This window comes from Mucilaginibacter pedocola (assembly GCF_002013915.1).
Lineage (GTDB): Bacteria > Bacteroidota > Bacteroidia > Sphingobacteriales > Sphingobacteriaceae > Mucilaginibacter > Mucilaginibacter pedocola.
The window spans coordinates 57672-113652 of the sequence record NZ_MBTF01000008.1; the positions used below are offsets into that span (position 1 = coordinate 57672).

General features: G+C 45.7%; 67 protein-coding genes and 1 tRNA gene (2 of these 68 only partly in view). 53 read left to right on the plus strand and 15 right to left on the minus strand.

The genetic code is table 11. From position 1 onward, the window contains the following. The 19 genes from rplN to rplQ all read left to right on the plus strand — a co-directional run. A protein-coding gene (gene rplN, locus BC343_RS10720; RefSeq protein ID WP_078347781.1) for a 50S ribosomal protein L14 crosses the window boundary here: on the plus strand, positions 1 to 315 show its 3' portion. The gene continues 54 nt to the left of window position 1, outside the view; the window shows 315 of its 369 coding nt (coding positions 55-369); its start codon lies beyond the left edge, outside the window; it ends in the stop codon at positions 313 to 315. A gap of 1 nt (position 316) precedes the next feature. Continuing rightward, positions 317 to 658, plus strand: a complete 342-nt coding sequence (gene rplX, locus BC343_RS10725) for a 50S ribosomal protein L24 (protein WP_078347782.1) — start codon at positions 317 to 319, stop codon at positions 656 to 658. Beyond that, complete coding sequence (gene rplE / locus BC343_RS10730; protein ID WP_078347783.1) at positions 658 to 1227, plus strand: 50S ribosomal protein L5; 570 nt, start codon at positions 658 to 660, stop codon at positions 1225 to 1227. Before rplX ends, rplE begins: the two co-directional genes overlap by 1 nt. After that, complete coding sequence (gene rpsN, locus BC343_RS10735) at positions 1220 to 1489, plus strand: 30S ribosomal protein S14 (RefSeq protein ID WP_078347784.1); 270 nt, start codon at positions 1220 to 1222, stop codon at positions 1487 to 1489. The genes rplE and rpsN overlap by 8 nt, the downstream gene beginning before the upstream one ends. Positions 1490 to 1641: 152 nt before the next feature. Next, positions 1642 to 2040, plus strand: coding sequence for a 30S ribosomal protein S8 (gene rpsH, locus BC343_RS10740; protein WP_078347785.1), 399 nt, complete (start codon positions 1642 to 1644; stop codon positions 2038 to 2040). A 17-nt stretch (positions 2041 to 2057) separates the two neighbouring features. Further along, on the plus strand, positions 2058 to 2615 hold the full coding sequence (rplF, locus tag BC343_RS10745; protein WP_078347786.1) for a 50S ribosomal protein L6: 558 nt from the start codon (positions 2058 to 2060) through the stop codon (positions 2613 to 2615). Positions 2616 to 2620: 5 nt separating this feature from the next. Beyond that, complete coding sequence (gene rplR / locus BC343_RS10750) at positions 2621 to 2965, plus strand: 50S ribosomal protein L18 (RefSeq protein ID WP_202909772.1); 345 nt, start codon at positions 2621 to 2623, stop codon at positions 2963 to 2965. 12 nt (positions 2966 to 2977) lie between these two features. Beyond that, complete coding sequence (rpsE, locus tag BC343_RS10755; protein WP_078347788.1) at positions 2978 to 3496, plus strand: 30S ribosomal protein S5; 519 nt, start codon at positions 2978 to 2980, stop codon at positions 3494 to 3496. A gap of 5 nt (positions 3497 to 3501) precedes the next feature. After that, positions 3502 to 3681 carry a 50S ribosomal protein L30 gene (gene rpmD, locus BC343_RS10760; protein WP_078347789.1) on the plus strand — a complete coding sequence of 60 codons (180 nt, stop codon included), beginning with the start codon at positions 3502 to 3504 and terminating at the stop codon, positions 3679 to 3681. Positions 3682 to 3685: 4 nt separating this feature from the next. Then, positions 3686 to 4132: a 50S ribosomal protein L15 gene (gene rplO / locus BC343_RS10765; RefSeq protein WP_078347790.1), complete on the plus strand. Its 447-nt coding sequence runs from the start codon at positions 3686 to 3688 to the stop codon at positions 4130 to 4132. Positions 4133 to 4138: 6 nt separating this feature from the next. Next, a complete protein-coding gene (secY, locus tag BC343_RS10770) occupies positions 4139 to 5482 on the plus strand; it encodes a preprotein translocase subunit SecY (RefSeq protein ID WP_078347791.1) in 1344 nt (447 codons plus the stop codon). 8 nt (positions 5483 to 5490) lie between these two features. Beyond that, on the plus strand, positions 5491 to 6282 hold the full coding sequence (gene map, locus BC343_RS10775; protein ID WP_078347792.1) for a type I methionyl aminopeptidase: 792 nt from the start codon (positions 5491 to 5493) through the stop codon (positions 6280 to 6282). Positions 6283 to 6345: 63 nt separating this feature from the next. Continuing rightward, a complete protein-coding gene (gene infA, locus BC343_RS10780; protein ID WP_022833270.1) occupies positions 6346 to 6564 on the plus strand; it encodes a translation initiation factor IF-1 in 219 nt (72 codons plus the stop codon). 8 nt (positions 6565 to 6572) lie between these two features. Next, positions 6573 to 6689, plus strand: coding sequence for a type B 50S ribosomal protein L36 (ykgO, locus tag BC343_RS10785; protein ID WP_022833269.1), 117 nt, complete (start codon positions 6573 to 6575; stop codon positions 6687 to 6689). A 72-nt stretch (positions 6690 to 6761) separates the two neighbouring features. Continuing rightward, positions 6762 to 7139 carry a 30S ribosomal protein S13 gene (gene rpsM / locus BC343_RS10790; RefSeq protein ID WP_078347793.1) on the plus strand — a complete coding sequence of 126 codons (378 nt, stop codon included), beginning with the start codon at positions 6762 to 6764 and terminating at the stop codon, positions 7137 to 7139. 129 nt (positions 7140 to 7268) lie between these two features. Then, positions 7269 to 7658, plus strand: a complete 390-nt coding sequence (rpsK, locus tag BC343_RS10795; RefSeq protein WP_078347794.1) for a 30S ribosomal protein S11 — start codon at positions 7269 to 7271, stop codon at positions 7656 to 7658. A 66-nt stretch (positions 7659 to 7724) separates the two neighbouring features. Continuing rightward, positions 7725 to 8333: a 30S ribosomal protein S4 gene (gene rpsD / locus BC343_RS10800; protein ID WP_078347795.1), complete on the plus strand. Its 609-nt coding sequence runs from the start codon at positions 7725 to 7727 to the stop codon at positions 8331 to 8333. 95 nt (positions 8334 to 8428) lie between these two features. Further along, the gene (locus BC343_RS10805; RefSeq protein WP_078347796.1) at positions 8429 to 9421 is read left to right on the plus strand and encodes a DNA-directed RNA polymerase subunit alpha; all 993 of its coding nucleotides are present in this window, start codon (positions 8429 to 8431) and stop codon (positions 9419 to 9421) included. A gap of 186 nt (positions 9422 to 9607) precedes the next feature. Then, on the plus strand, positions 9608 to 10159 hold the full coding sequence (rplQ, locus tag BC343_RS10810; protein WP_078347797.1) for a 50S ribosomal protein L17: 552 nt from the start codon (positions 9608 to 9610) through the stop codon (positions 10157 to 10159). Between the two features lie 315 nt (positions 10160 to 10474). Here the strand turns inward: rplQ and BC343_RS10815 are convergent, their stop codons facing one another. Further along, entirely contained in the window at positions 10475 to 10789 is a 315-nt protein-coding gene (locus BC343_RS10815; RefSeq protein WP_078347798.1) for a hypothetical protein, read from the minus strand. Positions 10790 to 10802: 13 nt separating this feature from the next. Then, positions 10803 to 11339, minus strand: a complete 537-nt coding sequence (locus tag BC343_RS10820) for a DUF6886 family protein (protein ID WP_078347799.1) — start codon at positions 11337 to 11339, stop codon at positions 10803 to 10805. A 108-nt stretch (positions 11340 to 11447) separates the two neighbouring features. On the opposite strand from BC343_RS10820, the gene BC343_RS10825 reads away from it, so the two are divergent. Together BC343_RS10825 and BC343_RS10830 are read left to right on the plus strand one after the other, a co-directional pair. Beyond that, a complete protein-coding gene (locus tag BC343_RS10825; protein WP_078347850.1) occupies positions 11448 to 13184 on the plus strand; it encodes a thiamine pyrophosphate-dependent enzyme in 1737 nt (578 codons plus the stop codon). Between the two features lie 4 nt (positions 13185 to 13188). Beyond that, on the plus strand, positions 13189 to 13854 hold the full coding sequence (locus tag BC343_RS10830; RefSeq protein ID WP_078347800.1) for a phosphatase PAP2 family protein: 666 nt from the start codon (positions 13189 to 13191) through the stop codon (positions 13852 to 13854). A gap of 270 nt (positions 13855 to 14124) precedes the next feature. Here the strand turns inward: BC343_RS10830 and trxA are convergent, their stop codons facing one another. Next, complete coding sequence (gene trxA, locus BC343_RS10835) at positions 14125 to 14424, minus strand: thioredoxin (RefSeq protein ID WP_078347801.1); 300 nt, start codon at positions 14422 to 14424, stop codon at positions 14125 to 14127. A gap of 89 nt (positions 14425 to 14513) precedes the next feature. Beyond that, positions 14514 to 15029 carry a hypothetical protein gene (locus BC343_RS10840; protein ID WP_078347802.1) on the minus strand — a complete coding sequence of 172 codons (516 nt, stop codon included), beginning with the start codon at positions 15027 to 15029 and terminating at the stop codon, positions 14514 to 14516. 331 nt (positions 15030 to 15360) lie between these two features. On the opposite strand from BC343_RS10840, the gene BC343_RS10845 reads away from it, so the two are divergent. After that, positions 15361 to 16995 carry an alpha-L-rhamnosidase-related protein gene (locus BC343_RS10845; RefSeq protein WP_078347803.1) on the plus strand — a complete coding sequence of 545 codons (1635 nt, stop codon included), beginning with the start codon at positions 15361 to 15363 and terminating at the stop codon, positions 16993 to 16995. 112 nt (positions 16996 to 17107) lie between these two features. Here the strand turns inward: BC343_RS10845 and BC343_RS10850 are convergent, their stop codons facing one another. Continuing rightward, positions 17108 to 17887, minus strand: a complete 780-nt coding sequence (locus tag BC343_RS10850) for an NUDIX hydrolase (protein WP_078347804.1) — start codon at positions 17885 to 17887, stop codon at positions 17108 to 17110. Positions 17888 to 18006: 119 nt separating this feature from the next. On the opposite strand from BC343_RS10850, the gene BC343_RS10855 reads away from it, so the two are divergent. The 3 genes from BC343_RS10855 (at position 18007) to efp (ending at position 19993) form a co-directional block, all read left to right on the plus strand. Further along, positions 18007 to 18867 carry a ThuA domain-containing protein gene (locus BC343_RS10855; RefSeq protein ID WP_078347805.1) on the plus strand — a complete coding sequence of 287 codons (861 nt, stop codon included), beginning with the start codon at positions 18007 to 18009 and terminating at the stop codon, positions 18865 to 18867. Positions 18868 to 18916: 49 nt separating this feature from the next. Next, positions 18917 to 19291 carry a hypothetical protein gene (locus BC343_RS10860; protein ID WP_078347806.1) on the plus strand — a complete coding sequence of 125 codons (375 nt, stop codon included), beginning with the start codon at positions 18917 to 18919 and terminating at the stop codon, positions 19289 to 19291. Between the two features lie 141 nt (positions 19292 to 19432). Then, entirely contained in the window at positions 19433 to 19993 is a 561-nt protein-coding gene (efp, locus tag BC343_RS10865) for an elongation factor P (protein ID WP_078347807.1), read from the plus strand. 101 nt (positions 19994 to 20094) lie between these two features. Here efp and BC343_RS10870 read toward each other — a convergent pair whose 3' ends face one another. Further along, the gene (locus BC343_RS10870; protein ID WP_143822144.1) at positions 20095 to 20520 is read right to left on the minus strand and encodes a putative quinol monooxygenase; all 426 of its coding nucleotides are present in this window, start codon (positions 20518 to 20520) and stop codon (positions 20095 to 20097) included. Positions 20521 to 20618: 98 nt separating this feature from the next. Further along, positions 20619 to 21014 carry a winged helix-turn-helix transcriptional regulator gene (locus tag BC343_RS10875; protein ID WP_078347808.1) on the minus strand — a complete coding sequence of 132 codons (396 nt, stop codon included), beginning with the start codon at positions 21012 to 21014 and terminating at the stop codon, positions 20619 to 20621. 119 nt (positions 21015 to 21133) lie between these two features. Here BC343_RS10875 and BC343_RS10880 point away from each other — a divergent pair, with 119 nt between their 5' ends. Beyond that, positions 21134 to 21733 carry an FMN-dependent NADH-azoreductase gene (locus BC343_RS10880; RefSeq protein ID WP_078347852.1) on the plus strand — a complete coding sequence of 200 codons (600 nt, stop codon included), beginning with the start codon at positions 21134 to 21136 and terminating at the stop codon, positions 21731 to 21733. Positions 21734 to 21821: 88 nt separating this feature from the next. On the opposite strand, the gene BC343_RS10885 is transcribed toward BC343_RS10880, so the two are convergent. From BC343_RS10885 to BC343_RS10895, 3 genes are all read right to left on the minus strand, one after another. Beyond that, positions 21822 to 22700: an alpha/beta hydrolase gene (locus BC343_RS10885; protein WP_078347809.1), complete on the minus strand. Its 879-nt coding sequence runs from the start codon at positions 22698 to 22700 to the stop codon at positions 21822 to 21824. 311 nt (positions 22701 to 23011) lie between these two features. Further along, entirely contained in the window at positions 23012 to 24004 is a 993-nt protein-coding gene (locus BC343_RS10890) for an MBL fold metallo-hydrolase (protein WP_078347810.1), read from the minus strand. Positions 24005 to 24063: 59 nt separating this feature from the next. Next, entirely contained in the window at positions 24064 to 24894 is an 831-nt protein-coding gene (locus BC343_RS10895; protein WP_078347811.1) for an alpha/beta hydrolase, read from the minus strand. A 69-nt stretch (positions 24895 to 24963) separates the two neighbouring features. On the opposite strand from BC343_RS10895, the gene BC343_RS10900 reads away from it, so the two are divergent. Then, a complete protein-coding gene (locus BC343_RS10900) occupies positions 24964 to 25416 on the plus strand; it encodes a hypothetical protein (RefSeq protein ID WP_078347812.1) in 453 nt (150 codons plus the stop codon). A 244-nt stretch (positions 25417 to 25660) separates the two neighbouring features. On the opposite strand, the gene BC343_RS10905 is transcribed toward BC343_RS10900, so the two are convergent. Together BC343_RS10905 and BC343_RS10910 are read right to left on the minus strand one after the other, a co-directional pair. After that, positions 25661 to 27187, minus strand: coding sequence for a bifunctional GNAT family N-acetyltransferase/carbon-nitrogen hydrolase family protein (locus BC343_RS10905; protein ID WP_078347813.1), 1527 nt, complete (start codon positions 27185 to 27187; stop codon positions 25661 to 25663). Between the two features lie 88 nt (positions 27188 to 27275). After that, positions 27276 to 27689 (minus strand): DoxX family protein, encoded by a 414-nt coding sequence (locus tag BC343_RS10910; RefSeq protein WP_078347814.1) that lies wholly within the window; start codon positions 27687 to 27689, stop codon positions 27276 to 27278. 167 nt (positions 27690 to 27856) lie between these two features. Between BC343_RS10910 and hemA the strand changes: the two genes are divergently transcribed. The 13 genes from hemA (at position 27857) to hemJ (ending at position 39653) form a co-directional block, all read left to right on the plus strand. After that, a complete protein-coding gene (hemA, locus tag BC343_RS10915) occupies positions 27857 to 29083 on the plus strand; it encodes a glutamyl-tRNA reductase (RefSeq protein ID WP_078347815.1) in 1227 nt (408 codons plus the stop codon). Positions 29084 to 29162: 79 nt separating this feature from the next. Beyond that, on the plus strand, positions 29163 to 30014 hold the full coding sequence (locus BC343_RS10920; RefSeq protein ID WP_078347816.1) for a hypothetical protein: 852 nt from the start codon (positions 29163 to 29165) through the stop codon (positions 30012 to 30014). Continuing rightward, positions 29983 to 30387, plus strand: a complete 405-nt coding sequence (locus BC343_RS10925; RefSeq protein WP_143822145.1) for a hypothetical protein — start codon at positions 29983 to 29985, stop codon at positions 30385 to 30387. The genes BC343_RS10920 and BC343_RS10925 overlap by 32 nt, the downstream gene beginning before the upstream one ends. Before the next feature lie 12 nt (positions 30388 to 30399). Then, positions 30400 to 30870, plus strand: coding sequence for a hypothetical protein (locus BC343_RS10930; protein ID WP_078347818.1), 471 nt, complete (start codon positions 30400 to 30402; stop codon positions 30868 to 30870). Positions 30871 to 30941: 71 nt separating this feature from the next. Continuing rightward, positions 30942 to 31397, plus strand: coding sequence for a hypothetical protein (locus BC343_RS10935; protein WP_078347819.1), 456 nt, complete (start codon positions 30942 to 30944; stop codon positions 31395 to 31397). A gap of 198 nt (positions 31398 to 31595) precedes the next feature. Further along, positions 31596 to 33170, plus strand: a complete 1575-nt coding sequence (hemC, locus tag BC343_RS10940; protein WP_078347820.1) for a hydroxymethylbilane synthase — start codon at positions 31596 to 31598, stop codon at positions 33168 to 33170. Positions 33171 to 33262: 92 nt separating this feature from the next. Next, positions 33263 to 34231, plus strand: a complete 969-nt coding sequence (gene hemB, locus BC343_RS10945) for a porphobilinogen synthase (protein WP_078347821.1) — start codon at positions 33263 to 33265, stop codon at positions 34229 to 34231. Between the two features lie 99 nt (positions 34232 to 34330). Next, the gene (gene hemL, locus BC343_RS10950; protein WP_078347822.1) at positions 34331 to 35641 is read left to right on the plus strand and encodes a glutamate-1-semialdehyde 2,1-aminomutase; all 1311 of its coding nucleotides are present in this window, start codon (positions 34331 to 34333) and stop codon (positions 35639 to 35641) included. Between the two features lie 115 nt (positions 35642 to 35756). Further along, a complete protein-coding gene (locus tag BC343_RS10955; RefSeq protein WP_078347823.1) occupies positions 35757 to 36626 on the plus strand; it encodes a sensor histidine kinase in 870 nt (289 codons plus the stop codon). Between the two features lie 19 nt (positions 36627 to 36645). Beyond that, complete coding sequence (locus BC343_RS10960) at positions 36646 to 37350, plus strand: response regulator transcription factor (RefSeq protein WP_143822148.1); 705 nt, start codon at positions 36646 to 36648, stop codon at positions 37348 to 37350. Between the two features lie 3 nt (positions 37351 to 37353). Next, positions 37354 to 37875 (plus strand): tetratricopeptide repeat protein, encoded by a 522-nt coding sequence (locus BC343_RS10965; RefSeq protein WP_078347825.1) that lies wholly within the window; start codon positions 37354 to 37356, stop codon positions 37873 to 37875. A 90-nt stretch (positions 37876 to 37965) separates the two neighbouring features. Next, the gene (gene hemE / locus BC343_RS10970; protein ID WP_078347826.1) at positions 37966 to 38991 is read left to right on the plus strand and encodes a uroporphyrinogen decarboxylase; all 1026 of its coding nucleotides are present in this window, start codon (positions 37966 to 37968) and stop codon (positions 38989 to 38991) included. A gap of 128 nt (positions 38992 to 39119) precedes the next feature. Then, positions 39120 to 39653, plus strand: a complete 534-nt coding sequence (gene hemJ / locus BC343_RS10975; protein WP_202909773.1) for a protoporphyrinogen oxidase HemJ — start codon at positions 39120 to 39122, stop codon at positions 39651 to 39653. 227 nt (positions 39654 to 39880) lie between these two features. Here hemJ and BC343_RS10980 read toward each other — a convergent pair whose 3' ends face one another. Beyond that, positions 39881 to 42073, minus strand: coding sequence for an alpha-galactosidase (locus BC343_RS10980; RefSeq protein ID WP_078347827.1), 2193 nt, complete (start codon positions 42071 to 42073; stop codon positions 39881 to 39883). Between the two features lie 21 nt (positions 42074 to 42094). Then, on the minus strand, positions 42095 to 43366 hold the full coding sequence (locus tag BC343_RS10985; protein ID WP_078347828.1) for a metal-dependent hydrolase family protein: 1272 nt from the start codon (positions 43364 to 43366) through the stop codon (positions 42095 to 42097). Between the two features lie 318 nt (positions 43367 to 43684). Between BC343_RS10985 and BC343_RS10990 the strand changes: the two genes are divergently transcribed. The 5 genes from BC343_RS10990 (at position 43685) to BC343_RS11010 (ending at position 47669) form a co-directional block, all read left to right on the plus strand. Next, positions 43685 to 44254 (plus strand): RNA polymerase sigma factor, encoded by a 570-nt coding sequence (locus BC343_RS10990; protein WP_078347854.1) that lies wholly within the window; start codon positions 43685 to 43687, stop codon positions 44252 to 44254. Then, positions 44238 to 45047, plus strand: a complete 810-nt coding sequence (locus BC343_RS10995) for a hypothetical protein (RefSeq protein WP_078347829.1) — start codon at positions 44238 to 44240, stop codon at positions 45045 to 45047. The genes BC343_RS10990 and BC343_RS10995 overlap by 17 nt, the downstream gene beginning before the upstream one ends. A gap of 5 nt (positions 45048 to 45052) precedes the next feature. Then, positions 45053 to 45901: an outer membrane beta-barrel protein gene (locus BC343_RS11000; RefSeq protein WP_078347830.1), complete on the plus strand. Its 849-nt coding sequence runs from the start codon at positions 45053 to 45055 to the stop codon at positions 45899 to 45901. Between the two features lie 157 nt (positions 45902 to 46058). Beyond that, positions 46059 to 46469, plus strand: coding sequence for a GxxExxY protein (locus BC343_RS11005; RefSeq protein ID WP_078347831.1), 411 nt, complete (start codon positions 46059 to 46061; stop codon positions 46467 to 46469). A 201-nt stretch (positions 46470 to 46670) separates the two neighbouring features. Next, complete coding sequence (locus tag BC343_RS11010; RefSeq protein WP_078347832.1) at positions 46671 to 47669, plus strand: ABC transporter ATP-binding protein; 999 nt, start codon at positions 46671 to 46673, stop codon at positions 47667 to 47669. 218 nt (positions 47670 to 47887) lie between these two features. Here the strand turns inward: BC343_RS11010 and BC343_RS11015 are convergent, their stop codons facing one another. Continuing rightward, a complete protein-coding gene (locus tag BC343_RS11015; RefSeq protein WP_078347833.1) occupies positions 47888 to 48805 on the minus strand; it encodes a PfkB family carbohydrate kinase in 918 nt (305 codons plus the stop codon). Between the two features lie 323 nt (positions 48806 to 49128). Between BC343_RS11015 and BC343_RS11020 the strand changes: the two genes are divergently transcribed. The 8 genes from BC343_RS11020 to BC343_RS11055 all read left to right on the plus strand — a co-directional run. Next, positions 49129 to 49202: transfer RNA gene (locus tag BC343_RS11020), tRNA-Asn, on the plus strand. A 311-nt stretch (positions 49203 to 49513) separates the two neighbouring features. Then, positions 49514 to 49852 (plus strand): helix-turn-helix domain-containing protein, encoded by a 339-nt coding sequence (locus BC343_RS11025; protein WP_078347834.1) that lies wholly within the window; start codon positions 49514 to 49516, stop codon positions 49850 to 49852. Between the two features lie 41 nt (positions 49853 to 49893). Further along, positions 49894 to 50499 (plus strand): ParA family protein, encoded by a 606-nt coding sequence (locus BC343_RS11030; protein ID WP_078347835.1) that lies wholly within the window; start codon positions 49894 to 49896, stop codon positions 50497 to 50499. 237 nt (positions 50500 to 50736) lie between these two features. Continuing rightward, the gene (locus BC343_RS11035; RefSeq protein WP_078347836.1) at positions 50737 to 51000 is read left to right on the plus strand and encodes a hypothetical protein; all 264 of its coding nucleotides are present in this window, start codon (positions 50737 to 50739) and stop codon (positions 50998 to 51000) included. A gap of 163 nt (positions 51001 to 51163) precedes the next feature. Beyond that, complete coding sequence (locus BC343_RS11040; RefSeq protein ID WP_078347837.1) at positions 51164 to 51574, plus strand: plasmid mobilization protein; 411 nt, start codon at positions 51164 to 51166, stop codon at positions 51572 to 51574. Continuing rightward, the gene (locus BC343_RS11045; protein ID WP_078347838.1) at positions 51541 to 52788 is read left to right on the plus strand and encodes a relaxase/mobilization nuclease domain-containing protein; all 1248 of its coding nucleotides are present in this window, start codon (positions 51541 to 51543) and stop codon (positions 52786 to 52788) included. Before BC343_RS11040 ends, BC343_RS11045 begins: the two co-directional genes overlap by 34 nt. Before the next feature lie 10 nt (positions 52789 to 52798). After that, positions 52799 to 54748, plus strand: coding sequence for a conjugal transfer protein MobC (mobC, locus tag BC343_RS11050; RefSeq protein WP_078347839.1), 1950 nt, complete (start codon positions 52799 to 52801; stop codon positions 54746 to 54748). Positions 54749 to 54976: 228 nt separating this feature from the next. After that, positions 54977 to 55981 carry the beginning of a protein kinase domain-containing protein gene (locus tag BC343_RS11055; RefSeq protein WP_078347840.1) on the plus strand. The gene runs 1614 nt beyond the window's last position, so 1005 of the gene's 2619 nt are visible here — the first part of the coding sequence; it begins with the start codon at positions 54977 to 54979; its stop codon lies beyond the right edge, outside the window.

Below are 55981 nucleotides of genomic sequence, written 5' to 3' on the forward strand. Positions count from 1 at the left end.
GTTTTAGTGATACGCGTATTGGGCGGTACCGGTAAAAGATATGCTTCTATCGGTGATAAGATTGTAGTAACCGTAAAAAGCGCTATCCCATCGGGTAACGTTAAAAAAGGTTCTGTATCTAAAGCCGTAGTGGTAAGAACCAAGAAAGAGATCCGCAGGAGAGATGGTTCATACATCCGCTTTGATGATAACGCTGCCGTGTTATTGAACAACCAGGATGAGCCAAGGGGCACACGTATTTTTGGCCCTGTTGCCAGAGAACTGCGTGAAAAACAATTTATGAAAATTGTATCATTAGCACCGGAGGTATTATAATATGGAAAAGAAAGTAACAAAACCAGCTAAGTTGAAGATCCGCAAGGGCGACTTAGTGAAAGTTATAGCCGGCGACTCTAAAGGCACTCAAGGCAAAGTTGTTGAAGTTATAATTGAAAAGAACAGGGCGGTTGTTGAAGGTGCCAACATGGTATCTAAACACACTAAGCCTAACGCAGCCAACCCTAATGGCGGGATTGTAAAGCAGGAAGCTGCTATACACATCTCGAACCTGGCGCTGGTTGAACCAAAAACAGGGAAAACTACCCGTGTTGGCCGTAAATTAAACGATGCCGGCAAACTGGTTAGGGTTTCAAAAAAATCAGGGGAGGAAATTAAGTAATGACTTACATACCAAGGTTAAAAACCAAGTATAAAGACGATGTGCGCACTGCACTGAAAGATAAGTTTCAGTACAAAAGCGTAATGCAGGTGCCTAAATTGCTTAAAATAGCAATTAACCAGGGCGTAGGCGGTGCTACTACCGACAAGAAATTGATCGAGAACACCATCACCGAGCTTACCACCATTACCGGCCAGCAAGCAGTAGCTTCACGCTCTAAAAAAGATATCTCGAACTTCAAATTGCGTAAAAACATGCCGGTAGGCGTACGTGTAACTTTGCGCGATAACACAATGTACGAGTTTTTAGACCGTTTAATATCTGTAGCATTGCCACGTATCCGCGATTTTAAAGGTATTAACGATAAAGGTTTTGATGGCCGTGGTAACTACACTTTGGGTATTACCGAGCAGATCATCTTCCCTGAGATCAACATCGATAAAATCAACAAGATACAAGGTATGGATATTACCTTCGTAACTTCTGCTACCAATGATGTGGAAGCATTAGAGTTACTTAAGCAATTTGGTTTACCATTTAAAAATCAAACTCCAGTTAACAATGGCTAAAGAAGGCGTAAAAGCACGCGAAGTAAAACGTGCTAAATTAGTAGCAAAATATGCTGAGAAAAGGGCAGCTTTAAAAGCAGCCGGCGATTACGTTGCGTTAGACGCATTGCCAAAAGCTTCATCTCCGGTAAAACTGCACAACCGTTGCAAACTAACCGGCCGCCCACGTGGTTACATGCGCCAGTTTGGTATTTCGCGTGTTACATTCCGCGAAATGGCATTGGCCGGTAAGATCCCGGGAGTGAAAAAAGCAAGCTGGTAAGCATAAAATACTGAGAGCTACGGAAATTCAAAACATATTAGCATATGTTTTGAATTTTTTTGTAATTTCGCGGCTCTAAATTTTTAAGAATTCACCGATAGAAGGTCGCCCGGGATGTTACCGGGAGGAAACCACTATCATAATCAATAATAATGAATACAGATCCAATCGCAGATTATCTTACACGAGTAAGGAATGCTATTAAAGCCAACCATAGGGTTGTTGAAATTCCTGCATCAAATCTGAAGAAGGAAATCACAAAAGTGCTTTTCGACAAAGGTTACATTGCTAATTTCAAGTTCGAGGAAAATGGCCCTCAGGGCAGCATCAAAGTTGCTTTGAAGTACCACCCGGTAACTAAAGTTTCTGCTATACGCAGCCTTTCACGTATCAGCAAACCAGGTTTGAGGAAATACGCCGGTATGGACACCATGCCACGTGTATTAAATGGTTTAGGTATCGCCATCTTGTCAACATCTAAAGGTGTTATGACAGATAAAGAAGCTCGCGCGTTAAACGTGGGTGGCGAAGTTTTATGCTACGTATATTAATAGGAGGAAATTAAGCAATGTCAAGAATAGGAAAAGCACCTATAGCAATTGCAAGCGGCGTAACTATTACCGTATCTGCAGATAATGTAGTTACTGTAAAAGGCCCAAAAGGCGAGTTGCAGCAAGCAGTTGATAAGGATATCATCATTGAGCAGGCCGATGGCCAATTATTGGTAAAACGCCCTACAGACCAAAAACGCCACAAGGCATTACACGGTTTGTACCGCTCGTTATTAAACAACATGGTTGTTGGTGTAACCGAAGGCTACAAAGTTCAGCAAGAGCTTGTAGGTGTGGGTTACCGTGCAACTAACAACGGTAACACTTTGGACCTGGTGTTGGGTTACTCTCACCACTATGTGTTCGAATTGCCAAAAGAAATTAAAGTTACAACCACTGCTGATAAAGGTAAAAACCCAACTATCATCCTGGAGTCTAACGATAAACAATTGATTGGCCAGGTAGCAGCGAAGATCCGCTCGTTACGTACGCCAGAGCCTTACAAAGGTAAAGGTATCAAGTTTGTTGGCGAAGTATTGAGAAGAAAAGCAGGTAAATCAGCATCTAAAAAATAAGCGCCATGAAATTATCAAGAAGAGACAGGATTAAAAAAGGTATCCGCAAACGCATTTCGGGTTCTAACGAGCGCCCACGCTTATCTGTTTTCAGAAGCAACAAGGGTATTTATGCGCAGATCATTGACGATGTAACCGGCAAAACTTTGGTATCAGCTTCATCGCTGAGCAAAGAGTTCAATGCTGACGGTTCTAAATCTGATCAATCAGTAGCTGTAGGTAAACTGGTAGCTGAAAAAGCTATCGCTGCAGGTATTAAAGATGTAGTGTTTGACAGGAATGGTTACTTGTACCACGGCCGTGTTAAATCACTGGCAGAAGGTGCACGCGAAGGTGGTTTAAACTTTTAATCGAAACAGGAAATGTCAACAATCAACATAAAAAGAGTAAAAACCAGCGAGATCGAATTAAAAGACCGCCTGGTAAGTATACAACGCGTTGCCAAAGTAACCAAAGGTGGCCGTACTTTCAGCTTCTCTGCCATTGTGGTAGTAGGTGATGAGCACGGTGTAGTAGGTTACGGCCTTGGTAAAGCAAAAGAGGTTACTGAAGCTATTGCTAAAGGTATAGATGATGCTAAAAAGAACCTGGTAAAAGTTCCTATCATCAACAACACTATCCCTCACGATCAGATCGGTAAATTCAGCGGTGGCTTTGTTTATATCAAACCAGCTGCTAACGGTACCGGTGTAATTGCTGGTGGTGCAATGCGCGCAGTATTAGAAAGCGCCGGCGTACACAACGTATTGGCAAAATCAAAAGGTTCATCAAACCCGCACAACGTGGTTAAAGCAACTGTATCTGCCCTGGCGCAACTGCGCGATGCTCATACTGTAGCTCAACAGCGTGGCGTTAGTTTAAGTAAAGTATTTAACGGATAATCATCATGTCGAAAATCAAAATAACTCAAATCAAGAGCGTTATCGACAGAACCGAGCGCCAGAAAAAAACTGTTGCGGCCCTGGGCCTCAAAAAAATTAACCACAGTGTGGAAGTTGAAGCAACTGCAGCTATTATAGGTATGGTACGTAAAGTAAACCACCTGGTAGCGGTAGAAAACATTTAATATCATGAACTTAAGTAATCTTAAACCTGCAGAAGGTTCAACCAAAAATAGGAAAAGAATTGGCCGTGGTACAGGTAGTGGCCGTGGCGGTACATCAACCCGTGGCCATAAAGGTGCCGGTTCACGTTCGGGTACATCTACTAAGGTAGGTTTCGAAGGTGGCCAGATGCCTTTGCAGCGCCGTGTGCCTAAGGTAGGTTTTAAAAACCCTAACCGTGTAGAGTACGTTGGTGTAAACCTTGATGTATTACAGGCATTAACTGAAAAATTCTCGTTATCAACTGTTAACTTTGATACCTTGAAAGAGCATGGTTTAGCTTCGCGTAACGACCTGGTGAAAATCCTGGGCCGTGGCGAACTGAAAGCCAAGTTAGAAGTTACAGCACATGCATTTACTGCTACTGCACAAAAAGCTATTGAAGCAGCCGGCGGAACTATTGTAAAGTTATAATTCTCGATGAAGAAATTTTTCACCACATTATCCAATATCTGGAAAATTGAGGACTTAAGAGTGCGTATCACAAACACACTCTTATTTCTTTTGATTTACCGTGTTGGTTCGTTTATCGTGTTACCGGGTGTAAACGCGGATACATTAAACAACTCAAAAGCTAAAGAAGGCCTTGTTGGTTTGCTGAATATGTTTGCAGGAGGTTCGTTCTCACGTTCGTCCATCTTTGCATTGGGTGTAATGCCTTATATTTCGGCATCTATCGTGGTGCAGCTTTTAGGTATAGCAGTGCCTTATTTCACCAAATTGCAAAAAGAAGGTGAGAGCGGCCGTAACAAGCTAAACCAATGGACCCGTTACCTAACTATAGGTATTACTGCTTTGCAGGCCATTGGCTACTTAAAATCGCAGATCCCTGCTGATGCTATGCTGATAGGCAACCCATTGTTCCTGGTGCTGAATACATTTGTGCTTACCGCAGGTACTTTATTTGTAATGTGGTTGGGCGAGAAAATCACCGATAAAGGTATTGGTAACGGTATATCACTCATCATTATGGTGGGTATTATTGCCCAGTTGCCAGCTGCGTTTGCTACCGAGTTTCAATCTCGTACAAACGGTGCCGGTGGTTTAATTACCTTCATTGTAGAAATTGTAGCCTTGCTGGGTGTGGTTATGTTCACCATCCTTATTGTACAGGGTACCCGTAAAATTGCTGTTCAATACGCAAAACGTATAGTTGGTAACAAACAATACGGTGGCGTTCGCCAGTACATTCCTTTAAAAGTGAATGCTGCGGGTGTCATGCCTATCATCTTCGCACAGGCGTTGATGTTTATTCCTGCTACTGTTGCTCAGTTTTTCCCTAATGCAGCGTCTAACAGTATACTGATAGCTTTATCGAACTACAACTCATGGCAACATAACGTTGTATTCGCTATCCTTATCATCCTGTTTACCTACTTCTACACTGCTATTACGGTTAATCCTAAGCAAATGAGCGACGATATGAAGAAGAATGGCGGCTTTATACCGGGTGTTGCACCAGGTAATGCTACCACTACTTACATCGACGAGGTAATATCAAAAATTACTTTACCGGGTTCTATATTCCTGGCTATCGTAGCTATCATTCCGGCTTTGGCCAGCATGGTAGGTGTTAGCAGCTTGTTCGCAAGGTTCTTTGGTGGTACTTCACTTATCATCCTTGTGGGTGTTGTGTTAGATACCTTACAACAGATAGAAAGCCACTTGCTGATGCGCCACTACGATGGTTTAATGAAAACCGGTAGGATCAAAGGGCGTTCGGGAGTGCCGGCAGCAGCAGGTACCACGCCTACGGCCATCTAATATTAAGCATGTCGAAGATAGTTTATAAGTCTATTGAACAAATAGAACTGATAAGACAAAGTTCGTTACTTGTTTCTAAAACACACGGGGAAATAGCTAAGGTTATAGGCCCCGGTGTTACAACCCTCGAATTAAATAAACTTGCCGAAACCTTTATCCGTGATAATGGAGGGGTTCCGGCATTTTTAAATTATGGGGGCTTCCCATACTCTTTGTGTATATCCCTTAACGACCAGGTGGTGCATGGTTTCCCAAGCAACAAACCCTTGGTTGAGGGCGACCTTGTATCGGTAGATTGCGGGGTTATCCTGAATAAGTACTATGGCGACTCTGCCTTCACCTTTGCTATTGGCGAGGTTGATGAGCAAACCAAAAAGCTGATGCGCGTAACCCGCGAGTGTTTAGACCTTGGTATTGAGAAAGCCGTTGTAGGTATGCGCATAGGCGATATAGGTTATGCGGTACAGGAGCACGCCGAGAAGAACGGATTTGGCGTAGTGAAAGAACTGGTAGGGCACGGGGTAGGCACACGCCTGCACGAAAAGCCCGAGGTACCTAACTACGGCAAACGCGGATCGGGCATAAAGCTGGAGGAAGGAATGGTAATTGCCATTGAACCCATGATTAATGCAGGCCGTGCGGGTGTGAAGTTTTGGGACGATGGATGGACGGTTTCTACCGTTGATAAGAAGCCATCGGCACATTATGAGCATACGGTAGCTGTAAAAAAGGGGAAAGCGGATGTTTTATCAACCTTTTCTTACATAGACGAAGTTTTAAAAGAAAAAATTAATAATTAAAATATTTTTATTAATTTTGCATCCCGTTTTAGGGGCAGATAATTAAGTAATAATCAGTAAAATATGGCAAAACAATCCTCGATCGAGCAAGATGGTACAATTCGCGAAGCGTTATCTAACGCTATGTTTAGAGTTGAACTGGAGAACGGTCACGAGATTATTGCACACATATCGGGTAAAATGCGTATGCACTACATCAAAATTCTTCCTGGCGACAGGGTGAAATTAGAGATGAGCCCGTATGACCTTACAAAAGGAAGAATAACCTACAGATATAAATAACAAACGAGATGAAAGTTAGAGCATCCATTAAAAAACGCAGCGCTGATTGCAAAATCATCCGCCGCAACGGGAAACTTTACGTGATAAACAAAAAGAACCCGAAATTCAAACAACGTCAGGGATAATTAAAAGACAATTTGTAATAGTCCGTACAACGGTGGCCCGCCGTTCGGTATTACGTTAAAAAAACAACAAATATGGCAAGGATCTCAGGTATTGATTTACCAAAGAACAAAAGAGGTGTAATTGGTTTAACTTACATCTACGGTATTGGCCGCTCTACTTCAGAGCAAATATTGGCTCAGGCTGGTATCGATGAAAGCGTTAAAGTACAGGATTGGTCGGATGATCAGTTAACTGCTATACGTACTATCATCAACGAGCAAATTAAAGTTGAAGGTGCATTACGCTCAGAAGTTCAACTGAACATCAAACGTTTAATGGATATTGGTTGCTACCGTGGTACCCGTCACCGTAAAGGTTTGCCTTTGCGTGGCCAGCGTACTAAAAACAACTCTCGTACCCGTAAAGGTAAACGTAAGACAGTTGCTAACAAGAAAAAAGCTACTAAATAATAATTGATTAGTGAGTAATGAGCAGAGAATAATTTCTATGCTCGTTACTTATTAGGAATACATTAAAAAACAATTACGGGTCCGGGGTTATGTATTAGCCCGAGTAATTCGTAAACAATAAAAAAGAAAATGGCTAAAGCTAAAAAAGTTACCAAAAAACGCATTGTGATTGTTGAGCCGGTTGGCGAAGCACACATCAATGCAACTTTTAACAACATCATCATCACCCTTACCAACAAAACAGGCCAGGCTATTTCTTGGTCGTCTGCAGGTAAAATGGGTTTCAAAGGTTCTAAAAAGAACACTCCGTACGCTGCCGGCCAGGCTGCTGCTGATTGCGGTAAAACTGCCTACGATTTAGGCTTGCGTAAAGTAGAGGTGTTTGTTAAAGGCCCGGGTTCTGGCCGCGAGAGTGCTATCCGTACCTTGCAGACTACCGGTATCGAGGTAACTACTATTAAGGACATCACCCCGCTTCCGCACAACGGTTGCCGTCCATCAAAACGCAGAAGAGTTTAATTCACTAATTTTTAAAGCTAAGATTCGGCAGCTACAGGCTGTTTGATACTTTAAAACACACATACAATGGCAAGATATACAGGCCCAAAATCAAAAATTGCACGTAGGTTCCGCGAGCCAATCTTCGGTCCGGATAAAGCATTAGAAAGAAAAAACTACGGCCCTGGTATGCACGGCGCTTCTAAAAGAAGAGGCAAGCAATCAGAGTACGCTGTACAGTTGATGGAAAAACAAAAAGTTAAATACACTTACGGTGTATTAGAGCGCCAGTTCGAAAACTTGTTCCACACTGCATTGGCTAAAGAAGGTATCACCGGTGAAAACCTGTTGAAATTCTTAGAAGCTCGTTTAGATAACGCTGTTTACCGTTTAGGTATAGCTCCTACACGTTCGGGCGCACGCCAGTTGGTAGGCCACAAACACATTACTGTAAACGGTGAAGTGGTTAACATTGCTTCTTACCAATTAAAAGCAGGTGACGTTGTTGCCGTACGCGAAAAATCAAAATCTCTTGAAGCTATTACCAACTCGGTAGCTGGCCGCAAGATCAATAAATATAGCTGGTTAGAGTGGGATGCTGCTGAATTGACAGGCAAATTCCTGAACTACCCTAACCGCGATGAGATCCCTGAGAACATCAAAGAGAACCTCATTGTCGAGTTGTACTCGAAATAATAAAGAAAACTTTCTGCGGGATGGTTGGCATGTTATGCCAGCCATTTTCGTGGTTAAGATAAAATCAATTATCAAACAATAAACAAAAGATATAAATGGCAATTTTAGCATTTCAAAAACCAGACAAGGTTATCATGCAGAAATCGAATGATTTTGATGGCACGTTCGAGTTTCGTCCGTTAGAACCAGGCTTCGGTGTAACCATTGGTAATGCTCTGCGTCGTATCTTACTATCTTCATTAGAAGGTTATGCTATTACCTCGGTACGTATATCGGGTGTAACGCATGAGTTTTCTACCATCAAAGGCGTAGTTGAAGACGTTACCGAGATCATCCTGAACCTGAAACAAGTGCGTTTCAAAAAAACAGGTGAATCGGGCGATAACGAGAAAATATTTGTGATCGTTAGCGGCCAGGATGCGTTCAAAGCCGGCGATATCACCAAGTTCTCAAACAACTTTACTGTATTGAACCCTGAGCTGGTTATCTGCAACATGGATTCGTCGGTAACTTTGGAAGTTGAACTTACCGTTGCTAAAGGCCGTGGCTACATCAGCAACGAAGAGAACAAAAATCCTGATGCTAACGTAGGTGTGATTGCTATCGATTCGATCTTCACCCCGATCAAAAACGTTAAGTATACTCTGGAAAACTACCGTGTAGAACAAAAAACGGATTACGAAAAACTGATCCTTGATATTTCTACAGATGGTTCTATCCACCCTGAGGATGCGCTGAAACAAGCTGCAAAGATCCTTATCCAGCACTTCATGCTGTTCTCTGACGAGAACATGATGCTTGAAGCACAAGCTAAAGAAGAAACTAAAGAAGTTGACGAAGAAATTCTTCACATGCGCAAGATCCTGAAAACCGAACTGGTTGATCTTGACCTGAGCGTACGTGCCCTGAATTGCTTGAAAGCTGCTGATATCCGTAGCCTGGCTGACCTGGTTTCTTACGATGTTGCTGATATGCTTAAATTCAGGAACTTTGGTAAAAAATCATTAACTGAAATTCAGGACCTGGTTAAATCAAAAGGCTTATCTTTTGGTATGAACCTGGCTAAATTTAAGTTAGACGAAGAATAATAATGACTGGAGGTTAGAGACTTGAGAATAGTCTTTAACCTCTTTTTATTTTATAACCGATAGGAGACGAAAAAGCGACTAATCTCCTGTCATTAATTAACCAGTCGCTTGTACACCGGCATAATTCCGAGGGCTTGACGTTAACCCGCCGCCCAACGGTATGCACGTGCCACAATAAAAAAACAAATGAGACACGGAAAAAAAGTAAACCACTTAGGCCGCACCAACAGCCACCGCAAAGCAATGATGGCTAACATGGCCTCTTCGCTAATCACTCACAAACGTATTACTACAACTTTAGCAAAAGCAAAAGCTTTGCGCGTTTATGTAGAGCCACTTTTGACTAAATCGAAAGAAGATACTACTCACTCTCGCCGTACAGTATTTAGCTACCTGCAAGATAAAGAAGTAGTAAGCGAACTGTTCCGCGATGTAGCTGCTAAAATCGCTAACCGTCCGGGTGGTTACACTCGTATTGTTAAGTTAGAAAACCGTTTAGGTGACAACGCTGAAATGGCGATCATCGAATTGGTTGACTACAACACTGTTTACGGTAAAGACGTTGCCGCTAAAACTGAGAAAAAATCAACTCGCCGTCGTGGTGGTGCTAAAGCAAAAACTGCTGCTCCTATCGAAGTTGCTCCGGTTGCTGAAGCTCCTGTAGTTGAAGAAACTGCTGCTCCTGCTGTAGAAGAAGCTCCTGCTAAAAACGAAGAGAACGCAGAAAAAGGCGAATAATTAGGCTTTTTTATTGATATTGAGAACGGCTTCCAGCAATGGAGGCCGTTTTTTGTTTGTGGTAATTTTACCGCAAAGGCCACAAAGGATTAGCGCGATGGTGAGCGCAAAGAACACAGAGCTTTGCCACTTCATTAATAAGTTTAATGTCGGCGGTGGCGGCGGATTTTTACCACTAAGTTCAAAGTGAAATCCAAAGAAGCGCAGAATTTGTATTAACCTAGAAGTTTAACCATTTGCAAAGCCTTTGAGTTCTTTGCGCATTACCACAATGCAAATCCTCTGCGCCCTTTGCGGTTAAATTAAACTATACTATTATAAACCAAAAAACTCCGCAAACATATTAGCCGCCTCGGGTAGGGTATTCAAAGGTACATACTCGCATACCTCTGCAAATTCGCCCCACATTTGGTGCACTACCGGGTTGCTGTGTGCTTGTTGTATAGCCTCGGCAGATAGCCATTCAAATACCTCGATGATGGTGCCGTCCGCAGCTTCCATAATGATGGGCTGCCTGTCGGTTACCAAATTTTCTGCTTTGAGCCTTGGTACGTGTGTTTGTACCAGTAAATGCAAGGCATCGGCTTGCCCTTCTTTTGGTTTATAGGCCACTATTACAATTCGTCCCATGGTGATGTTTTATTTACAAGATAGCATTCCGCATGCGTATCAGCGAAAAATTCAGGCTGGAGTTTTTCACTTCTTCAGCTATGCCGACGAGCGATGGCATAAACCGTAGTTCGACATCCCGGCTTTGCAATGCGCTCAATACATTATCAATGCAGTACTCGGCTATAGGTGTTACTTGTTGGTATGATATGTGATAGCCGGCGCATTCATCAAGCAAGGTGAAATCCTCTGGAGGGAATTCATAGCAATACAAAACCGATTCGCGGATGCGTTGCTCCCAGCCATCCTCTACAATTACAATGTGCGATGCTTTAGCACCGCCCATGAATTTGTCCTTATCAGCATCAGTAGTTTGCTCGCCCGCATAGTATGTCACCCTCGGGCAATCGCGCGGTAGTAAGTAATTGTGAAGCAATTTATCGGCGATGGCAAACACAACATCGCCCGTAATTGCTGCAAAATAGGAGGGAGAGGGGCGGGGTTGAAATAGTTTTATGCCGCCGGTTTCGCTAACATGAAATAGTCTGCCGGTGTTTTTTGTGTTGGGCATTGCTTAGGCTAAGATACAAGCAATGACTTTATGATGACGGCTTTATTGCCGAAAATTAAAACCCCTGCGCGCTTATCAGGTTTAGCTATTATAAAAACCCGAAATTGTATGGCAAACGTGGCAGACCAACTGGTAGCAATGCTGGTGAACGCAGGTATTAAAAGAATATACGCTGTAACCGGCGACAGTTTGAACGAGGTGAACGATGCCGTGCGGCGCGAAGGCAGCATACAGTGGGTGCACGTAAGGCACGAGGAGGCGGGTGCCTATGCCGCAGGTGCCGAAGCCGAGCTTACCGGTAATATTGCCTGTTGCGCAGGCAGCAGCGGCCCCGGGCACGTGCATTTGATAAACGGTTTGTACGATGCCCACCGTTCGGGAGCACCGGTGCTGGCCATAGCATCAACCATGGCTACGTTTGAGTTTGGCACCGATTATTTCCAGGAAACTAACACCATAAAACTGTTCGACGATTGCAGCCACTATAACCAGGTAGCCACCACGCCCAAACAATTGCCGCGCATGGTTCAGTCGGCTATACAGGCAGCGATCCATCGTAAAGGCGTATCGGTTATTGGCCTGCCCGGCGATGTTACCGCCATGGATGCCGAGGAGATTACGACTGCTACCGATAATTTTAAACCGCAGCCTGTTGTCCGCCCCTCAGATGAGGATTTAGCTAAGCTAGCTGAGTTGGTTAACCATCATAAAAAAATAACCATATTTTGCGGCATTGGCGCTGCAGAAGCGCACGATGAGGTAGTGCATCTATCGCAATTGCTGCACGCGCCCGTTGCTTATTCGTTCAGGGCCAAGATGGGTATACAATATGATAACCCGAACGAAGTAGGCATGACGGGGCTGCTGGGCCTGCCATCGGCGTACCATAGCATGCACGACAGCGATCTGTTGATATTGCTTGGTACCGATTTCCCTTATACGCCATTTATGCCTACCGATTGTAAGATCGTTCAGGTAGATATAAAACCCGAGCGCATTGGCCGTCGCGCTAAGGTGGATGTCGGGCTTTGCGGCGATGTAAAAGATACTTTGAAAGCTTTGCTGCCATTAGTTAGACAGAATGAGGAAGATAGCTTCCTAAAGGCACAATTAAAATTTTACGAGGGAGTAAAAGAGAACATGCATACCTATGTGGAGGATAAGGGCGATACCGAAAAGATACATCCCGAGTTCATCAGTAGTTTAATTGATAAAATGGCGGCAGATGATGCTATATTTACGGTAGATACCGGCATGTGCTGTGTATGGGGAGCGCGTTATATCAACGCTACTGGCAAACGCCGGATGATTGGCTCGTTCAACCATGGCTCAATGGCCAACGCCATGCCGCAGGCAATTGGCGCGGCGCTGGCTTACCCTAATAGACAGGTAATTGCCTTTTGCGGAGACGGCGGCCTATCAATGTTAATGGGCGATTTGGCAACTATTGCGCAGTATAAACTGCCCGTAAAAATAGTGGTGTTCAACAACCGCTCGTTAGGTATGGTGAAACTGGAGATGGAGGTAGCGGGCCTGCCCGATTGGCAAACCGAAATGCACAACCCCGATTTTGCCATGGTAGCGCAGGCAATGGGCATAAAAGGCGTAACCGTAAAAGAGCCCGCCGAGGCGGAACAAGCCCTGCGCGACGCGTTGGCCTACAATGGCCCTGTGCTACTGAATGTATTTACCGACCCCAACGCGCTGGCCATGCCACCAAAAGTGGAATTGAAACAGGTGAAAGGCATGGCGGTATCCATGACCAAAATGATGCTGAACGGCCGCATGGACGAGGTATTAGATACTGTAAAAGCCAATTATAAACATTTAAAAGACTTAATATAAAAACATGAACCAACGGAGGCAACGCATACTAAAGTTAGTGCTCATCATTATCAGCATTGGTTTTGCTGCGCTTACCGTTTTGGTGATATTGTACCCCAATTCTTTTATCGATATCAAGTTCTCTAAAGAGATACAAGAGCACCAGAATAAGTTTTTAGATACGGCGATGTACGTAGTCAGCGTACCCGGTTATATGCCCGAGGCGCCCATCATGATAGCCTTCACCAGCTTAGTGCTGCTGCTGTTCAAATACAAAAAGGCTGCGCTGTATGTGCTCTTTACAACCTTGGTAGGTTTGATAAGTACCATTGTGAAAGCTTTGGTGAACCGCCCCCGCCCCAGCGACGATGTGGTGCGCATTGTATTAAAAACCACCCAGCAAAGTTTCCCCAGTGGGCACGTAATGTTCTATACGGTTTTCTTCGGCTTTTTGGTAGTGCTGATGTATCAACTGGAAGATGTGCCAAAAATTGTGAGCCGCTTTTTGATCGCGCTAAGCCTGCTCATGATATTCCTGATACCCATATCGCGTATATACCTGGGCGCGCATTGGTTTACCGATGTTACAGGAGGATTTTTGCTGGGGCTGTTATGCTTGTATTTGCTATCGTGGTTATACCTACGTAAGCCTGCTCAGAAGAACGAGGCACCGGTAGCAGAGAAAAGGTAACACGACCGAGCAGGATTTGCGAAATCGTTTGACAGGATTTAGGGATTGAAAGATTGTTCAGGATTTATTTTTCTGGGATTTCACCGATTGAGGAATGATTCCACCGATTTGATTTTCTGGGATTTCACTGATGAAGCATGATTTCACCGATTTGTTTTTTGGGATTCCACAGATAAAAAATGATTTCACCGATTTGGTTTCAACGAGTCTCAATTCATTGATAAGTAATTCGGCTATGAACCATGAACTATCATCTATGAACCAGAGCAACTACTTAATGTACTGTTGAATTACCTGTTGTAGTTGCGCTGCCTGCATTACGCCGCTTTGGCGCCATTTGCTTTGTCCGTTTTGGAAAACGATTAAGGTGGGCACGCTTTGCACGCGGTAGGCGTTGGCGGCTGCGGGGTTTTTGTCGATGTCGATCTTAATGATAGTCACCTTATCACCAAGGGCATCTTTTACCTGTTTCAGTATCGGAGGCATCATTTTACACGGACCGCACCATTCGGCGCTGAAATCAACTAAAACGGGTTTCTCTGATGCGATGATATCCTGGAAATTTGCCATGGCCTGTTCTATTTTATTTCTACAAATAACGGATGAATTATTAAAACGTTTTGGAGTAGCCTGCTATTTTACTAAGGGATGGCAGTTAGTCATTCAGGCATCACGATAGCTCTTATACTAAAAGGCTTGTGCCCTCTTTCTAAAAGTTTATCTAAACCATTCCCTGCAAAAAAATCACTAAAAAAATCCCAACTGCTTGCGTTTACCGAACCGTTGCCGTTCATGAGAAGATCGCTCACTATATTTAGGTTGCCGATCAATTCAAAATTGCCTTCGAAAGGTTTAAGATCTACATTCCAAATTGTGAGGCCATAGGAGCCAAGTATGTAAGGCTTTATTTCCGGGTGCACTTCCCACATTACATTTATAGCTGTTTGCGGGTACGGAAAAGAGCTGCTTTGGGCATTTGGCCTGCCGTAAAAATCGCATTGGAGAATGTTATCTAAAGTGGGTAAGTTTTCGCTGCTGTATGTTGTTGCCGCAAAATCGCAGCTATGAGGGCTGCGGTCTTTTTTTACAGCGGTACATAATATCGCTTTGTATTTGTTATCAGCCGCTACAAAACTCAGGATATCGCCCTGTACTAAATTTTTGAATTTAACCATATATGATGATGCTTGGCAATATCAAAGGTATAAAAGCCAAGGGCATTTAAGCTACTATATGTTTGTATTGAATTACCTGTAAATGGCTTCTTTTTACCAGGGAGATTAACAGTAACCAAAATTGCTATGTGCCGATACGCACTACCTGTTTGTAGAAGCATATCAAAAAAAATAGTTGTGCCCCATCGGGGCTACCCAATTGCGAATCGACGGCGACAATGTAACCGCAGGATCTCCTGAAAGGAACCCTGCGAGACGAATGCCTTACAGGATACCGCAGGATGCCATACCGAATTAATGTAGTTATATTGCTTCCTCTTATCTCCAACCAATGGCCAGGCATTTTATCATCTTCGTATTAATAATTTTCAGCATAAACGGTTACGCGCAGGACCCATACCGGGCTAACCGTGCGCAATGGCTGGCCCAAGCGCAGCAACTTACGCCTAAATTTAACGAAACCTTGAAGCGCCCGGTTAATACCGTTGTTTTAGTGAAGGATGCCGGCGCTTTCCAGGGTTGGAAGGCACAGCCTACCGACTCGCTTACTGCCTTCTACTCCGGCTCTTTTCAAAAGAAAAAGCAGGTAGTACTCGATTTTGGTGAGCACATTACTGGCTACGTTAGCTTCAGCCTGAAATTACTGCGAGGTTCATCAGATGCGCCAACGCGGTTTAAACTTACTTTCGGCGAAGTGCCCGCTGAACTTGCTACGCCATTCGACCCATACAAAGGTGGCCTAAGCCGTGCCTGGCTGCAGGACGAGGTAGTAACCGTTATGGATATCCCCGAAACGGTAAGCATTGCCCGACGCTTATCTTTCCGATACGTGAAGATAGAGCTGATGGGGAGCTCGCAATATTTTGATTTCGCGGTATCGGATATACAATGCAAGGCGGTGAGTTCGGTAAGTACAAAGCCTGCTCCCTTGCAGGCATCTGCAGCTTCTGATATCCGTGCCATCGATTCGGTAGGCTTGACCACCCTGAAAGAATGTATGCAAACCGTTTACGAAGACGGCCCCAAGCGCGACCGCAGGCTGTGGATAGGCGACCTCTACCTCGAATCGCTCGCCAATAGCTATTCCTTCAAAAACTTCGACTTAACTAAACGCTGCCTCTACCTGCTCGCCGGCCTAAGCGGAGAGAAAGGCTTTTTAATTGGTACGGTATTCGAAAAACCCGAACCCCATCCGCAGGAGAACCAGTACCTGATGGATTATGCCTTCCTGTATAACGCCGCCTTAAAAGAATACTTAGCCGCCACTAATGATACCGAAACGGCTAACGACCTGTGGCCCGTAGCCAAACGCCAATTGGATATCATCCGCAATTATTTATTGCCAACTGGTATGATGGATTACCCTCGCGCCAATAAAGAGTGGTGGCTGTTCTTCGACTGGAAGGACGGGCTCGACAGGGAGGCCGCTTTACAAGGCATTGCTATTTACACCTTAAAACAAACTTACGATCTGGCCAAAGCCTTGCATAAAGAAGGCGAGCTGAATGACGTGCCCGCCTTAATAAAAAAGATGAGCACTGCCGCGCGCAAAAATTTATATGATGCCAAAACTGGCCTGGTTTACAGCGGTAGCAGTAAGCAGGTATCTTACGCTTCGCAGATATGGCTAACGCTATCGGGTGCCTTGAGTAAAAAGGAAAGCCAGCAAGCCCTGCTGAATGTAGCCAAACAAAAAGATGCCCTTTACCCGGGTGGGCCATACCTGTACCACTACTATGTGCAGGCATTGATAAGCGCCGGGCTAAATGCCGAGGCAAAAGCTACGGTTACAAATTATTGGGGAGGCATGGTAAAAAAAGGTGCCGATACCTTTTGGGAAGTGTACGACCCGAAGAACGAATACCTATCGCCCTATGGCTTTTTCCCGGTGAACAGCTACTGCCATGCCTGGAGCTGCACCCCGGTTTATTTCATCAGGAAGTACCCGGAGGTGTTTCAGGAGTGAAATAGTCGGAAGTCCGCAGTCCGAAAGTCCGTAAGAAGAAGTATTAGATAAAACGTTAAAGGTTTTTTCCATCTTCGGACTTTCCGACTTACCGGACTTTCGGACTCAAAAATTAAACAAGCACCAACCCCTCTTCCAGCGCTTTTTCGTACGCCTCCTCGTTAAACTTATAAAAAGTGGGGGAGCGGTGCCCGCCTATGGCTTTCTTTTCATCTAGTTTCTCCAATAACCCCAGTGCCATTAGCTTATTAGGGAAGTTAGTTGGGTTTAGCGTTTTGCCCGATAGTACTTCGTAAAGCCGTTTGATCTCTTTAAGCGTGAATTTAGGTTGCAGTAGGTTTTTGCCTATGGGGAAGTGGTAAAGGTCTATTCGCATACGGTCGAGCGCTTCTTTGGCTACTTCGTTATGATCGAAGGCCAGATCGGGTATTTCATTTATCGGGAACCAGCGGCAATCTTCGGATATAAAATCTAAAATGGGGCTGGCGTTCACAATATCGGTGATCGAGTAAAAGCCAATGGTAACGGTTTCGCCCAGCAGCCAGCTGTCGGGTTCTATTTTAAAACCCATTAACTGGATAAAGGCTATCTCGTCGAACATTTCGGTGGTGGTATTGCGGCCCACATCGCCAAAAGCTTTGGCCTGGCGAAGGAAAAGGCGCTCCAATCCCGTACGTTCCATGGTTATCCGCGCTGCGGCATCATCAAGGCTTTCGGTTTTTTTAACAAAGCCGCCCGGCAAATGCCATTTACGCATCAGCTTGTTCTTCATCAGCAAAAGCTTCAGTTCCTCATCATGATAGCCAAAAATGGCACAATCAATACTGAGGTTAGGGCGGTACTCGAGGTGCCCTCGTTCAAAAAAATCGCGTGCTTGCTGTAAACTATCCATAACGCTAACTCTTCAAAAAATTTATTTCTTAAAATTTAATAAATGTATGGAATTAATTTATACCTTCATTTATTATTTTCTAATAAAAGCTGCGGGCTAACCAATTATAAACCAAACGCATGAAAAAAGCTTTAAAAATTATCCTGTGGTCGGTACTGGCCATTGCAGTTTTGCTGGTGGGGGCGGCTATGCTGTTCTCGTATAAAGTAACTCATGGCTTCCCGGTATCGTACGAAACCGATGTGCCGGCCATCAGCTTTCCCGAGGGGAAAACTAAGGTGCTGTTGTTCTCTAAATCCACAGGTTTCCGCCATGGCGAATCTATCGAAGCAGGTAAAAAAGCCTTTGCGGATATGGCGGCCAAAAACAACTGGTTTTTATATGATACCGAGGATGGCGGTGTGTTCAATGCAGAGCAACTTGCCAAATTCGACGTGGTAGTATTTAACAACTGCACCGGCCGACTATTGAACGATGAACAGCAGAATGCATTAGCAGCTTATGTAAAAAATGGCGGCAACTGGATAGGCATCCACGGCGCTGGCGATAACTCGCACCAATGGCCATGGTACGAGCAGAATTTGATTGGCGCTAATTTCTCGCATCATCCTATCGAGGCTCATTTGCAGGAAGCTACCGTAACCCTAAATGATGCGCCCGATACCCTGGTAGAAAATGCCCTGCCGCAAACCTGGCAGCATACCGACGAATGGTACGTGTTTTTTGATAACCCGCGCAAAAGCGGTTCCCACGTAATCTACAATATCGATGGCACTAAAATAAACCCGAACGGCAACATCATGTTTGTGAAAGATAAGAACTTCGGTATGGGGAAAGACCATCCCGTGGCCTGGTACCGTAATGTAGAGAAAGGGCATGCCTATTACACTTCTATAGGGCACGATGCTACCGCATGGGCACAGGCACCATTCCTGAACCTGCTGCAAAACGAGGTGGAATGCTCCGCCAAAAAGAACTGACCCAGTAAATAATTAAACCAACTATATAACCCCAACAAACAACCAAAACATGAGAAAAATTACTTTAGCAATTGCCGGCATTTTTGCCTTTATGCTATTCACTGCCAAAGCGCAGGCACAAACCGCACCATCGTTCTATGCAGGGAAATGGGATATCCTGATAAAAGGCACCCCTAACGGCGATGTACACCTGATGTTCACGCTTACCGAAAAGGACGGCAAACTGGATGGTACTTTTACTGATCCTGAAAGCAAAAAAGAGGTACCCGTAACCAAAATCGAAACTGCTGATGGTAAAGTGACCCTATACTTCACCATATCTAACTACGATGTTAACCTGGCGATGGAGAAAGTTGACGATACGCACATCAAAGGTAGCCTGATGGGTATGTTCGAATCTACAGGCGAACGCGTGAAGCAATAAGGAAATTCGCTTTTTACACACTGATCTACCGTGGCAGGCTTTGCTTGCTGCGGTTTTTTATTTAACGCCCTTTAAAGCTTTTATCATGGTGTTTTACAGAACTTAGCCTATCTTCGCAGACATTTTTTAGAAACACATTACATGGCAAAGGCATCTGAAATTAAAGTAGGAAATATATTACGCTATAATGGCGAACTGGTAATTACTACCGAAGTATTACACCGCACCCCGGGCAAAGGCGGCGCGTTTTATTTGGATAAATTCCGCAATATTAAAACCGGTCGTATTGTTGAGGCCCGCCTGGGTACCGATGAGCAGGTGGAAATTTGCCGCGTAGAAACCAACGATTACCAATACCTGTACGAAGAAGGCGACTACCTGGTGATCATGGATAACACCACTTACGATCAGCACAGCATCCCTAAAACATTGTTTGGACCGCAGGTTAAGTTTTTGAAAGAAGGCATGAACGTGATCGTATCTTTCGAGAGCGAAGAGCCTATAATGGGGCAAATGCCGAACAGCGTAGAACTGGAAATTACCTACACCGAGCCTGCCGTAAAAGGCGATACCTCATCGGGCGCCATGAAGAACGCTACTGCCGATAACGGTGTGGAGATAAAGGTACCCCTGTTCATTAACCAAGGCGACAAGATAAAAGTAGATACCCGCACCGGCGAGTACATCGAGCGCGCAAAGTAATAACCCGAGCCTCCGCCTCCGCTGGATAGCGGAGGAACTTTTGATTTGCATAAGGCATAAAGGCGATGAACCTCAAATTCATCGCCTTTTGCTTTGCAGGCTTATTTCCGCTTACTCTCCAGCGCTATGGGCGTAACCTCCACCAACTCCAGCGACTTCACCATATCCTTGGTGCCGGTTTTGTATTTCTTAAAATGCGGAGTTTGCAAATGGCTGAGGTAAGCCGCTTGGTTAGCGTATATTTCAAATACCGTTACATTGGTTGGTTTCGCCTTATCATATACTGCATATAGCGTAATAACGCCCGGCTCTACCCGCACCGCAACTTCGGCGTGCTCTTTCAGCATAGCTTTGTAGTTATCCAACTGTGCGGAATCTATTGTTAGTTTAGCTATCCGCACCACCTGCCCGGCATCCTGCGCAAACGCTTTTTGAAAGGGTATAAGCGATAGGGCGAACAAGGCGGCAATAGTAAATAAAGCACGCCCGGCGCCGATGTTGTTAGCGAATAGTTGGATAATTTTCATGATGATATTGATATGTCCTTAGCCAAATATACGATTGGAATATGTTCATTCGCTTATATCAATTCCTGTTTTGCTTACCAATATTACAGGGGGGGATTTTAGGTGATATCCGCTTTCCTGCTGGCCACAATGCGCTTGCGGTGGCTTATGCCCCAATCTTTAAGGGCGAACAACACGGCATCTAACGATTCGCTGTAAGGCGTTAGTCCGTAAGTTACCGTTACCGGCGTGGTGGAATACACATTACGCACAACAAACTCGTTCAGTTCAAGCTCCTTCAATTCTTTCGAGAGTATTTTAGGCGTTATATCGCCGAGCGCACGCTGAATATCTTTAAAACGCATAGGCCCATCAGTAAGTGCGAACAGGAGCGGCAATTTCCATTTCCCGTTTAAAACATACAAAGCATCCCTGATGCCTGCCATACCCGTGGGGCAGGTGCGTTTGCTGCAACTTTTTGCGGTTATTGTTTCCGGTTCGGCAAGTGTTTCCATCGTATACAAAGGTAAACAGTATCCTAAACCATACCGGTATCCTTTGGGATAGTAGTATCTTTTTGAAAGGCAGGGTAATTACGTTTGCTGCAGATATAAAACAAAAACAAATTACCCTGATGAAAAAGATATTGCATATCATCTCGAGCCCTAAAGGCGAACAGTCATTCAGTATAAGACTTGGAAACGCTATCATCGAAAAAGTAAAGGAAGCCAACCCGGGGAGCACGGTGCGCACCCGCAATTTAGCGCAACAACCGTTTCCTCATTTAGAGGAAGCCACACTTGCCGCATTTTACACCCCCGCCGATAGCCATACCGAAGAGAATAAAGAAGCGCTTAAAAATTCCAACGAAGCTATTGCCGAAATTTGGGACGCCGACATTATTGTAATAGGAGCCCCGCTTTGGAATTTTGGCATTCCCTCGGTACTGAAGGCCTGGATAGACCACATAGCTCGTGCCGGCGTTACCTTCAAATTCAGCGCAGCGGGTGCAGAAGGACTGATAAAAGGCAAAACGGTTTATGTGGCTATGGCATCGGGCGCTATTTATTCCGCCGGGGCTTACCAGGCTTTCGATTTCGTATCTACTTACCTTAAAGGCTTTTTAGGTTTCCTTGGGATGACAGACCTGAAGGTTTTCCGTGTGGAGGGTTCGGCATTTCCTGGCCAGGCCGAGTTGGCTTTGCAAAGGGGAATTGATAGTATTGTGTTATAAAGAAAAAGTCCTTTTCGTTCAGGTGGGGACACCTGAACGGGAGGGGCTTTAAGCAAGCCTGGTACGAAACCCAACTTTTAAACTTTTCTCAATGCAGCACCTTCTTCAAATCCTTTTCCGGCTTCAAAATGTGGCTGTCTTCCAGCCAGTCGGCGAGGCGGTCGGGCCAGTGGTTTATGGATTTGAGGTTGCGGTTGGTACCCATATTGAAAGCGTGGTCGCCCTGAGCGTACATGTGCAGTTCTACAGGTACTTTGGCTTCGCGATAGCGTTGCAATAGCTGGATGAGCGGGAGCGAGCAGCAGGCATCATCATTGGCAGCTACCAAAAATGCAGGCGGTGCATCAGTATTGATGTGCTCGGGGACGAACAGAGGGCCGGGATAAACCTGTACAATGTAATTGGGTTTGGCGCTGGCTCGGTCGATAGGATCAGTGGCTTTTGCATCACCGTCGTAACCGCCAAAGGCTACCATATCTACCACTTCGCCACCTGCCGAGAAACCCATAATGCCAATGCGGTTGGGGTCGATACCGAACTCAGCTGCACGGCTGCGTACCAGGCGGATGGCGCGCTGCCCGTCTTGCTTGGCATGAACATCAATTTTGTAAGGGGACAAGGTATCGCGGCCGAGGCGGTACTTCAGTATAAAAACGGTAATGCCAAGGCTGTTGTAGAATTTAGCGGGTGCCACACCTTCCGAGTTGTAAACCAGCAAACGGTGCCCGCCGCCGGGGCAAACAATAATGGCTGCACCGGTAGCTTTATCGGCAGGCGGGGCATATACGGTAAGCGAAGGGTTGTGGATATTCTTCACCCAATAATCTTTGGCTTGCTCGGGCTCGTTGCGGCGGTTTTCGAAACCCGGTGCACCTTTTTCCCAAAGGGGGATAACGGTTTGGGCGGAAGTACTTAATGCGCAAAACAATAAGAATACAAAAGCAGAACAGCGAATAATAACTTTCATAAATAAAATAAGGGCTGAATAACAACGGTTAAAACGTCATGTTGAACTTGTTTCAACACCCCATCATGTAAACCTCCATGCATGTCCGCTATGCGCAAACACTACCTGCCGTGTGAGGTGCCGAAATAAATTCGGCATGACGTTTTGGGTAGCTAAATATCTGTTTTATAAATTGATAAAGCAAAATTAAGATAGGGCTATCTGTGGCAATAAGCAAACTGATAACCTGTATAGCTGTCGGCATAATGGCTAACCCCTCCCCGCATTTGCGCACTTTCCCAGCACACCCCTCCCCGAGGAGGGAATTTTATTTAACTCATAAACGCCTTCCACCAATTGCTTACTAATGGTGCAACCTCGGTGGGTTTGCCGGGTTCGGGTAATAACAGTTGGATGTTTTTTTCCTCGGCATATTTTACCAGGCGCTCGGCAGGTTCGTACCAGGCATGGGGTGCGAGGTTAAAGGTACCCCAATGGATGCCCATCATAATATTGCCTTTCAGGTCGAGGTGGGCGTTAGAGGCATTATCGGGGCCCATATGTATATCGGGCCAGTATTTACCGTAGGCACCTATCTCCAGCATCGTTAGATCGAACGGGCCGAAAGCTTCACCAATTGCAGCAAAATCGGGCGAGTAACCCGAATCGGCACCAAAGTAAATATTATGTTCGGGCCCTTTTATCACAAACGACGACCACAGGGTTTCATCGCGATGGGTAAGCCCCCTGCCCGAGAAATGCCTTGCCGGCGCAGCGGTAATATTGCAATTGCCTATCATTACGCTATCGCCCCAATCCACCTCGTGGATGATGCCTTTATCAACGCCCCATTCCTCCAGGTAATCGCAAACGCCTAGTGAGCAAATGAACGGTATATTTTTGCCCGCAAAGTATTTAATGGTGGCTTTATCAAGGTGATCATAATGGTCGTGCGAAGAAATGATCACATCTATCTTAGGTAATTCGGAAAGTGCAATAGGCGGCTGAAAAAAGCGCTTTGGTCCGAACGATTGTGAAAATGAAACACGCTGGCTCCAAACCGGGTCGGTAAGGATGCAGATGCCGTCTATCTCTATTAACAAACTCGAGTGCCCTACCCAGGTAACACGCAACCCGCTTTTGGGGGGCGTATCAAAAATGCTTATATCCGTTTTAAAAGGGCCAAGCGGTATTTTGGGTGTATTCTCTTCTTTGTTGTTGCTGTATTCTTTCAGGATGGGGAGCATTGCGCCAAACCCGGCAGAATCGGTAGGGATGGTATTGATAAATTTTCTTCCCTTTTTGCGGGAACCGGACAAACTCATGGGCAGTGTTATTTAGTGCAATAACGCAAAAAATACCCTGAATGATTGCAATAGCTGACTTATTCTTTCAAAAATTCAATAGAATCGTTACAAAATTGCAAAAGTGTGGCAGGCAGCGTATCGGGCAGGTAGGGGTGCGAGGCATTGAATACATGGTCGGCACCCGGTATCACCACCAATTGCGCGTTGGGCTGAGCCGCATGCAAATCTTCTGCCTGTGTTAAGGGCACGCTGGTATCGGCATCGCCGTGTACTATTAGCCAGGGTTGTTTTATTTGCGATGCCTTTGCCCGGATGTTCAGCCGCTCGGGATTCTTCTCTACATCCTGCAGCATGCTCACCTTATAAGGCATGTTTTGCCCGGTGCGCGAGTTGCGCATATACATTACGCCCTGTAGTTTCCATTGTTCTTCCGAGCCTTTTGGCCAAAGCGTGTCAAAATGCGATATAGCCGCCATGCTAACCAGTTTGGCAATGCGTTTATCTTCCGCAGTTTTGATGATGCTGATGCCGCCGGCCAGGCTATGCCCAATAAGATATACCTGCCTCACGGCCGGCAGGAACGAGCCGCCACAGGCAAAATCGATAATGGCGTTCAGGTCTTCCAGCTCGATGCTGAAGGTATTGTCGCTAAAGGCTATTAGGTCGGCAAAATCTGTAGGGTTATCGGTAGTGGTGCCGTTGTGCGAGAAGTTGAATTTAAGGAAACGGAAACCGTTCTCGGCAAAATGCTGCGCCACCAGGTTATGGGTGCCCCAATCCTTAAACCCGCGTATGCCGTGCGCAAAAATCACCAACGGTGCTTTGGGATGGGCGGTATGGTAAGTAACATCGGCCAGCATGCCACGGCCTTTAGCCCCCGGGATGGTGTAATAGTTTTTGCGGATCATAGTAGCCCGAAATTACTAATGTTGAACCGAATACCGCAAAAACTTTGCATCTTGTATTAAATTTTTACCATGAAGCTAAGTGTCGTCACGATATTTTTATTAATAGCTTTTGGCGCATCGGCACAAAGGAAACGGATCATATTTCCGCCGCCGGTTTTAGGAATTGATAAGCCCAACTTTATAGTGTTTTGCAACGTGCCCGATCATAAAAACGAGCGTGTTTACACCAGATCCTATTATGCCGGGGTTGATGAGTACTGGAGTTTAAAAGCGCCCGACAGTAAAGAATGCCCCACTGTAAAAGCAGAATTAGATCTTCCTGATTCGTTGGAGATCCGCCCGGAGTTTCTTCAACTTCTTAGGGAAGTGCATATTAATTATACGACCAGTTATTTAATTATCGACGCTATAGGCGTTTATAGTGATAGCAATAAAGCTGGTTATGGGCATTTAGGCAGCAATAAAGCTAACTTTAAAGTGGAGCGGCTGGTTGACGTGCAATTAGTTAAAAAGAAAAGGTAACGGCCTTTAGCCCCCGGGATGGTGTAATAGTTTTTGCGGATCATGCCTGCAAGTTAGTAATGATGGCGCAATGAAAGGAAATTATTCTACCCACTATGTCATTCCGAGGGAAGCGAAGCGACGAGGAATCTTGAACGACTAAGCATGAACGCTTTGCATGGTGGCTTTGCATAATGAACAAGATTTCTCTTCGCCCTCTCGCGCTTTCCCTCCCCGCTGCTCATCGAAATGACATTTTTGATCATCACACTTTCTTCCCGTTATACATAATCCCGTAAAGATCCGTCCGGCGGTCTTTTAAATTCTGTACGCTGCCATATTCGTGCAGGGCATCCAGAACCGATAGGTCCACATCTGCAATAACAATCATCTCGGTATTCGGCGTAGCTTCTGATTGTATGCCGTTAGTAGGGAATCCAAAATCCGAGGGGGTGAACACTGCCGATTGCGCATAAGAGATATCCATGTTATTTACATTCGGCAAATTACCTACGCAGCCGGCAATAGCCACATAACATTCGTTCTCTACTGCACGGGCCTGTGCACAAAACTTAACACGGTTGTAGCCGTTCTGCGTATCCGTAAGGAAAGGCACGAACAGTATCTGCATATCCTGGTTGGCCAAAATGCGCGATAGTTCAGGGAACTCCACATCATAGCAGATCAGTATACCTATTTTGCCCGCATCGGTATCAAAAACCTTAAGGTCGTTACCGCCGCGCATACCCCAGGAGTTTATTTCTGATGGGGTGGGGTGTATCTTAATGGTTTCTTCCATACTGCCGTTGCGGCGGAAAAGATACGAGGCGTTGTAAAGCGAATCTTCCTTTATCACGGGCATGCTGCCTGCAATAATATTCACGTTGTATGATACCGCCAGTTTACTAAAGGCCTCCACTATGGGCTGGGTGTACTGCGCCAGTTCGCGCATGGCCTTTGCCGAATCGAGGTGGTTATACTCGGCCATCAGCGGGGTATTGAACAACTCGGGGAAGAGGATAAAATCGCTCTGGTAATCGCTCACGGCATCAACAAAGTATTCGGCGTGTTTTAATAATTCACTTAGGTTATTGTAACTGCGCATTTGCCATTGCACCAGGCCTATACGAACCACCGTTTTGTGGTTTATGGCGTTGGTAGGCTCTTCGTAATAAACGTTGTTCCACTCTATCAATGTAGCAAAACCTTTAGAGCGGCTATCCTCGGGCAGGTAATTGCGCAACACTTTACGCACGTGGAAATCATTCGCCAGCTGGAACGATAGGGTAGGGTCGTATATCTCTTTATACTTTACCTTATCAATGTATTGCCTTGGCGTAAGGTCGTTCTGAAATTTTTGGTAATTGGGTATACGGCCGCCGGCAATAATGCTTTTGAGGTTAAGGTTCTCGCAAAGCTGCTTGCGCGCATCGTACAGGCGGCGGGCCAAACGCAATCCGCGGTATTTAGGGTGTACAAAAATATCTATACCATACAGCACGTCGCCATCATTGGTATGGGTTTTAAAGCTGCTGTCGCCGGTTATTTGTTTGTAGGTATGGGTATCGCCAAATTTCTTGTAATCTACCACAATAGATAAAGCGCAGCCAACTACTTCGCCATTTACGGTTACGCAAATTTGCCCTTCGGGGAAAAGCTTTATCAGTTTTTTTATCGATGCGGCATCCCAGTAGTCTTCATCCATATCCATGTATGCCGACTTCATCGATTTTTTCAGTTCCTGGTAATCGTGTACCTCCAGGTTACGCAGTTCAATACTTTGCAGATCCATGTTGGGGTAACGGGTTTTCTGCGGGAATGTTTGTTTGTTGTTAGTCCGAAAGTCAGAAAAGTCCGCAAGTCCGATGACAAAAAAACGTTTAACTCCTTCTCTCGGACTTTTCCGACTGCGGACTTCCGACTTTAGAATGCCACCCCGCCCAAACAATAAGCAGCGGCTGAAAAACCAGCAGCCTCAGCCATGCTACAGCCGGGCTAACTGTTAGCGTACCTAATTGAAAGGGGGCATCCATTACCATTTTGGTGTGTACGGGGATAAAGGCCAACAACATGAGTATAATGCCGTATGAGGCAACCTTACGCGTTCGCGGGCGTATCATTAATAGCGCTAACACAATTTCTGCCGCACCCGATAGTGCGTTTAGCAATTTGGCGAAAGGCAATTGCGCTGGCATAATAGAATAATATACATCGGGCGAGCGAAAGTGGTTGATACCTGCCAGCAGGTAAAAGGCGATGAGGGCGATAAGGCTTAATTTTTTAAAGAATTGCATTATTTATAGGCAGCTTATTTTAAAAAATGAAATAAAAGCAGAATAAGAAGGATGTTATTGCAGATATATCGTAATTTATAAACATTCTAAATACTTCTGTTTGACAAAGCCTTGACATTGCATCTTACCATGTGTGCTATTTTTGTTCGGTCAAATTTAAAACTGCTTTGAAGTATCTAAAGGTAATAGCTTTTACGCATAAACAGATCGAGTTGAAGGAATTGGGAAAGTTGGTGATATGCCAGGAAGACCTTACCGATAAACTCCATGAAGTTAAAGCACGTTTTGATATAGGCGAAATTTTCTACCTATCTACCTGTAACCGTGTAGAGTTCGTTCTGTCTACCCAGCAAAAGGTAGATCGCGAGTTTGCCCATCAGTTTATTGATGCTATGGGTATTGGCCTTTGCCACCACTCAATGGGTACGTTTTTAGATGCTGCTTCTATTTACGAAGGCCACGCTGCGATGGAGCACCTGCTGCGTACATCATGCTCGCTGGAAAGTTTGATAGTTGGCGAAAAAGAGATATTGGCCCAATTACGTAAAGCTTACGATAGCGGCCGCGAAGCCGGCCTTACCGGCGATAAGCTGCGCCTGATAATGGAATGTGTTGTAAAAACCGCTAAAGAAGTTTATACGCATACCAACATATCTAAAAACCCCATCTCGGTAGTATCATTAGCTTACCGTAAATTAAAAGACTTGAAGCTTTGCGGCAACGCCCGTATCCTGATCATAGGCGCCGGCGAAACTAACCGCAACCTTTCTAAATACCTGCAAAAACATAAGTTCTCTAACTTCGCGGTGTTTAACCGCACCCTTTCAAAAGCGCAGCAACTGGCTGATGACCTGGGTGGCGAAGCTTACGAACTGGATGCCCTGAAAGATTACAAAAAAGGCTTTGATGCCATTATCACCTGCACATCGGCAGTTGAGCCTATCATCACACCAGAAATTTATACCTCGCTATTGAACGGCGAAACCGGTAAGAAAACGATAGTAGATCTTGCTATCCCTAACGATACTGCTGCCGAAGTGCTGGAGCAATTTGATGTGAACTTTATTGAAGTGCACTCGCTTAACGAAGTTGCAAAAAAGAACCTGCAGGAGCGATATCACGAGCTTTCGAGTGCTGAAGCCATCATCGACCGCAACATCAACGAGTTTTTGGTGATGCTTAAACAGCGCAAGATAGAGCTGGCCATGCGCCAGGTACCCGAAAAAATAAAAGAGATACGCAACACCGCTGTAAACTCGGTATTTGCCGATGAGGTGCAAAGCCTCGATAAAGAATCGCGCGAGATACTGGAAAAGGTGATGAATTACATGGAGAAGAAATATATCAGCGTGCCCATGATCATGGCGAAGGATATATTGATCAACAGTAATTAAAAAGAAGCTCCCCTCTGCTTCATTCCCCCCTTTATTCTATCAGTAAATTTCCTACTTTAGGGTATAATTAAACCCTATCATGTTCGAAACTGTTTCTGTCGACGAGGCCTTGTTGCGCGGCAAACGTGTGGTTAGCTACCCGGTATTGGCCATCATATTTATTCCTATAGTTTTAGTATTTGCCCTATTTTTAAAACTGGAGTTTAGCGGCTGGTTCATTGCTGTTGCGATCATATTGAGTATTGTGCTGGGCTGGCTTTATTGGAGCATATACATTACCAAATGGCGGCTTTGGGCATTTGAAAATGTGCGCAATGTGCACGAGCTAAAAAAACGAGCTGTTAAAGAGAAACTGATTTGGGCCGATGGAAGTTTCTGGGAAAGAACAGAAATATGGTCGCCTGAGCAAAAGGAGCAGTGGATGGGTTTACAGGCCAAGTTCAAGCAAAACGATATTTTTCACAACGACGTGCTGGTGCCTGCGCAGGTAGAGGTTTACTATTCAAAATTTAATGCAGCCGGTACTTTGCTTATCGGCGTGCTGCTTTTTGTAGTAGGTATTTACTCATTTATATCCAACGAAATGGGGATGGTTCAATGGATACTGCTTGTGGTTGGAGCATTGCTTGCCGTTATGGGCTACAGGCATTATAACAACCCGAACCCACAACTCATTTTAAGTAACGATGGGGTTAAACTTGCTGACGGCGCCTTTTACAGGTGGGAGGATATCAGAAATGAGGACACTAAAGTGGTATCGAGCGGTAAAAGCAGCAAAACCTATTTTAAATTTATGAGTCCCGATGGAGAACAAAGCGTAGAGATATCAGAATTAGATATTACGCAAGCCAGGCTCGATCACTTATTGCGCATCTATCGCGGGCGCAGCGATAACAGATTTGCGGATACCAGAAATTTTAACAATGCGTAGCAGACCGTTGTTTATAATTGCTACCTATGTTACTTTATTGCTGGCTTTTGCTATTTACTGGTCTGGCAATTACACACGATTCAGTCACTACAAAGGAGATGATATTGTAATAACTATCGCGGTCCCTTTTGGGCTATCGTATTTGTTTTTTCCTGTGCTGGCATTTAATGGTATTAAATTTAAAGTATGGCTAATATTGATGCTGCCAATAGCGATAACAGGCCTGAGCCTGACCGCAGGTATGTTAACGCTTTTTATCACACAACTCGGCGGGACTGAAAAGCAAATTACTTTAATTTACGTGGTTTGGTATACCGCCTTTGCAGTTTTGGCAGCATGGATAGAGATGAATAATAAAAGAGTCAAGGTATAAGTTGATATTCCAATGAGTTTCCTAACCCCCGAAATAATAGTTACCAACCCCATTCCGGACGAGACGAAGATATATTACTCTAAAGAAGACGCCCTTCTAAAAGCAGCCGGGAGTTTAGGGTTGTTAGGCTTCGGGATAGATTATCTTATCGTAGGTACTTGGATATTTGGCTTGGCATTTACAGTGGCCGGTGCATATTATTCGTTTTTGAAAATAAGGATGCTGCTAACCTCTAAGCCGCAGGTCATCATCAATAAGCAGGGCTTGCAAACGGCAGATGCGCCGTTTGCTACCTGGGAGCAGGTTAAAGGGCTTAACATATCAGGAAAGTTGGACACCAGGGGCGCGCGCCCTCGTTTAAATTACCAACATCCGCAAGGCAAAACCTCAGTACGGATAGATCATTTGAACATTTCCGCACACAGCTTTATTACACTCTTAACGTTTTATCAGCACCCCTGGGAGTTTAGGGAGTATAAATAAACTTAATTTGTTGTGGTGGCGAGTAGATGGAAGTTATCTTTTGCTCGAATTACATAAATTTGTATTACCCAATGGAAGAGGCTTGCATATATTACTCCAAGAAAAAAGCGTTGAATAAAATGATGTTTGCGTTGGGTATTGGCTTTGTGGGGGGCTATTTTTTATTGACGAATAATCAAAGTAAAGGAGATGATAGCACGGGGTTCGCCGTTATTTTTTCTTTGTGTTTGCTTTTCTTTGTTTATAAAAATTACCGTCGCTACCGAAGTGCCATTCCGCAAATAATTCTAAATAAGCGTGAGTTATTCACGGCACAAGCAGGAGCCTGCAAATGGGAACAAATACAGCACGAAGTTGTGTATGAAAAACAATTTGGGAAAGGCAAAGCTTATTATCTTGAATATTGGCACCCCGCGGGGCCCGTGTCTATACGCATATCAGATTTGGATATAGAGCCAATGGAGCTTCACATGCTTTTGATAGAATATCGTAAACAAAACCAAAACATACAATCGGCCGGAGTTTAAATAAAGGCTTAGCGTACTTAGTGCTGCACCACAAGTTGCAATTTGCTAAACTCGCGGCAGCGTTACAATTTTTAGCTTTCTGCTTTCATCTTTTGGCTTTCAGCTCTCCCTCTAAGTCATTTTCCTGCAATTCATTCGCCTCACATTCCCTATCATCCCCATAAAAAATTAAATTTGCAGTAAAAATAAGTTACCCCTTTGGACAGAAAAATAATTATAGGAACGCGTGGCAGCGAATTAGCTTTATGGCAAGCCAATTTTATTAAAGACAGCCTGGAAGCACTACACATATCCGCCGAACTTAAAATTATAAAAACACAGGGCGACCGTATCCTCAACCTCAGTTTTGATAAACTGGAAGGCAAAGGCTTTTTTACCAAAGAGCTGGAGGAAGAATTGCTGGCCGGCACTATTGATATTGCCGTACACTCACATAAAGACTTGCCTACCGAAAACCCTCCGGGTTTGATCATTGCCGCAGTATCTGAACGTGAAGACCCTGCCGAACTACTTTTGATATTAAAGGATTGTACCGATGTTCGCCAGCGCCTTTCGGTAAAATTTGGTGGCCTGGTGGGTACATCATCCAACCGCCGCAAAGCGCAGCTGCTTGCCGTGCGCCCCGACCTGGAGATAAAAGACCTTCGCGGTAACGTACCAACCCGCATTGGCAAACTGCGCGACGAAAAATACGATGCCATTATGCTGGCCAAAGCCGGCGTTACCCGTTTAGGCATCAATTTGGATGAGTTTCATGTAGAAGAGCTTGGCCCTACCGAGTTTATTCCAGCGCCCGCACAAGGTGTTTTGGCCATACAAATACGCGAACGCGACCATATCCTGTACGAGGCCTTGCAAGATCTGCACCACCCCGATGTGGCCGCTGAACTTGCTGTTGAGCGTAACGTACTGAAGTTATTTGGCGGTGGCTGCCATTTACCGCTGGGCGTTTATTGCCGCAAGGATGATGATAAATTCCAGGTGTTCACGAGCAAGGCTGAAGACGGCGAAGGCTTCCCCGACAGGTTGTTTTTGGAGACCGATACGTTGGAGGGCCTGCCCGAAAAGATCGTTGCCAAATTTGCCAAAGACCGCAAATTCCCGCTGAAGGTATTTATCTCGCGCGATATTTCTGCCGGTAGCTATTTCCGCCGTGCATTAGAGAAAAATAAAATAGAGATAGAAGCCCGTTCGCTGATACGCACTGTGCGCACCATCAACAGGTTCGATAGCTATATCCTGAAAAACATCGACTGGGTGTTTTTCACCAGTAAAAATGCTGTTGAATACTTCTTTCAGTTGAATCCTGCGTTTCCGAAGAAAGTGAAATTCGGGGTGATGGGTACAGGATCCGAAGATATGCTGCGTAAGAACGGCCATTTTGCCGATTTTGTGGGTGAGAGCACCGATACGGCAGACGTAGCTGCCGATTTTGCGGCTGTAGCAAATGGTTCGGCGGTATTGTTCCCGGGGGCAGTTAACCCAATGCGGAGCATTCAACAAGGCTTATCGGCCGAAACAAAGGTGATAGACCTGCCTGTTTACGAAACTGTATTAGAAGAAAACGTAGAGCCTACCGGCGCCGACGTATTGGTATTTACCAGTCCGAGCAACGTAGAAGCCTATTTTGTAGATAACCTGCTGCAACCGCAGCAAAAAGTAATAGCCATAGGCAAATCCACAGGTAAAAAGTTCGAAGAAATGGGCGTAAGCTACAAGCTCCCCTTCTCTCCCGACGAAATTGGCCTGGCAGAAGCCGTGTTTGGCATTTGAGCCCCCTAACCCCCTGAAGGGGGGACTTAGAAGGCACAAAATATAAAATTAATAATTCAAAGAACTCCCCCTTTAGGGGGCTGGGGGGCAAGATGCAACGACCAAGAAGAAACCGCAAGAGTGAAGTTATCCGCCAGATGGTGCAGGAAACGCATGTGAGTGCGGCCAACCTCATATTCCCGCTGTTTATTGTGGATGGCGAAAAGCAGAAGACCGAAGTGGCATCGATGCCCGGTATTTTCCGCTATTCGATAGATAACCTGCTGCGCGAAGTAGAAAGCTGTATGAATTTGGGGCTGAAGTCGTTCGACTTGTTCCCGAACATTCACGACGATTTTAAGGATAAATACGCTACCGAAAGCTACCGCGAAGGCAGCTTGTACCTGCGCGCTATCAGCGAAGTGAAAAAAGAGTTCCCGGAAGCTTGCGTAATTACAGACGTGGCAATGGACCCCTACAGCAGCGACGGGCACGATGGTATTGTAGAGAACGGCGAGATCCTGAACGACGAAACTTTAGAGGTATTAGGCAAAATGGCCTTAGCACACGCACAAAACGGTGCCGATATTATTGCTCCGAGCGATATGATGGACGGCCGCGTAGGCTACATCCGCAAAACGTTGGATGATGCGGGTTTTAAGCATGTGTCTATCATGTCGTACTCGGCAAAATATGCCAGCGCATTTTATGGCCCCTTCAGAGATGCCCTGAACTCGGCCCCAAAATTTGGCGACAAGAAAACCTACCAAATGAACCCCGCCAATCAGCGCGAAGCTTTAATTGAAGCCAACCTGGATGAATTAGAAGGTGCGGATTTCTTGATGGTGAAACCAGCCCTGCCATACCTCGACGTGATTAAGCTGATAAAAGATAATACTGAATTACCGGTTGCTGCCTACAACGTAAGCGGCGAATACGCCATGATAAAAGCAGCCATACAAAACGGCTGGCTGAACGAGCAACGCGCCATCACCGAGGTGCTTACCAGCATCCGCAGAGCAGGCGCTACCGCTATACTAACGTATCACGCCAAAGAAGTGTTATTGAATAAGTGGCTGTAGGGGAAGTCCAAAGCTAAAAGTCTAAAGCGGAAAGCTTTGACTGTACATTATTATAAAAAGCTTTAAGCTTTGTGCTTTCTGCTTTAAGCAATAGAAAACATGCAAATACCCGATATAAGCAGAACCAAATCTGCAGAACTGTACGAAAAAGCAAAAACCTATTTCCCGGGTGGGGTTAACTCACCGGTGCGGGCCTTTAAATCGGTTTACGGCACCCCACTGTTTATCGAAAAAGGCGACGGCAGCCATATTTGGGATGCCGATGGTAACGAGTTCATCGATTTTTGCGGCTCATGGGGTCCGCTCATCTTGGGGCATAACCGTGCATCGGTACGCGAGAAGGTGATGGAAGTAATGCAGAAGGGTATGTCTTTCGGCGCTCCAACGGCTTTGGAAAACGAACTGGCCGAGCTTATTCTGAGCAACAATAAGTACATTCAAAAAATACGTTTTGTAAGCTCGGGTACCGAGGCGGTAATGTCGGCCATCAGGTTGGCAAGGGGCTATACCAAACGCGATAAGATATTAAAATTCGAGGGCTGCTACCACGGGCATACCGATGCTTTGCTTGTAAAGGCGGGCTCGGGCCTGGTTACTTTTGGCGAAACCTCATCAGCGGGCGTACCCAAAGCCTTCGCCGACGAAACCATTGTGGTTGCCTTGAATGATAAAGATGCGCTGCTGAAAGCCTTTGATGATTTTAAAGATCAGATTGCTGCGGTAATTATTGAGCCTATCCCCGCCAATAACGGCCTGCTACTGCAAACGCCGGAGTATTTAAATTTCCTTCGCGATACCTGTATCCAAAACGGTACCATGCTCATCTTTGATGAAGTAATATCGGGCTTCCGCGTAGGTTTTGAAGGTGCAGCAGCTTATTACAACATCCAACCGGATATTATCACCTATGGCAAAATTATTGGCGGAGGCCTGCCTGTTGGTGCCTATGGAGCATCGGCAGAAGTGATGGACCATATCTCGCCGGTAGGTTCGGTTTACCAGGCGGGTACGCTATCGGGTAACCCCGTAGCTATGGCAGCAGGTATAGCACAACTTACGGAGTTATTACAGCCGGGCTTTTACGAAGAACTGCATGACAAAACTGCAGGCTTTGTAAAAGCGATAGAAGCTTTTGTTGCCGAACGCGGTTATGAGTTGAAGGTATTTACCATCGGCTCCATATTTTGGTTCGCGTTCACCGGTAAAGAAACTATCAGTAGTGCCGACGATATCGATCCGCAAAGCATGCTTAAATTTAAGGCCATGCACCGCGAATTGATAAACCGCGGCATTTATTTAGGCCCGTCGGGTTACGAGGTTGGCTTTATATCGGCCGCCCATACAACTGCCGATTTGGAAACAACAAAAACTGCTATATTTGATAGCCTTGATATAGTGTTCGAGAAGTAGTTTGCAGTTAGCGGTGGGCAGTTTGCTTGAAGCTGCAAAAAATGCCAACTGCAAACCGCTAACTGAACTGCCAACTGTAAACCGCCAACTGCAAACTGAATAACTGCAAACTGATATGAGACGCTCACTTGTAATATTTTACGCCCTCCTCATTTACGCCATGGCCGAACTGGTATGGTGGGGGTATATGCTGGTGCACCTGCAGCCGCGCCGTTTTGCCATGATCATGGGCGAGGGCTCCATGTTCGTGCTGGTATTTGCTGTGGGAGCCTACTATATGCACACCTCTATGAAGAAGGAGCGTAAACTGATAGAACAGAAACGCAACTTCCTGCTATCGGTAACGCACGAGCTGAAATCGCCCTTGGCATCCATCAAAATATTGTTGCAAACCATCCAAAAGCGCGACCTGAGCAAAGCGCAGATATTAGATTTTATTGATAAATCGTTGCTGGATGTAGAGCGCCTTGATGATATGGTGGAGAATATGCTGCTGGCCGCCAAAATAGAGAACAGCTCGTATACCTTCCCTAAAGCACAGTTCAACCTTTCGGCACTGGTGGATAGTATTGTGAACCGCCTGCAAATAACTAAATGCGATTGCAACCAACAGATCATTAACGCCGAGATAGAGCCTAAGATAGAGATTACCGGCGATAAGTTCGCCTTAACATCGGTAGTGACCAACCTGGTAGAGAACGCCGTGAAATACTCGAAACCCTGCACAGCGGTAGAGGTGAAACTATTCTCGAAGAACGACAGGATATTTTTACAGGTGGCCGATCACGGTATCGGAATATCTGACAGTGAAAAAACACGCATTTTTGACAAATTTTACCGTGTTGGCAGTGAAGATACCCGAAATACCAAAGGAACAGGGCTTGGCTTGTATATTGTGAAGGAGGTACTGGATAAACACCAGGCCAGCATCAGGGTAAAAGATAACCGCCCTTCTGGTAGTGTGTTTGAAGTTGTATTTGCATAATAATCAAATTGATAGTATGATACCTACCAAAAAACGAATTTTGTTAGCCGAAGACGAGGAGCACCTGTTAGAGGCCATTAAACTTAACCTGGAGCTGGAAGGTTATAAAGTTTCTACAGCAAATAATGGTAAAAAAGCCCTCCAGATATTTAAAGAAGAGCGTTTTAACCTGGTTATACTGGACGTAATGATGCCCGAGATAGATGGCTTTGTGGTTGCCGAAACCATCCGCCTGGAAAACTCTGAGGTACCCATTATGTTCCTGACCGCCAAAAATACCAATGAGGATAAAATATCGGGCCTTAAAAAAGGTGCTGATGATTACCTTACTAAGCCCTTCAACCTGGAAGAGCTGATATTACGTGTAAACAACCTGGTAAAACGCAGCCTGAAAGGCGATGACCTGAAAGAGTTTAACAGCTATAAGATAGGCGAGAAAACCATCCACTTTAACTCTTTCGAGTTGGTGAACGAGGATGGCAGCATTACTGCGCTTACCAAAAAGGAAACCATGTTGCTGAAGCTTTTGATAGAGCGCCGCAATGAGGCCGTATCGCGCGAGCAGATATTGGAGACCGTTTGGAACTACGACGTGTACCCATCAACCCGTACCATCGATAACTTTATCCTCACCTTCCGTAAGTATTTTGAACCGGATCCTAAAAACCCGGTTTATTTCCACTCGATACGCGGCGTGGGTTACAAGTTTACCGATCTGCACTAAGGGATGTTTACAACACGCGCACGCATATTAGTGGCCGGCCTGTTTGTGGTAATGCTTGCAATAGTATTATCTATGCGTATATATCCTTTGGCAGCGGTATGCGTAATGTTTATTGCGCTGTTAATATGGGGCTACTTTAAGCAGGGAACCATAGTACTGGCGGCAAAGCATTTCCATAACAAGGATTACCGCGGTGCCGAGCGCCTGCTTAACGAGATAAGCCGCCCCGAGTGGCTGAGTAAACGCAGGAGGGGTTTCTACGAGTTTATTTACGGCGGCGTTTGCATGCAAAAAAAGGACTACGAAGAAGCCGAGCGCCATTATGAAATTGCCGCTCAATACCCGCTCCGCAGCGCTAACGACCATGTGGCTGCATTAATGCACGTAGCCAACATTAGCGTACGCAACGGTAATTACGATAAAGCACGCGCCTACCTGCAACTGGCCGAAAAGCACCGCGACCACATTACAGCCAAAATGAAGGATGTGATGGATAGGGTGGAGCAGGAATTGAAAAAACACTAAGCTCAGAATCAAGAGTTAAGAATCAAGAGCCAAGAATTAAGATATGTGTCTTGACTCTTGATTCTTAACTCTTGATTCTAAATAGACAAGATGAGAGATTCGTTATTTATAATAGCCGCATTTTCTGAAGCTACCGAGCGCCCACCTGTGTGGATGATGCGCCAGGCAGGCCGTTTTATGCCCGAGTACTGGGAAATAAAAAACAAGTATTCGTTTTTGGAAATGTGCAAAACGCCCGAGATAGCTGCCGATGTTACCATGTTGCCGGTAGACCTGTTGGGTATTGATGCCGCTATTTTGTTTTCGGACATATTGGTTACCGGCGAGGCCATGGGCGGCGACCTGAGCTTTACACAAGGTGTTGGCCCCAAATTCGCCAACCCGGTGCGTTCACAAGCCGATATCGATAAATTAAGCGATAATGTAGGCGATAAGCTGCAATACGTTGCCGATGCGATAAAAGTAATTCAGCAGCGTTTGGATGGCAAAATACCCTTGATAGGTTTTGCCGGCGCACCTTTCACGGTGATGAGCTATTTGGTTGAAGGCGGATCGTCTAAAGATTTTAAGCTGACCAAACTGATGCTGCACAACGAGCCGGAGATGGCTCACCAGCTATTGTCGAAAATTGCTACTGTGACTGCCGACTACCTTAACCTACAGATAGAAGCCGGCGTGAACGCTGTGCAGATATTTGATAGCTGGGCGCAGGCATTATCATGGGATGATTATACCGAGTTTTCGCATAACTATATACAACAGATCATCAGCAAGCTTAACCGTAAAGATATCCCGGTGATATCGTTCTGTAAAGGCAGTTCGGTTTTTGCGCCGCTGATGGCAGAAGCAAAACCGGATGTAGTATCTATCGACTGGAACGTAGACCTGCTGGATATCAAAAAACGTTTACCACAGGGCGTTGCCGTGCAAGGCAACCTGGATCCGCATATTTTGTATGCTGATAAGAAGGTTATTAAAGAACGCATACACCGCTTGTTCGAGCGTATGAAAGGCGAGAACGGCTTCATCTTCAACTTGGGCCACGGCATTATGCCCGATATCCCTTTTGATAATGTGAAGTACGCGGTAGAGGTGATAAAAGAATGGGCCCCCTAACCCCCTGAAGGGGGAACTATTAGGTAGGCGTTTTAATAAATTTGCAATTCAAAAGCTCCCCCTTTAGGGGGCATGGGGGGGTTAATTCAAAAAGTACCCCCTTCAGGGGGCGGAGGGGGCTCACCATTATGTATTTATACGTACGCGCCATACACATCATATTTGTGGTCTGCTGGATGGCGGGGCTGTTTTATATTGTGCGCCTATTTATTTACCATCGCGAAGCACAGGATAAGCCGGAGCCGGCTAAAACCATCCTGTCGGAGCAGTTCGAGATCATAGAAAAGCGGTTGTGGTGGATCATCGCAACGCCCAGCATGTACTTTGTGATAGCGGCAGGTGCTACCATGCTGCACCTCAACCCCGGCTTGTGGACCATGCCCTGGCTGCATGTAAAACTCACCTTTGTGGTAGGCTTAATTGCTTACCATTTTGTCTGCCAGAAAATAATGAAGCAAATGGCCCGGGGCATCTACAAATGGACCTCCATCCAACTCCGCCTTTGGAACGAACTGGCTACCATCATCCTTTTCGCCATTGTGTTTTTGGTAGTCCTGAAAAGCGCCATTAACTGGATATTCGGCGTTATCGGCATCATCCTTTTTAGCCTTATCATTATGTCGGCTGTGAAGGTGTATAAGTATTTCAGGGAGAAGAAATAAGCGTATCTGAAAATCCTTGTGTCCTTTGAGGTTATTTTACCGCAATGGACACAAAGTTTTCGCAAAGAGGCGCAGAGCCGGTATTAGTATCAAAAAGCTTAATAATAGCCCCAATACAAGCCTTTGTGTTCTTTGCGCTCACCATAACGCTGATCCTCTGCGTTCTTTGCGGTAAAAACGCAAGCACGCCTCTCAAATTATTTTACCACAAAGGGAAAACCAATCTTTTACTTCCCCCTTACCGCTATCAGCACACTATTCCTGCCATCCCTTACATCGGGGTTCAAGCCAACGGTCATTAAAAACTTGCCCGAGTAAGTTGCTGCGGCAATGCTGGAGTTGTGGCCCGGCATTAGGTTCACTTCGCTCACTTCGTATTGTTTATCTTCCTGCAGTCCTTTCATTTTGATAGGTAAATGGCTGCCAGCCTGGTAGCGATTGTTCACTAAATAGTTGAACATAATGGCGTTGTTTTTGGCGCTATCTACATACATTATCGATGCTGCATCGTTCGTGCGCGGGTCTTGCAGGCGGTACTGGTCGCCGTGCCAAATGGCTTCGCTGAACTCTTTGTAGGTTTTTAGTGCACCTTGCGCGTAGGCCAGTTCTTCGGGTTTTAGTTTACTCACAACAATATCAAAACCCAGTTTACCCATCATGGCCACATCCGTGCGGAATTTGATAGGTTGCTTGCCCCAATCGGTAACGTGGTTGCTGCTGGCAAGGGCAGGGTAGAAGTAAGAGTACTCCCATTGGATGAACACACGCTCTATAGGTTCGGTATTATCGCTTGGCCAATATTCGGTGAAGTATTTCAGCGCGCCATAATCAACCCGGCCACCGCCACCGCTACAAAGCATCATGGGTACTTTAGGGTATTTGGCGCGTAGCCTGTCTAACACGCTGTAAAGCCCGCGCACATAGTCGGTGTAAAAATTACCCTGATTTTTTTGATAAGGCGAATAGGCGTTATACATCAGTGCGTTGCAGTCCCATTTAATGTAGGCCAAGTCGGGGTTCTCTACAAAAAGCTTATCAACTACTCCAAATACAAAGTTTTGCACGGTGGGGTTGCTCAGGTCGAGCACCAGTTGGTTACGCATATAAAATTCCGGGCGGTTGGGTTGTTTTACTATCCAATCGGGGTGTTTTTCGTAAAGTTCGCTTTTAGGGTTCACCATTTCAGGTTCTACCCATATGCCGAATTTTACGCTGTTCTCTTTGGCAACTTTAACCAGGTTGCCAATGCCGTTGGGTAGTTTGGCTTTGTTCACCTGCCAGTCGCCCAGCCCGGCATGGTCGTCGTTGCGCGGGTATTTGTTGCCGAACCAACCATCATCTAACAGAAATAGATCGGTACCTAAGGTTTTGGTATCTTTTAATAAGGCTGTAAGCTTTGCATCATTAAAATCGAAGTAAGTAGCTTCCCAGTTGTTCAGCAGAGTAAGGCGCGGACCCTGGCCATCAACAATTTTGTATTTGCGTGCCCAGCTTTGCAGGTTGCGGCTGGCTTCGCCTTTACCTTTATTGCTCAAGGTATAAACAAATTTGGGTGTCTCGAAGGCTACGCCCGCCTTCAGCGTATAATTGGCAGCATAGTTGTTGGCTCCGGCTATCAGGCGCAAGCCATTAGCAGGGTCAACCTCCAGGTCGATGCGGAAGTTACCGCTCCATTCTAAATTGCCATAAAGTACCTGGCCATCATCCTCGCCGGCAGGTTTGTTGAGCGATACCATGAACACCGGCGGCTGAAAAATATCCGCACGTGAGCCTAATTTACTATCCAAAGTTTTTATGCCGTGGTTTAGTTGTTCGTCTTCGGGGCGCATTTCCTGTGCCCACTCGCCATGGTAATGTTTCAGCCAGTAGCTATCGGCCTGTACGTACAGGTTTGCCGAAGCGTATTTGTTAAGCACCACATCCTTTTTCTCGTGATGGGTAATTACGCTCCATTGCTCGGTTACGTTCTCGTTAAAGTAGGTTTGGTAGTTCAGTGTTACCTCAAAATTGTAAAGCGAATCTTTCAGGTTGATGCTCAGCAGCGATACATCATCATTCAGCTTGGTAAACTTATGGCTTACGTACTGCAACTCCAATGATTTATTACCATCGGCATGGGTTACTTCAATGGCAGGCTCCAGCAGGTTATGCGTGCCGGATGTGGTGTAGGCAGAATTATAAACGTTATCGTACCTGTCCAGCTTGGTTACTTTAGGTACAGCGCTGTATTCGCTTTGGTTGGCCAGCTTACCGCCAAAATAAACCATGCTGAGGCGTTTATCGTCACCCACGCGCAGTACGATGGCGTTGTTTTTGGTTTCGATGGGGATAACGGTAGATTGTGCGTCGGCAGTAAAAGTTTTCAGCGCAAGCATGCAGATGACCGCCGCGCGTGATGAGTAGCGTAAAAGTAAATTCATACAGGTTTTTGTTGGTTGGTTCTATTTTGTATCCGGCGGGTATACAAGGCCATCCTTCATCACAAAAATAACTTGCGTTACCGCTTTTATGTCGGCAGATGGGTCGCCGGTTACGGCTACAATATCGGCTAAATAATCGGGTTTAATATTGCCCAAATCCTTCAATCGAAAAACTTCTGCATTAACAGCGGTGGCAGAGCGCAGCACATCAATAGGTTTCATGCCGTACTCAACCATCAGCAGCATCTCCCGTGCGTTTTCGCCATGCGGAAATACGCCTACGTCGCCGCCCATACAAATGGTTACCCCTGCTTCCATAGCTTCGGTGAAAATTTTGTGTTTATTTTTTACCGCTTCTGGCTCCGGGTCTTTTCCTTTCTTCCAGCCACGGTATTCGTATATAGCTTCGGTAGCGGCCAAAGTGGCGCACAGCGCAATGTTTTTTGCCTTCATCTGCTTAAACAGTTCGGGTGTGCCGCCATCGCCATGCTCAATGGTGTTTACGCCAGCCTCTATCGAACGGCGCATACCCTCCGTGGTGCCCGAGTGTACCGCAACCTGCCTGCCGCTGCTGCTTGCTACCTGCACGGCAATTTTTAATTCATCGGCGGTAAAAGTAGGTTCATTGGTGTTGTGCGGCCCCCAGTGGTAATCGGCATATAGCTTTACCACATCGGCCCCGTGCCCAATTTGCGAGCGTACCGCGCGGGTGAGGCCTTCGCTGCCATCGGCTTCCTCGGCACCTTTTATCAGTTGCAATTCGCTTACTTCGCTTTTGGGGCCGTAACTACCTGTTGCTACAATAGCGCGGGTAGCCACCAGCATGCGCGGGCCGGGTATAACACCTTTGTTAATGGCGCTTTTTAGCCCCGCATCGTCATAAGCTGCACCTTCGGTACCCAAATCGCGTACCGTGGTGAAACCTGCCTTTAAGGTAGCCTTAGCATGTTCTACAGCGCGGGCGGTGCGTTCCGCTTGGCTCTCTTTCAAAACTTGGTCGTCCCAGCTGGTTTCGTTATAAGGGTGCAAAAAAAGGTGCGAGTGGCCCTCTATCATTCCAGGCATTAAGGTGGCGCCATTAAGTTCAATTACCTTTGCAGATGCCGGCGCTTTAACGCTTGATGGCTCGCCGACGGCAGCTATGTGTTTATCTTTCACCAGCACCCACCAGCCGCTGTGCATTTCCTTCCCGTCGAAAACACGGGCAGGTTTTAGCAATGTATAATTATCCTGTGCAAATAAGCGGAGGCTAAAAACGGAAATAGCGGCAAATAGGGCTGTAGTTTTTTTCATGATGTGGTTAGGTATTGGGTTGTAAGTTAGGAATTAATACCATTAAATAGCAATTGCACAACGCTTTAAAGCTGATTTTTATTAATCATTAAGCAATTGAGTTGAATTTATTAATTCTGTATTCTGTTTTTGGATGGTTGATTTCTTTATGATTAAAAATTCGCATAGTTTAAATAACATGTATAGCCATTTAATAGCTGGGTACATATCAGCTATATTAGCAACAGCGGTTGCCGGCGCTTCTGCTTTAAAAAAATGTTAAATTATTTTACACCCCATGCAACCATCTAAGTCCAAACTTCATCTTACCTATAAATGATGCGTTTGGAACCTAAGTTTACTATTGACGAATTGGTGCACCGGTGTAAAAGCGGGCAACGTAAAGCACAGGAAATGCTTTACAAGTTGCTTGCCTCTAAAATGATGGGCGTGTGCCTGCGCTACGCTGCCGACCGTATGGAAGCCGAAGACATGCTGCAGAATGGCTTCATCAGGGTTTTCCAGAAGATAGAGGATTACAGAGGCGAGGGTTCATTTGAGGGTTGGGTGCGGCGTATTATGGTACACAGCTCGATAGAATACTACCGCAAGCATCACCGCATGATGCAGGTGGTTGATATTGACGAAGTGGGCGAGGAACCATCGGTAAATGCCGCTGCAGCGGCAAGCCTGGAGGCGAAGGACCTGTTGTTATTAATAAAAACACTTTCGCCGGGTTACCGTATGGTATTTAACCTTTACGCTATTGACGGGTACTCGCATAAAGAAATTGCCGAAATTGTGGGCATAACCGAGGGTGCCTCTAAATCGCAATTATCAAGGGCGAGGGCCATTTTGAAAGAACAGATATTGAAAGCAGAAAAGAAAAGCTATGGATATGCAGGATAAAGAATTTGATGAACTGTTCCGCTCCAAACTGGGAGAGTTGGAGATGGAACCATCGAAAGGCGTGTGGGATAACATAGCTGCCGAAGTTGTAATGGAGCGTAAAAGCCGTTCGGCCTTACCTTTTATTAGTATACCTGCCAGCGTGCTGGTTTTGGTAGGTGCAGGCTTGTTTTTTATCCCGAAGTTTAAACAGGATAATAACGACGTTAAGCATCATGTAACAGCCGGTGTAAAACATGATGTTAAATCGAAAGTTGAAGTTGCCCCTGTAAAAATTGAACAGCCGATAACCGAGCCGTCAACCCAAATAGTAGCTACAACGGTTGCTTCAAAAGCACACACCGTTAAGCAAAGCATAAAAAAACAGAACAATAGCCTACCCGTTGTGAAAGTGGAAGAAGCGCAGAACACCCAACAAATTGCGCAGGTGGCTCCCAAACCAACAGCAGTAAACGATGCGGTTATAGCAGCGGTAAAACCTGATAACACACCAGCCCCGGCTTTGATAGCAGAGAAGATAACTCCTGCCATCGATAGCGAGGTGAAATTACCTGAAGTAAATGCGCTTGTAGCCCAACAAACGCCCGCTAAAACTGTTGCATCGGCGCAGCCAAAGAAACGCCGCATCCGTAGCTTTGGCGACCTGATAAATGTGGTAGTAAGCAAGGTAGACAAACGCAAAGACAAGCTGATAGAATTTAGCAGCAAAGACGATGACGAATCGTTGGTGACCGGCATAAACCTGGGCATCATCAGAGTTAAAAAAGAAGAAGTAGTAGCAAGTAACAAGTAAACAACATGAAACCAATTATATTTTCGCTGATATTAGCTTTTGCAGCAAGCACTGTGTTTGCGCAAACCGACACCATAAAAACCCGCCACACCGATGGCGCCGATGCTGATACCATCATCATTATCAAAAGCAAAAAGGGCCGTAAACTTAAATTCGGCTTTGGTAACGATGCAACCCAGGTGAACATTAACACTACCACATCAGACACCACTTACACAGCATCAAAACAACCGGGTTTTTCGATGGGGCTTACCTTTACCCGTTTTGATATCGGTTTAACTACGCTTAACGATAATGGCAGCTTTACCCTGCAGCCGCAGAACCAGTTCTTGAACTACCGCTCGTGGCGCAGTGCCAGCGTTGGCTTTGATGTTTTGCAGATAAGCTACCGTTTTAACAGTTCGTTCAGGATATACACCTCAGGTGGTTTCGACTGGCTTACCCTGCGCCTGCGCAATAACGGCACCATACAGCGCGATGGCGATGTATTAACCTTTGTGCCCGATAATATTCAATACACTAAAAATCGCCTGCGTGCAAGCTACCTGCGTGTGCCCATCGCGTTCGATTTCCGCACCCATGACGATGCCGACGGCCGCCGCTTCCATTTTGTAGGCGGGCTGGATATGGGCCTGCTATTAGGCAGTAGCTTCACCCAGGAAAGCAAAGAGAATGGCAACCAAATGCGCACCGGCGATTACCACTTCACCAAGTTCCGCTACGGCCCATTTGTACGCATAGGCTACGGCGGTATAGGCGTATTTGCTAAATACTACGTAAACGATATGTTCGACGATAGCCCCGCCCAGAAAGGCCTGAGGCAGTTTAGCTTCGGGATGAGTGTGGGCTGGTAACAAGATTATTTATTAGCGAGATTGTTTGACAGGATTAAGGGATTTAGGGATTGGGACAGGATTTTTGTGTGGGCCTCATTGATTTTTTGGAAAGATTTGATTTAAAGGAGCTGTTCGATTTGTATTAGTTTTTGATGAATTATCTCTACTTTGATGTATGGATAAATTTGAAAACATCAACGAACTAACGCATAAAATAATTGGCTGTGCCATGGAGGTACACAAGGTTATTGGCTCGGGATTTTTGGAAGCGATCTATCAGAAGGCCTTAGGGATAGAGTTAGCGTACCAGGGATTAGCATTTGAGCGCGAAAAAGAAATGTACATCTACTATCGCAACGAGCTCATAGGCACAAGGCGTGTCGATTTCTTTGTAGAAAACTTGGTGATGCTGGAAATTAAAGCCGTTGACAAGATAGAAGATATCCATAAAAACCAAGCCATTAACTATCTCGAAGCCTATAACATAGCCGATGGCTTACTCATCAACTTCGGCTCACTCAGTTTAGAGTTCAAAAGGCTATACAACAAAAAGCTGATCAAACCCTATAAACCCAACGGTAACTAACCAACCTGAGTCCCAATCGGTGAAATCAAAAAGAATCGGTGAAATCGGTTACAAATAAAAAATCCTGCTCAAATCCATAAATCCCTTAATCCTGTCAAAACATCAAGCAAGTCAACCAGCTCTTGTTCGTGTTAATAATTTTGCTTCCTGTTAAAAACTCTTTCATACATTCCTGATATATCGTGTTTATCTTGTCCGCCTATGGCAGATGTACCTTTTTTGCATGCGGTTTCGGTGAGTAAATTGTACCCGGGTACTACGGTTTCGGGTGTGCGCGAGATAAGTTTAGAGATTACGCCCGGCAAAATAACGGCCATCATCGGCGAAAGCGGCAGCGGCAAAAGTACCCTGCTGAAAATGCTTTACGGGCTGCTATCGCCCAACGAGGGTACCGTTTACTTTAAAGGCGAACGCATTTGGGGACCGGAAGAAAAATTGATCCCCGGGCACGACGAGATGAAGATGGTTACTCAGCACACTGATGACCTTAACCTCTTTGCCCGCGTGTGGGACAACGTGGCCGCCATGCTGCCCAGCACCAACGTAAAGCTAAAAGAAGAAAAAACCGAGGCTGTGCTGAACCAACTGAACATGATGCGCCTGGCTTACAAACGGGTTGCTGACCTAAGCGGCGGCGAGAAACAACGTGTTGCCATAGCCCGTGCCATTATTACACGCCCGCAGGTTTTGTTTTTAGATGAGCCCTTTAACCAGGTAGATACCTCGTTTAGGGAGGGACTGCAGCACGATATCCGCCAGATAGTGCGCGAGAGCGGCATCACGGTAGTAATGGTATCGCACGACCCCGCCGAAGTACTCTCTATGGCCGACGAGCTGGTGGTGATACGCGATGGTGAAATAGTAGAAAGCGGTTCGCCGAAACAACTTTACCAAAGCCCCGCCAATTTATACACGGCCGAACTGCTGAGCAATTGCAACGTACTCACAGCCGAAGAAGCCAATATTTGCGGCGTAACCGCTACCAAAGAAGCCATTGTGGTTTACCCCGAATGGATAAGGCTGAACGCTGCCCCCGAAGCCCTGCACTGGACGGTGCGCGAAGTGCTCTTTAAAGGCTTTTACGAAGACCTGATACTCGAGCGCCGCGGCATCATCATCCGCGTAGTGAACGGCGAGAACGAGCGCTTTAAACCGGGAGATATGATAGGCATTAAGGTGAAAAAGTGGTTGGAGTATTGAGTTTGGGGTTCATGGTAAAAGATATCGGAGCACGGTGAGGCACCATACATGGGATAAAGGGCCTCTCGCGGTTTTATTAAGCCGAACAGCTCTTTATTTCCACCGTTTTGATGTTCGCACTAAAACTAACGCAGAGCTTTAGGGTCCATTAAATTCCTGTTAAACAAAACGGCCCGATAAAACGCATTCATCGGGCCGTTACTGTTATGTTAAGATATTTATTTTATCTCGAAAGACGACAATTGCACAAACTGCTGCACGCGGGCGGCTACTTCTTCGTCGCTAAGGTTTTTAATTTTTTCGGTGCCGAATTTTTCTACACAGAATGATGCCAGGGCAGAGCCGAAGATGATGGCATTCTTCATGTTATTGAAGTTTACGGTACCTACTTTGGCCATGTAGCCGATGAAACCACCCGCAAACGTATCGCCTGCGCCGGTTGGGTCAAATACTTCAGCCAATGGCAGGGCAGGGGCCGAGAATATTTTATCCTCGTGGAAAAGTAATGCACCGTGCTCACCTTTTTTAATGATGAGGTATTTAGGGCCCATGGCCAATATTTTGTTAGCCGCTTTCACCAACGAGTACTCGCCAGATAACTGACGCGCTTCTGCATCGTTAATGGTTAATACGTCAACCATTTTAATGGTTTCCAGCAGATCGTCTAAAGCAATGTCCATCCAGAAGTTCATGGTGTCCATTACGATCAGTTTAGGGCGGTTTTTAAGGCGTTTAATAACCGTTTGCTGTACCTGTGGGGTAAGGTTGCCCAGCATCAGGTATTCGCAGTCCTGGTAGCTATCAGGAATGATAGGGTCAAAATCGGCCAATACGTTTAGGTCGGTAACCAGCGTATCGCGGCTGTTCATGTCGTTATGGTATTTACCGCTCCAGAAGAATGATTTTTCGCCCTCTTTTATCTGCAAGCCTTCGGTATCGATCTTGTGCGCATTAAAATCGGCAATTTCTTCGGCGGGGAAATCATCGCCTACTACGGCAACAATTTTCACCTTATCATAAAAGTAAGAAGCTGCCAAACCGGCGTAGGTTGCAGCGCCACCAACAATTTTATCTGTTTTACCAAAGGGGGTCTCAATTGCGTCGAACGCCACGGTACCAATAACTAACAAACTCATGCGGAAATATTTATATTTTATTTTACTGCAAATATCGCGAAAATGAATGGATAATGAGGTATGCGCGGCGAGGGTTTTCACGTTGCAAGGCGACGGGACTTTCATGTATGATCGAAAAAGCCGATTAACGCAAGCGATAGTCTGGAATGGCTTAATTTCCTGAAAAATTAATTCCCACATAATCAGCCACTAAGTTGCCTTTGGTTAAAATATTTGAAATTTTTGCTGAAAAAATTGTGAGTTATCCGCGGAAATGCTACTTTTGCACACTCCAAACCGGAAAGCACTACAGATAAGTTCTGAAGTGCGAAAGAAAGGAAAATTCCTGAGTAGCTCAGCCGGTTAGAGCATCTGACTGTTAATCAGAGGGTCGCTGGTTCGAGCCCAGCCTCAGGAGCCTCAAAATCAATGATTTAGCCCCACTTCGGCAAGTGGGGCTTTTTTATTTGCATAAAATTTGCATACTTTTTCTGTATTTGCATACTAGCTCCTTCCTGCTGTATGATAGCGTTTAGCCCTATTTTGATACTTCAACAAAAACTGCCTTTTTTCTTTCTATCACTAAACTCATCATTTTCCGGCCATTAACAATACCTCTTTATTTACGCTTATTTTGATTTTCTGATGTCCGAGTCGGACAATCTCGGAGCGCTGAAACTTTGCAATCAGATAGTTTTGCCTTCATAAACGAACCTCAAAATAGCGCTTATGGAAATAATAACATTTGATCAGCTACCTAAGGCAGTAAGTGAACTCTTAGAAAAAGTGTCCAAGATCGAAGATATCCTTAATCACGATCAGCAAGGCGAATCGAAAGACGATAGCTTATTCTCCATAAAACAGGCCTCTGCATTTTTGAATTTGTCGATCTCTACCATTTACGGTAAGGTCTGTCGCCGGGAGATCCCGGTAAGCAAGCAAGGTAAGAAACTCTATTTTAATAAGAGCGAGTTGCTGGAATGGATCAGAGCGGGCCGAAAAAGCACGTTGGCCGAGATCGCCGATAGCGTAAAACTTGGAAATTCACGGCGTGGACAACGCCGCTGAATATTGTAACTAATCAACGTTCCTAACTTAACGTATTTATCATGGCAAAGATAATCACATTAGCACATCAGAAAGGTGGTGTAGGTAAAAGCACATTGGCTTTAAATCTCGCCCTGAGCTTTAAAGACCAGTTAAAAGTCGCATTGGTCGACGCGGACCTTCAGGGCAGTATCTATCATTTAAAAGACGATCTTCCGGGGCTGGATATTCTTGCCCCCAATCTCATCAGCGAGATCCCCAAACTGGGCCACGACCTCATTATCGTTGATACACCACCTTATCTATCGAATCGTTTAAATGAACTCTTTAGCTACTCTGATCTGGTCCTGATACCGACCAAGGCCGGATTCTTTGATGTGATGGCCGTCAGGTCAACACTCGCCCTGGTCAAATTCGCACAGGCTCAGCAACCAAGAATAAAAGCAGGGATCGTGCTGAATATGATCAAGCCAAGGTCGGGCATTACCGCCGAGGTTACAGAGTTACTTAGAAGCCTTGGTACGCCGTTATTGGCCACTAAGATCTATGACCGGGTAAGCCTCGCAAGGTCGCCCATGACCGGCGGGGTTATGGCCGGCACAGACCAGAAAGCGATCGAAGAGGTCACTTCACTGGCTGCGGAGGTCGTTGACCTGATCAGTGTATAAAACTACAAATGAACAACTCGTCAATTCTCCAAATGGAGATAACTTCAATTGCAGGACTAGGTAATTGTTCAAATACACATAGATACAATTGGAGTAATGAACAAATATTCATCGCTACAAATGGGTAAATATTCAAATGTAGATATGCCGAAATATTCAATTCGTCAAATGAACATATGCCGGATAATTCATTTCTGCATTTGAAGTAATGTCGAATCGTTCACAAGTCGATAGGTTATGAATGATTATAAAAAAAAGCTTGGCGACCTCGCAAGTAAGATCAAGGCCGACCCTCCACGGACACCGATCCAACAGGTACAACCTGTTGATCATCCGCCCGAGGAGGCCAAGGAGGCCGAGGCTCGTTTCAATAATTGGATTCCCAGGTCTTTGAAGCGGAGACTAAAAGCTTATGCCGCTCAAAACGATGTATCGTTAAAGGAGATCACTATTAAAGCATTGGAGGGTTTCTTAGAAGAAAAGGATGGTCTTTCAAAATAAGGAGCTTCGGTTTTGAAGATGATGATAAGGAATAGAACTGCTGTCTTTTCGCAGTTAGCAAGATGTACGTTTGTACCACAAACGCATCTTGCCCTTTCCCTCCAAAGTCGGTTCGGGGCCATTGGCAAACGCTCCGGAGTCGGTTTGTTTAAAACTGTTACCAATGGAAAAAGATAATGAGAACCGGTCTAAATATTTGAAGATCCGCCTTCGCCCGAGCGAGGAAGAAATACTGGACAAGCGGTATAAAAAGTCGACTTTTCAAAGCCTGAGCGAGTATGGCCGTGCCTTGTTATTGGGAAAGCCGGTCACCATTATTTACAGGGACCGGTCGATGGATGATGTATTGGAAGAACTTGTCAAGTTACGTAGAGAATTGAACTATGTCGGGAATAATCTGAACCAAGCTGTCCGTAATATCAATAGCGCACATGGCTACGCGGATAATAGATTATGGTTGGATCTCTTGAAGGTCATTAACGGAAAACTAAGCCCTTCGATAGAAAAGATCAAGGAGAGGATACATAATTATGCGGATATATGGTCGCAAAGATCGAAAGCGGGAAAAGCCTGATGGGCGCATTGATGTATAACGAGCGCAAGGTCTCTGCCGGAAAAGCACAGCTTGTGAAAGCAAGAGGTTATGCGAAAGGGACCTCCGCGTTAAGTATGCAGGACAAATTGCAAAGGTTGACGGATCTCGCAGATCGTAACCACCGGACGAAAACCAATACGGTCCATATATCCCTGAACTTCGGTATCGGCGAGAACCTGCCTCCGGATCGGTTGGCACATATCGCGGACGAATACATGGGACGCATCGGTTTCAGCGCACAGCCCTACCTGATATACGAACACAAAGATGCCGGGCATCCGCATATCCATATCGTCACTACAAATATCCAGGCGGACGGCAAACGTATCAGTCTGCATAATATCGGGAAATTGAGATCAGAGCAGGCAAGAAAAGCTATAGAAATGGAATTCGGGCTTCTCCGTGCCGGACATAACCCACCGGATCTTTCCATTAAGAGAGCAGAAAAGTTAAAGCCGTTGCAATATGGCATTTCTGATACTAAACGGGCGATCACCAATATCGTGAATGAGATCACCAAGGCCTATAAGTACACCAGCCTGCCCGAATTGAATGCTGTGCTTGCTTTGTATAACGTCACCGCCTACCGCGGAGCGAACGATTCGGTAATGCACAAGAATGGAGGATTGCAGTATTGGGCCACAAATGAGCAAGGGCAGCGGGTCGGCGTGCCTATTAAAGCAAGCAGTATCTACAAAAAGCCGACCCTTCACCTCTTGGAGCGGAGATTCAAGTTGAACGAATACTTGCGAAAGCCGTTGCGCAATAGCTTGAAATCCCGCATCGAAAATAAGCTTAGCGCCTCGTGCTCTTTGGAGCAATTGAAGGACGGCCTGAAAAACGAGAATATCATCTTAGTAGTAAGGCAGAATGCCGATGGCCGTATTTACGGTTTGAGCTTTATCGACCTTAAAGAAAAAACAGTGTTTAATGGCAGTGACCTCGGGAAAGAATATAGTGCTTCGGCCGTTATGGCCAGGTTGAAATTCCTGGCCGCCTCCGGAGAGAACCGCCCGGCGCACCGTCCTGTTGTCGCCGCAAGTGCCGAGGTAATTTCAGCAGAGCAAAATGCGGACCGGTCAAGAGGCACTGACCTGCTGCACGAACTACTCGACCCAAATGACGGAGCCAATACCGCTGGAGATTTTGGCCCTAAGCGGAAAAAGAAGAAACGTAAAAAGTTGAACCTATAACAGCAAGATCATGCAAACCGGAGAAAATGAACAAGCGCTCAGGAAGATCATCGATTTTACAAGGTCCCTGGCCATCATCGTATTGGTCCTACACTTTTATTTTAACTGTTACCTCGCCTTTAGTGATTTGGGGTTGACCTACCAGGTGGTCGACAGAATATTAGGTACCATCGGTCGTTTAGGGATCTTTAAGAGTTCTCTGGCCGCGAAAACTTCTTCCGCAGCATTACTGCTCATCTCGCTAATTGGAACAAAGGGCAAGAAAACGGAGGGCCTTAAATGGCCGTCGGCTTGGGTTAAAACCTTGGCCGGGATCGTCCTCTATTATGGAAGTTCGCTGATCGACCGGACGCATCTGGGGCCACTTACTGCGGCATGGGCCTACATACTGATGACCACGACAGGCTTCCTGTTATTCCTTGCCGGTACCAGTATGATGTACAGGATCATCGATGTTAACCTGGCCAAAGACATCTTCAATACAGAAAACGAATCATTCCCCCAGGAAGAGCGCTGGTTAGAGAACGAATACTCGATCAATCTGCCTGCAAAATACCGCTTTAAAGGTAAACTCCGCGGCAGTTGGATCAATGTGGTCAATCCGTTCCGCGGGTCATTGGTCATGGGTACGCCGGGAGCAGGTAAATCCTATTTCGTGATCCGCCATATCATAACCCAACATATCAAAAAAGGATTTGCCATGTTCCTCTACGACTTTAAATACGATGACCTCACCAGGATCGCGTACAATACCTTGCTGAACCATAACAAAGGGTACAAGGTCAAGCCAAAATTCTATGTCATTAATTTTGAGGACCTGAACCGATCGCACCGGTGTAATCCATTGGACCCGGCCAATATGAATGACATCACAGATGCCATGGAATCTTCACGTACCTTTATGCTGGGTTTGAACCGGGAATGGATTAAAAAGCAGGGCGATTTCTTTGTAGAATCCCCGATCAATTTCCTGACAGCGCTGATCTGGTTCCTACGAAAGTATGAGAACGGAAAGTACTGCACACTTCCTCATGCGATCGAATTGGCACAGGTAGAGTACGAAAGCCTTTTTCCGCTTTTAAAAAAAGAGCCGGAGATAGAAGTACTGATCAACCCATTTATTTCTGCCTGGCAAAATGAAGCGTATGATCAATTGGAAGGCCAGATCGCTAGTGCCAAGATCAGTATGGCCAGGCTGGTCTCACCATCTCTTTATTACGTGCTCTCCGGGAACGACTTTTCTCTGGACCTGAATGACCCAGCGGATCCCAAGATCATTTGTATGGGTAACGACCCGATGAAACAGCAAGTTTACGGCGCGGTCCTTAGCTTGTATATTTCTCGTACGATCAAGCTTGTCAATCAAAAAAACAAGCTAAAGTGCAATCTGATCTTTGATGAGTTCCCGACCATCTACTTCAATAATATCGATAGCCTCATCGCTACCGCCCGATCAAATAAAGTAGCGACCACGCTGGCCGTGCAAGACCAAAGCCAGCTAAAAAAGGACTACGGCCGTGAACAGGCAGAGGTCATCATGAATATCGTCGGCAATATCATTTCGGGGCAGGTCAGCGGCGATACCGCTAAGCAATTAAGCGAACGGTTCGGCAAGATCGTGCAGGAGCGCCGCAGCCTTACGATCAATAGCCAGGATACCTCTGTGGGCAGGTCGACCCAATTAGATTTTGCTGTACCTGCTTCTAAGATCGCGACGCTTTCATCCGGGGAGTTCGTGGGGCTTGTTGCCGACGACCCCGGCGACAAGATCGATCTGAAGGTCTTTCATAACCAGGTCATCAATGACCACGATGCCATCAAAAGTGAAGAGGCTGCATATAAGGAGCTTCCCGCGATAAGGAAAATAGACGGAGACATGATCATGTCCAATTATTTAAGCATCAAAAGCGACATCGGCCTGATCCTTGCGAAAGAGCTGCGAACGGAAGAAGGCCAATGATCTACAACCAGGGGTGGTAAAAGGTGGTGGGGTTTTTACCCTTTTTGATAGCTAACGGCCGCTTTCTACAAGCAGCTGTAGTTCTAAAGATCATTAGGTTATATGATCGTTGATGCGTAGTAAACCGTTCCGGCGTACAACTATTTTACAACTGTTCCGGCCTGATCTATTGGCGTTACTTTACAATACCGGCCTGCTCAATGGCAGAACGCATAATAAAGTGCCCCAATGAAACCCGTAGAAGAGTATAGTTCAGACCTAAATGCAACGGTTGCTTTCACAAAAAGTATCGGGCCGGCTGCCAGCTATTCAGCATACATAGCGCCCTACGTCCTGCCTATCGCGGCCGTTCCTCCTTATATCTTCTTTGGTGGCCGGACAGACAAAGCCGGATGGTTGATACATATTTCGGTCGTCAGGCAACAGATGGCAGCGTTGCTCGACAAGCTATTGAGATACCTGATCGCAACGAATTTGCCTGTATCGATACCCACTGACCTCGAACAGCATTCCAGGATACTTGATGGCCGGTCCGGCCTTTCCAACGTTGCGAAAGTCCTGAATATCCATATCGTGGATGAGCCTGCATTCTGCAAAATATTGGCCGATCTCGTCGAAATGGTTACTGGCTTTAAAGGCCCAGCAATTTATGACACGATCTCAACTGGTACGCAGGTCTATATCTCCTGGGGGAGATTGCCGGATGGGCACCCGGAGCCGGCGAGCTTGGATGAGCGGCCAGGACATCTACCTGAGATCCGCGGCCTGCTAAAAAAGATAAGGTCAGCGACCTGTCATATGCCAGAGTTGCGGGCAAAGTTGCGTGCCTGTCAAAAAAGGCCCCGCAGGCTTTTGGGCCTGAAGTATGTCCCGTTACAGACCTTAAAAGCCGACCCCAAAGGTGCGGTACTGAAATGCATCAGGCTTAACAGGCTGTACAATATCGATTGGTGTATCATCAAACAGGCTGAGCGATACCAAAGTTTCGATGATGCCGGAAGGGATATCCGCGACCGTTTGACCTGGCAATACCGCTTACATCAAGAACTGGCCGGGAAGATAAACATTCCGAAAGCCTATGAATTGTTTTCTATCGGCGAACATATGGCGCTTTCCCTGCAACATATCACCGGGCAGCCGATGGCGGAGTATTTTAACGGCTTGTTGAACGGCGAGGCCTACGAGCATACAACCTTTGAAAACCGTGATAAGGTTCTGGAAGCCCTGATCAAC

Coding starts and splice junctions, on each gene's coding strand:
- rplX (WP_078347782.1), top strand. CDS start 317: ATGGAAAAGAAAGTAACAAAACCAGCTAAGTTGAAGATCCGCAAGGGC.
- rplE (WP_078347783.1), top strand. CDS start 658: ATGACTTACATACCAAGGTTAAAAACCAAGTATAAAGACGATGTGCGC.
- rpsN (WP_078347784.1), top strand. CDS start 1,220: ATGGCTAAAGAAGGCGTAAAAGCACGCGAAGTAAAACGTGCTAAATTA.
- rpsH (WP_078347785.1), top strand. CDS start 1,642: ATGAATACAGATCCAATCGCAGATTATCTTACACGAGTAAGGAATGCT.
- rplF (WP_078347786.1), top strand. CDS start 2,058: ATGTCAAGAATAGGAAAAGCACCTATAGCAATTGCAAGCGGCGTAACT.
- rplR (WP_202909772.1), top strand. CDS start 2,621: ATGAAATTATCAAGAAGAGACAGGATTAAAAAAGGTATCCGCAAACGC.
- rpsE (WP_078347788.1), top strand. CDS start 2,978: ATGTCAACAATCAACATAAAAAGAGTAAAAACCAGCGAGATCGAATTA.
- rpmD (WP_078347789.1), top strand. CDS start 3,502: ATGTCGAAAATCAAAATAACTCAAATCAAGAGCGTTATCGACAGAACC.
- rplO (WP_078347790.1), top strand. CDS start 3,686: ATGAACTTAAGTAATCTTAAACCTGCAGAAGGTTCAACCAAAAATAGG.
- secY (WP_078347791.1), top strand. CDS start 4,139: ATGAAGAAATTTTTCACCACATTATCCAATATCTGGAAAATTGAGGAC.
- map (WP_078347792.1), top strand. CDS start 5,491: ATGTCGAAGATAGTTTATAAGTCTATTGAACAAATAGAACTGATAAGA.
- infA (WP_022833270.1), top strand. CDS start 6,346: ATGGCAAAACAATCCTCGATCGAGCAAGATGGTACAATTCGCGAAGCG.
- ykgO (WP_022833269.1), top strand. CDS start 6,573: ATGAAAGTTAGAGCATCCATTAAAAAACGCAGCGCTGATTGCAAAATC.
- rpsM (WP_078347793.1), top strand. CDS start 6,762: ATGGCAAGGATCTCAGGTATTGATTTACCAAAGAACAAAAGAGGTGTA.
- rpsK (WP_078347794.1), top strand. CDS start 7,269: ATGGCTAAAGCTAAAAAAGTTACCAAAAAACGCATTGTGATTGTTGAG.
- rpsD (WP_078347795.1), top strand. CDS start 7,725: ATGGCAAGATATACAGGCCCAAAATCAAAAATTGCACGTAGGTTCCGC.
- BC343_RS10805 (WP_078347796.1), top strand. CDS start 8,429: ATGGCAATTTTAGCATTTCAAAAACCAGACAAGGTTATCATGCAGAAA.
- rplQ (WP_078347797.1), top strand. CDS start 9,608: ATGAGACACGGAAAAAAAGTAAACCACTTAGGCCGCACCAACAGCCAC.
- BC343_RS10815 (WP_078347798.1), bottom strand. CDS start 10,789: ATGGGACGAATTGTAATAGTGGCCTATAAACCAAAAGAAGGGCAAGCC.
- BC343_RS10820 (WP_078347799.1), bottom strand. CDS start 11,339: ATGCCCAACACAAAAAACACCGGCAGACTATTTCATGTTAGCGAAACC.
- BC343_RS10825 (WP_078347850.1), top strand. CDS start 11,448: ATGGCAAACGTGGCAGACCAACTGGTAGCAATGCTGGTGAACGCAGGT.
- BC343_RS10830 (WP_078347800.1), top strand. CDS start 13,189: ATGAACCAACGGAGGCAACGCATACTAAAGTTAGTGCTCATCATTATC.
- trxA (WP_078347801.1), bottom strand. CDS start 14,424: ATGGCAAATTTCCAGGATATCATCGCATCAGAGAAACCCGTTTTAGTT.
- BC343_RS10840 (WP_078347802.1), bottom strand. CDS start 15,029: ATGGTTAAATTCAAAAATTTAGTACAGGGCGATATCCTGAGTTTTGTA.
- BC343_RS10845 (WP_078347803.1), top strand. CDS start 15,361: ATGGCCAGGCATTTTATCATCTTCGTATTAATAATTTTCAGCATAAAC.
- BC343_RS10850 (WP_078347804.1), bottom strand. CDS start 17,887: ATGGATAGTTTACAGCAAGCACGCGATTTTTTTGAACGAGGGCACCTC.
- BC343_RS10855 (WP_078347805.1), top strand. CDS start 18,007: ATGAAAAAAGCTTTAAAAATTATCCTGTGGTCGGTACTGGCCATTGCA.
- BC343_RS10860 (WP_078347806.1), top strand. CDS start 18,917: ATGAGAAAAATTACTTTAGCAATTGCCGGCATTTTTGCCTTTATGCTA.
- efp (WP_078347807.1), top strand. CDS start 19,433: ATGGCAAAGGCATCTGAAATTAAAGTAGGAAATATATTACGCTATAAT.
- BC343_RS10870 (WP_143822144.1), bottom strand. CDS start 20,520: ATGAAAATTATCCAACTATTCGCTAACAACATCGGCGCCGGGCGTGCT.
- BC343_RS10875 (WP_078347808.1), bottom strand. CDS start 21,014: ATGGAAACACTTGCCGAACCGGAAACAATAACCGCAAAAAGTTGCAGC.
- BC343_RS10880 (WP_078347852.1), top strand. CDS start 21,134: ATGAAAAAGATATTGCATATCATCTCGAGCCCTAAAGGCGAACAGTCA.
- BC343_RS10885 (WP_078347809.1), bottom strand. CDS start 22,700: ATGAAAGTTATTATTCGCTGTTCTGCTTTTGTATTCTTATTGTTTTGC.
- BC343_RS10890 (WP_078347810.1), bottom strand. CDS start 24,004: ATGAGTTTGTCCGGTTCCCGCAAAAAGGGAAGAAAATTTATCAATACC.
- BC343_RS10895 (WP_078347811.1), bottom strand. CDS start 24,894: ATGATCCGCAAAAACTATTACACCATCCCGGGGGCTAAAGGCCGTGGC.
- BC343_RS10900 (WP_078347812.1), top strand. CDS start 24,964: ATGAAGCTAAGTGTCGTCACGATATTTTTATTAATAGCTTTTGGCGCA.
- BC343_RS10905 (WP_078347813.1), bottom strand. CDS start 27,187: ATGGATCTGCAAAGTATTGAACTGCGTAACCTGGAGGTACACGATTAC.
- BC343_RS10910 (WP_078347814.1), bottom strand. CDS start 27,689: ATGCAATTCTTTAAAAAATTAAGCCTTATCGCCCTCATCGCCTTTTAC.
- BC343_RS10920 (WP_078347816.1), top strand. CDS start 29,163: ATGTTCGAAACTGTTTCTGTCGACGAGGCCTTGTTGCGCGGCAAACGT.
- BC343_RS10930 (WP_078347818.1), top strand. CDS start 30,400: ATGAGTTTCCTAACCCCCGAAATAATAGTTACCAACCCCATTCCGGAC.
- BC343_RS10935 (WP_078347819.1), top strand. CDS start 30,942: ATGGAAGAGGCTTGCATATATTACTCCAAGAAAAAAGCGTTGAATAAA.
- hemB (WP_078347821.1), top strand. CDS start 33,263: ATGCAACGACCAAGAAGAAACCGCAAGAGTGAAGTTATCCGCCAGATG.
- hemL (WP_078347822.1), top strand. CDS start 34,331: ATGCAAATACCCGATATAAGCAGAACCAAATCTGCAGAACTGTACGAA.
- BC343_RS10955 (WP_078347823.1), top strand. CDS start 35,757: ATGAGACGCTCACTTGTAATATTTTACGCCCTCCTCATTTACGCCATG.
- BC343_RS10965 (WP_078347825.1), top strand. CDS start 37,354: ATGTTTACAACACGCGCACGCATATTAGTGGCCGGCCTGTTTGTGGTA.
- hemE (WP_078347826.1), top strand. CDS start 37,966: ATGAGAGATTCGTTATTTATAATAGCCGCATTTTCTGAAGCTACCGAG.
- hemJ (WP_202909773.1), top strand. CDS start 39,120: ATGTATTTATACGTACGCGCCATACACATCATATTTGTGGTCTGCTGG.
- BC343_RS10980 (WP_078347827.1), bottom strand. CDS start 42,073: ATGAATTTACTTTTACGCTACTCATCACGCGCGGCGGTCATCTGCATG.
- BC343_RS10985 (WP_078347828.1), bottom strand. CDS start 43,366: ATGAAAAAAACTACAGCCCTATTTGCCGCTATTTCCGTTTTTAGCCTC.
- BC343_RS10990 (WP_078347854.1), top strand. CDS start 43,685: ATGCGTTTGGAACCTAAGTTTACTATTGACGAATTGGTGCACCGGTGT.
- BC343_RS10995 (WP_078347829.1), top strand. CDS start 44,238: ATGGATATGCAGGATAAAGAATTTGATGAACTGTTCCGCTCCAAACTG.
- BC343_RS11000 (WP_078347830.1), top strand. CDS start 45,053: ATGAAACCAATTATATTTTCGCTGATATTAGCTTTTGCAGCAAGCACT.
- BC343_RS11005 (WP_078347831.1), top strand. CDS start 46,059: ATGGATAAATTTGAAAACATCAACGAACTAACGCATAAAATAATTGGC.
- BC343_RS11010 (WP_078347832.1), top strand. CDS start 46,671: ATGGCAGATGTACCTTTTTTGCATGCGGTTTCGGTGAGTAAATTGTAC.
- BC343_RS11015 (WP_078347833.1), bottom strand. CDS start 48,805: ATGAGTTTGTTAGTTATTGGTACCGTGGCGTTCGACGCAATTGAGACC.
- BC343_RS11025 (WP_078347834.1), top strand. CDS start 49,514: ATGGAAATAATAACATTTGATCAGCTACCTAAGGCAGTAAGTGAACTC.
- BC343_RS11030 (WP_078347835.1), top strand. CDS start 49,894: ATGGCAAAGATAATCACATTAGCACATCAGAAAGGTGGTGTAGGTAAA.
- BC343_RS11035 (WP_078347836.1), top strand. CDS start 50,737: ATGAATGATTATAAAAAAAAGCTTGGCGACCTCGCAAGTAAGATCAAG.
- BC343_RS11040 (WP_078347837.1), top strand. CDS start 51,164: ATGGAAAAAGATAATGAGAACCGGTCTAAATATTTGAAGATCCGCCTT.
- BC343_RS11045 (WP_078347838.1), top strand. CDS start 51,541: ATGGTCGCAAAGATCGAAAGCGGGAAAAGCCTGATGGGCGCATTGATG.
- mobC (WP_078347839.1), top strand. CDS start 52,799: ATGCAAACCGGAGAAAATGAACAAGCGCTCAGGAAGATCATCGATTTT.